This window comes from Mesorhizobium abyssinicae (assembly GCF_049887195.1).
Classification (GTDB): Bacteria; Pseudomonadota; Alphaproteobacteria; order Rhizobiales; family Rhizobiaceae; genus Mesorhizobium; species Mesorhizobium abyssinicae.
In genome coordinates, this window is record NZ_JARAKC010000024.1 from 1 (window position 1) to 56,915 (window position 56,915).

55 protein-coding genes, 1 tRNA gene and 2 pseudogenes (1 of these 58 running past the window's edge) are annotated in these 56,915 nt (G+C 58.9%); 39 read left to right on the forward strand and 19 right to left on the reverse strand.

The features are described 5' to 3' along the window. Positions 1-46: 46 nt before the first annotated feature. Together PU724_RS28925 and PU724_RS28930 are read right to left on the reverse strand one after the other, a co-directional pair. The gene (locus tag PU724_RS28925) at positions 47-406 is read right to left on the reverse strand and encodes a nucleotide-binding protein (protein WP_426213715.1); all 360 of its coding nucleotides are present in this window, start codon (positions 404-406) and stop codon (positions 47-49) included. Then, on the reverse strand, positions 403-1,008 hold the full coding sequence (locus PU724_RS28930) for a TIR domain-containing protein (protein ID WP_354425233.1): 606 nt from the start codon (positions 1,006-1,008) through the stop codon (positions 403-405). Before PU724_RS28930 ends, PU724_RS28925 begins: the two co-directional genes overlap by 4 nt. Before the next feature lie 343 nt (positions 1,009-1,351). Here PU724_RS28930 and PU724_RS28935 point away from each other — a divergent pair, with 343 nt between their 5' ends. Further along, positions 1,352-1,843: a TIR domain-containing protein gene (locus tag PU724_RS28935; protein ID WP_224639100.1), complete on the forward strand. Its 492-nt coding sequence runs from the start codon at positions 1,352-1,354 to the stop codon at positions 1,841-1,843. On the opposite strand, the gene PU724_RS28940 is transcribed toward PU724_RS28935, so the two are convergent. Continuing rightward, positions 1,824-2,042, reverse strand: a complete 219-nt coding sequence (locus tag PU724_RS28940; RefSeq protein WP_354425222.1) for an SLOG domain-containing protein — start codon at positions 2,040-2,042, stop codon at positions 1,824-1,826. The genes PU724_RS28935 and PU724_RS28940 overlap by 20 nt on opposite strands. 834 nt (positions 2,043-2,876) lie before the next feature. Between PU724_RS28940 and PU724_RS28945 the strand changes: the two genes are divergently transcribed. Genes PU724_RS28945 through PU724_RS28960 form a run of 4 tightly spaced genes read left to right on the forward strand, consistent with a single transcriptional unit; the run spans position 2,877 to position 5,806 of the window. Continuing rightward, positions 2,877-3,386 (forward strand): toll/interleukin-1 receptor domain-containing protein, encoded by a 510-nt coding sequence (locus tag PU724_RS28945; protein WP_354425220.1) that lies wholly within the window; start codon positions 2,877-2,879, stop codon positions 3,384-3,386. Between the two features lie 13 nt (positions 3,387-3,399). Beyond that, positions 3,400-3,999 carry a TIR domain-containing protein gene (locus PU724_RS28950; protein ID WP_354425217.1) on the forward strand — a complete coding sequence of 200 codons (600 nt, stop codon included), beginning with the start codon at positions 3,400-3,402 and terminating at the stop codon, positions 3,997-3,999. Further along, positions 3,996-5,156 carry a Thoeris type III anti-phage system protein ThcB4 gene (locus tag PU724_RS28955; protein WP_354425215.1) on the forward strand — a complete coding sequence of 387 codons (1,161 nt, stop codon included), beginning with the start codon at positions 3,996-3,998 and terminating at the stop codon, positions 5,154-5,156. Before PU724_RS28950 ends, PU724_RS28955 begins: the two co-directional genes overlap by 4 nt. Then, positions 5,156-5,806, forward strand: a complete 651-nt coding sequence (locus tag PU724_RS28960; protein ID WP_354425214.1) for a Thoeris type III anti-phage system protein ThcA — start codon at positions 5,156-5,158, stop codon at positions 5,804-5,806. The genes PU724_RS28955 and PU724_RS28960 overlap by 1 nt, the downstream gene beginning before the upstream one ends. A 102-nt stretch (positions 5,807-5,908) precedes the next feature. Here PU724_RS28960 and PU724_RS28965 read toward each other — a convergent pair whose 3' ends face one another. Together PU724_RS28965 and PU724_RS28970 are read right to left on the reverse strand one after the other, a co-directional pair. Beyond that, the gene (locus PU724_RS28965) at positions 5,909-7,252 is read right to left on the reverse strand and encodes a hypothetical protein (RefSeq protein WP_354425212.1); all 1,344 of its coding nucleotides are present in this window, start codon (positions 7,250-7,252) and stop codon (positions 5,909-5,911) included. Positions 7,253-8,032: 780 nt separating this feature from the next. Then, positions 8,033-8,339: pseudogene (locus PU724_RS28970) on the reverse strand (transposase); the annotation flags it as partial. Positions 8,340-8,485: 146 nt separating this feature from the next. On the opposite strand from PU724_RS28970, the gene PU724_RS28975 reads away from it, so the two are divergent. After that, on the forward strand, positions 8,486-8,788 hold the full coding sequence (locus tag PU724_RS28975) for a hypothetical protein (RefSeq protein ID WP_426213723.1): 303 nt from the start codon (positions 8,486-8,488) through the stop codon (positions 8,786-8,788). Between the two features lie 119 nt (positions 8,789-8,907). Here PU724_RS28975 and PU724_RS28980 read toward each other — a convergent pair whose 3' ends face one another. Further along, complete coding sequence (locus PU724_RS28980; protein ID WP_354425210.1) at positions 8,908-9,279, reverse strand: hypothetical protein; 372 nt, start codon at positions 9,277-9,279, stop codon at positions 8,908-8,910. Between the two features lie 274 nt (positions 9,280-9,553). On the opposite strand from PU724_RS28980, the gene PU724_RS28985 reads away from it, so the two are divergent. Next, positions 9,554-12,994 (forward strand): NERD domain-containing protein, encoded by a 3,441-nt coding sequence (locus tag PU724_RS28985; RefSeq protein ID WP_354425208.1) that lies wholly within the window; start codon positions 9,554-9,556, stop codon positions 12,992-12,994. Between the two features lie 16 nt (positions 12,995-13,010). Further along, positions 13,011-13,862, forward strand: a complete 852-nt coding sequence (locus tag PU724_RS28990) for a hypothetical protein (RefSeq protein ID WP_426213716.1) — start codon at positions 13,011-13,013, stop codon at positions 13,860-13,862. A gap of 9 nt (positions 13,863-13,871) precedes the next feature. Here PU724_RS28990 and PU724_RS28995 read toward each other — a convergent pair whose 3' ends face one another. Genes PU724_RS28995 through PU724_RS29005 form a run of 3 tightly spaced genes read right to left on the reverse strand, consistent with a single transcriptional unit; the run spans position 13,872 to position 15,735 of the window. Next, positions 13,872-14,228, reverse strand: a complete 357-nt coding sequence (locus tag PU724_RS28995) for an HlyD family secretion protein (protein WP_354425204.1) — start codon at positions 14,226-14,228, stop codon at positions 13,872-13,874. Further along, complete coding sequence (locus PU724_RS29000; protein WP_426213717.1) at positions 14,225-14,956, reverse strand: hypothetical protein; 732 nt, start codon at positions 14,954-14,956, stop codon at positions 14,225-14,227. Before PU724_RS29000 ends, PU724_RS28995 begins: the two co-directional genes overlap by 4 nt. A 50-nt stretch (positions 14,957-15,006) precedes the next feature. Next, positions 15,007-15,735 carry a DUF6035 family protein gene (locus tag PU724_RS29005; protein WP_426213718.1) on the reverse strand — a complete coding sequence of 243 codons (729 nt, stop codon included), beginning with the start codon at positions 15,733-15,735 and terminating at the stop codon, positions 15,007-15,009. Positions 15,736-15,882: 147 nt separating this feature from the next. Here PU724_RS29005 and PU724_RS29010 point away from each other — a divergent pair, with 147 nt between their 5' ends. The 5 genes from PU724_RS29010 to PU724_RS29030 are packed head-to-tail and all read left to right on the forward strand — an operon-like array spanning position 15,883 to position 19,807. Continuing rightward, positions 15,883-16,341, forward strand: coding sequence for a mobile mystery protein A (locus PU724_RS29010; RefSeq protein WP_354425198.1), 459 nt, complete (start codon positions 15,883-15,885; stop codon positions 16,339-16,341). Beyond that, positions 16,338-16,949: a mobile mystery protein B gene (locus tag PU724_RS29015; RefSeq protein WP_354425196.1), complete on the forward strand. Its 612-nt coding sequence runs from the start codon at positions 16,338-16,340 to the stop codon at positions 16,947-16,949. Before PU724_RS29010 ends, PU724_RS29015 begins: the two co-directional genes overlap by 4 nt. A 1-nt stretch (position 16,950) precedes the next feature. Beyond that, positions 16,951-18,147 carry a hypothetical protein gene (locus PU724_RS29020; protein WP_426213719.1) on the forward strand — a complete coding sequence of 399 codons (1,197 nt, stop codon included), beginning with the start codon at positions 16,951-16,953 and terminating at the stop codon, positions 18,145-18,147. Positions 18,148-18,150: 3 nt separating this feature from the next. Further along, the gene (locus tag PU724_RS29025; RefSeq protein ID WP_354425193.1) at positions 18,151-19,131 is read left to right on the forward strand and encodes an RES family NAD+ phosphorylase; all 981 of its coding nucleotides are present in this window, start codon (positions 18,151-18,153) and stop codon (positions 19,129-19,131) included. 58 nt (positions 19,132-19,189) lie between these two features. After that, positions 19,190-19,807, forward strand: coding sequence for an NAD(P)/FAD-dependent oxidoreductase (locus PU724_RS29030; RefSeq protein ID WP_426213720.1), 618 nt, complete (start codon positions 19,190-19,192; stop codon positions 19,805-19,807). 431 nt (positions 19,808-20,238) lie between these two features. Here PU724_RS29030 and PU724_RS29035 read toward each other — a convergent pair whose 3' ends face one another. Beyond that, positions 20,239-21,003 carry a Crp/Fnr family transcriptional regulator gene (locus tag PU724_RS29035; protein ID WP_354425189.1) on the reverse strand — a complete coding sequence of 255 codons (765 nt, stop codon included), beginning with the start codon at positions 21,001-21,003 and terminating at the stop codon, positions 20,239-20,241. A 169-nt stretch (positions 21,004-21,172) separates the two neighbouring features. Between PU724_RS29035 and hemN the strand changes: the two genes are divergently transcribed. Then, entirely contained in the window at positions 21,173-22,522 is a 1,350-nt protein-coding gene (gene hemN, locus PU724_RS29040) for an oxygen-independent coproporphyrinogen III oxidase (RefSeq protein ID WP_354425187.1), read from the forward strand. Between the two features lie 517 nt (positions 22,523-23,039). Here the strand turns inward: hemN and queE are convergent. The 3 genes from queE to queC are packed head-to-tail and all read right to left on the reverse strand — an operon-like array spanning position 23,040 to position 24,825. After that, positions 23,040-23,774, reverse strand: coding sequence for a 7-carboxy-7-deazaguanine synthase QueE (gene queE / locus PU724_RS29045; protein ID WP_354425185.1), 735 nt, complete (start codon positions 23,772-23,774; stop codon positions 23,040-23,042). After that, on the reverse strand, positions 23,771-24,127 hold the full coding sequence (queD, locus tag PU724_RS29050) for a 6-carboxytetrahydropterin synthase QueD (protein WP_354425183.1): 357 nt from the start codon (positions 24,125-24,127) through the stop codon (positions 23,771-23,773). The genes queE and queD overlap by 4 nt, the downstream gene beginning before the upstream one ends. Continuing rightward, entirely contained in the window at positions 24,127-24,825 is a 699-nt protein-coding gene (queC, locus tag PU724_RS29055) for a 7-cyano-7-deazaguanine synthase QueC (RefSeq protein ID WP_354425181.1), read from the reverse strand. The genes queD and queC overlap by 1 nt, the downstream gene beginning before the upstream one ends. Positions 24,826-25,315: 490 nt before the next feature. On the opposite strand from queC, the gene PU724_RS29060 reads away from it, so the two are divergent. Together PU724_RS29060 and PU724_RS29065 are read left to right on the forward strand one after the other, a co-directional pair. Beyond that, positions 25,316-25,705 carry a hypothetical protein gene (locus tag PU724_RS29060; RefSeq protein ID WP_426213721.1) on the forward strand — a complete coding sequence of 130 codons (390 nt, stop codon included), beginning with the start codon at positions 25,316-25,318 and terminating at the stop codon, positions 25,703-25,705. Positions 25,706-25,716: 11 nt separating this feature from the next. After that, a complete protein-coding gene (locus PU724_RS29065; RefSeq protein ID WP_354425178.1) occupies positions 25,717-25,869 on the forward strand; it encodes a hypothetical protein in 153 nt (50 codons plus the stop codon). Positions 25,870-26,474: 605 nt separating this feature from the next. Here PU724_RS29065 and PU724_RS29070 read toward each other — a convergent pair. Continuing rightward, the gene (locus PU724_RS29070; RefSeq protein ID WP_354425176.1) at positions 26,475-26,723 is read right to left on the reverse strand and encodes a DUF6074 family protein; all 249 of its coding nucleotides are present in this window, start codon (positions 26,721-26,723) and stop codon (positions 26,475-26,477) included. A 415-nt stretch (positions 26,724-27,138) separates the two neighbouring features. On the opposite strand from PU724_RS29070, the gene PU724_RS29075 reads away from it, so the two are divergent. Further along, complete coding sequence (locus tag PU724_RS29075) at positions 27,139-27,390, forward strand: helix-turn-helix domain-containing protein (RefSeq protein WP_354425174.1); 252 nt, start codon at positions 27,139-27,141, stop codon at positions 27,388-27,390. A gap of 395 nt (positions 27,391-27,785) precedes the next feature. On the opposite strand, the gene PU724_RS29080 is transcribed toward PU724_RS29075, so the two are convergent. Then, positions 27,786-28,760 carry a hypothetical protein gene (locus tag PU724_RS29080; protein WP_354425172.1) on the reverse strand — a complete coding sequence of 325 codons (975 nt, stop codon included), beginning with the start codon at positions 28,758-28,760 and terminating at the stop codon, positions 27,786-27,788. A gap of 242 nt (positions 28,761-29,002) precedes the next feature. Further along, positions 29,003-29,218 carry a DNA -binding domain-containing protein gene (locus PU724_RS29085; RefSeq protein WP_354425170.1) on the reverse strand — a complete coding sequence of 72 codons (216 nt, stop codon included), beginning with the start codon at positions 29,216-29,218 and terminating at the stop codon, positions 29,003-29,005. Positions 29,219-29,542: 324 nt separating this feature from the next. On the opposite strand from PU724_RS29085, the gene PU724_RS29090 reads away from it, so the two are divergent. Then, positions 29,543-30,724 carry an ATP-binding protein gene (locus PU724_RS29090; RefSeq protein WP_354425168.1) on the forward strand — a complete coding sequence of 394 codons (1,182 nt, stop codon included), beginning with the start codon at positions 29,543-29,545 and terminating at the stop codon, positions 30,722-30,724. 283 nt (positions 30,725-31,007) lie between these two features. On the opposite strand, the pseudogene PU724_RS29095 reads toward PU724_RS29090, so the two are convergent. After that, positions 31,008-31,236 (reverse strand): annotated as a pseudogene (locus PU724_RS29095) (3-methyl-2-oxobutanoate hydroxymethyltransferase); the annotation flags it as partial. A gap of 132 nt (positions 31,237-31,368) precedes the next feature. Between PU724_RS29095 and PU724_RS29100 the strand changes: the two are divergent. The 11 genes from PU724_RS29100 (at position 31,369) to PU724_RS29150 (ending at position 42,616) form a co-directional block, all read left to right on the forward strand. Continuing rightward, a complete protein-coding gene (locus PU724_RS29100; protein ID WP_354425166.1) occupies positions 31,369-32,337 on the forward strand; it encodes an NUDIX hydrolase in 969 nt (322 codons plus the stop codon). A gap of 64 nt (positions 32,338-32,401) precedes the next feature. Further along, positions 32,402-33,376: a quinolinate synthase NadA gene (gene nadA / locus PU724_RS29105; protein WP_354425164.1), complete on the forward strand. Its 975-nt coding sequence runs from the start codon at positions 32,402-32,404 to the stop codon at positions 33,374-33,376. Continuing rightward, positions 33,373-34,914: an L-aspartate oxidase gene (locus PU724_RS29110; RefSeq protein WP_354425162.1), complete on the forward strand. Its 1,542-nt coding sequence runs from the start codon at positions 33,373-33,375 to the stop codon at positions 34,912-34,914. The genes nadA and PU724_RS29110 overlap by 4 nt, the downstream gene beginning before the upstream one ends. Next, positions 34,914-35,768, forward strand: coding sequence for a carboxylating nicotinate-nucleotide diphosphorylase (gene nadC, locus PU724_RS29115; RefSeq protein WP_354425160.1), 855 nt, complete (start codon positions 34,914-34,916; stop codon positions 35,766-35,768). Before PU724_RS29110 ends, nadC begins: the two co-directional genes overlap by 1 nt. Before the next feature lie 135 nt (positions 35,769-35,903). After that, positions 35,904-36,845: a biotin synthase BioB gene (bioB, locus tag PU724_RS29120; RefSeq protein WP_354425231.1), complete on the forward strand. Its 942-nt coding sequence runs from the start codon at positions 35,904-35,906 to the stop codon at positions 36,843-36,845. Next, positions 36,842-37,981 (forward strand): 8-amino-7-oxononanoate synthase, encoded by a 1,140-nt coding sequence (locus tag PU724_RS29125; protein WP_354425158.1) that lies wholly within the window; start codon positions 36,842-36,844, stop codon positions 37,979-37,981. Before bioB ends, PU724_RS29125 begins: the two co-directional genes overlap by 4 nt. Then, positions 37,978-38,613, forward strand: coding sequence for a dethiobiotin synthase (gene bioD / locus PU724_RS29130; protein WP_354425156.1), 636 nt, complete (start codon positions 37,978-37,980; stop codon positions 38,611-38,613). The genes PU724_RS29125 and bioD overlap by 4 nt, the downstream gene beginning before the upstream one ends. Beyond that, positions 38,613-39,878, forward strand: coding sequence for an adenosylmethionine--8-amino-7-oxononanoate transaminase (locus PU724_RS29135; protein WP_354425154.1), 1,266 nt, complete (start codon positions 38,613-38,615; stop codon positions 39,876-39,878). The genes bioD and PU724_RS29135 overlap by 1 nt, the downstream gene beginning before the upstream one ends. Next, positions 39,875-40,858: a beta-ketoacyl-ACP synthase III gene (locus PU724_RS29140; RefSeq protein WP_354425152.1), complete on the forward strand. Its 984-nt coding sequence runs from the start codon at positions 39,875-39,877 to the stop codon at positions 40,856-40,858. Before PU724_RS29135 ends, PU724_RS29140 begins: the two co-directional genes overlap by 4 nt. 63 nt (positions 40,859-40,921) lie before the next feature. After that, complete coding sequence (gene panD / locus PU724_RS29145; RefSeq protein ID WP_354425229.1) at positions 40,922-41,374, forward strand: aspartate 1-decarboxylase; 453 nt, start codon at positions 40,922-40,924, stop codon at positions 41,372-41,374. A 204-nt stretch (positions 41,375-41,578) separates the two neighbouring features. Continuing rightward, positions 41,579-42,616, forward strand: coding sequence for an MBL fold metallo-hydrolase (locus PU724_RS29150; RefSeq protein ID WP_354425150.1), 1,038 nt, complete (start codon positions 41,579-41,581; stop codon positions 42,614-42,616). Between the two features lie 38 nt (positions 42,617-42,654). Here PU724_RS29150 and groL read toward each other — a convergent pair whose 3' ends face one another. After that, positions 42,655-44,283, reverse strand: a complete 1,629-nt coding sequence (groL, locus tag PU724_RS29155) for a chaperonin GroEL (protein WP_354425148.1) — start codon at positions 44,281-44,283, stop codon at positions 42,655-42,657. Between the two features lie 50 nt (positions 44,284-44,333). Further along, entirely contained in the window at positions 44,334-44,648 is a 315-nt protein-coding gene (gene groES / locus PU724_RS29160) for a co-chaperone GroES (RefSeq protein WP_354425146.1), read from the reverse strand. 1,576 nt (positions 44,649-46,224) lie between these two features. On the opposite strand from groES, the gene PU724_RS29165 reads away from it, so the two are divergent. The 10 genes from PU724_RS29165 to metK all read left to right on the forward strand — a co-directional run. After that, positions 46,225-47,169, forward strand: coding sequence for an omptin family outer membrane protease (locus PU724_RS29165; protein ID WP_354425144.1), 945 nt, complete (start codon positions 46,225-46,227; stop codon positions 47,167-47,169). 1,046 nt (positions 47,170-48,215) lie between these two features. Then, positions 48,216-49,370: a porin gene (locus tag PU724_RS29170; protein WP_354425142.1), complete on the forward strand. Its 1,155-nt coding sequence runs from the start codon at positions 48,216-48,218 to the stop codon at positions 49,368-49,370. 291 nt (positions 49,371-49,661) lie between these two features. Continuing rightward, a tRNA-OTHER gene (locus PU724_RS29175) sits at positions 49,662-49,760 on the forward strand. Positions 49,761-50,327: 567 nt separating this feature from the next. Beyond that, a complete protein-coding gene (locus tag PU724_RS29180; protein ID WP_354425140.1) occupies positions 50,328-51,443 on the forward strand; it encodes a Fic family protein in 1,116 nt (371 codons plus the stop codon). Next, complete coding sequence (locus tag PU724_RS29185) at positions 51,427-52,215, forward strand: hypothetical protein (RefSeq protein ID WP_354425138.1); 789 nt, start codon at positions 51,427-51,429, stop codon at positions 52,213-52,215. Before PU724_RS29180 ends, PU724_RS29185 begins: the two co-directional genes overlap by 17 nt. 71 nt (positions 52,216-52,286) lie before the next feature. After that, positions 52,287-52,670 carry a hypothetical protein gene (locus tag PU724_RS29190; protein WP_354425136.1) on the forward strand — a complete coding sequence of 128 codons (384 nt, stop codon included), beginning with the start codon at positions 52,287-52,289 and terminating at the stop codon, positions 52,668-52,670. A 59-nt stretch (positions 52,671-52,729) separates the two neighbouring features. Continuing rightward, positions 52,730-53,023: a hypothetical protein gene (locus PU724_RS29195; protein WP_354425135.1), complete on the forward strand. Its 294-nt coding sequence runs from the start codon at positions 52,730-52,732 to the stop codon at positions 53,021-53,023. A gap of 447 nt (positions 53,024-53,470) precedes the next feature. Beyond that, positions 53,471-53,827, forward strand: coding sequence for a hypothetical protein (locus PU724_RS29200; RefSeq protein ID WP_354425133.1), 357 nt, complete (start codon positions 53,471-53,473; stop codon positions 53,825-53,827). 1,011 nt (positions 53,828-54,838) lie between these two features. Further along, positions 54,839-56,176 carry a serine hydroxymethyltransferase gene (locus tag PU724_RS29205; RefSeq protein ID WP_354425227.1) on the forward strand — a complete coding sequence of 446 codons (1,338 nt, stop codon included), beginning with the start codon at positions 54,839-54,841 and terminating at the stop codon, positions 56,174-56,176. Positions 56,177-56,231: 55 nt separating this feature from the next. Continuing rightward, positions 56,232-56,915, forward strand: the 5' portion of a protein-coding gene (metK, locus tag PU724_RS29210) for a methionine adenosyltransferase (RefSeq protein ID WP_426213722.1). 630 nt of this gene lie beyond the right edge of the window; only the first 684 of its 1,314 coding nucleotides appear in the window; the start codon lies at positions 56,232-56,234; its stop codon lies beyond the right edge, outside the window.

Sequence of the window (56,915 nt, forward strand, 5' to 3'; positions counted from 1 at the left end):
TTGTTCACCCGCGTCCCAGGCCACGTCTCCACCGATAGGCGCTCCGTCACTGAGAACCGACCGAGGAAATCGGTGTCGGGTGGATTATTGCGCAGATCGCACCTTGCAAAAGGACATCAGAGCGGTGGACGTGGTCACGCCAAGCAAGCGGTGCCCCGGGTTCTCTTCTGTAGCGGGCAATGAGCTCAACCAGCCCGGGCCCCTCGCCAAGCCAGTCGCGCGTCTGGTCGTCCTGTGCCACAGAGCCGAAGAAGTGCGACAGGCCTGGTGCCTCAAGGTCGAAGTCAATACAGAGAACCCGGAAGCCCCACCGGGACAGCAGCACGCCGACATTAGCGAGGGCGAAAGATCTGCCGACGCCGCCTTTATATGAGTAGAACGTTACGACGCTACCAGCCAACGTCAAAGCTCCAGTAACGCAACGGGGAGTGGTGCCTCAACCGCGGGCTCCACGATTGGCCAATCCGCCTGCCAAGGCGGGACCGTCTGGAGATGCGTCTCGATATCCGCCGCAATGGCCATCATCGCGTCGTGAAAAGCGAGGTAGGCGGCCGAGTCTCTAAAGCCGGGATAGGGGTAGGTGAACGCTGTCAGGTCGCGCCTGAACTGGGTCTGCTTTGCCTTCTGCGCGAAGTGATTCCCGTCGGAGTAGACCACGGGGTAGACAAGTCCGCGCGGTGGCCGCCCGCCGGCTAGAAAGGCCTCGCGCGCAAGCATGCTTTCCCATTCGGACATGCACCAGTGTGAGCGGAAAAACGGCGGGGTCCAGACGGCAACCAGCAGACGGCTGCGGAGCAAGGCCTGCTTTAGCACGTCGGACCAGATGACGCCGGTCTCAATTCCGTTGTCGATGAACAACCGTGGTTGCTGAGGGAGCACCGAGTCTAAGCACTCCCGCAGTACAGGAGCGAAGTGATTGCTAACCCATGTTCCGACCTGACCGTGGCGGGGATAGCTGATGAAGACGTCCCATTCGTAAGCCAAGTCAGCGCGCTCCCTATACAGCACCTTCGGGCGACTCAACTTATCAGCCGTCTGAAGCCATGAGCAAGCAGACAACTCGTCGAACAGACTTTGAACATCCGCGCGTGTTAGCCATCCAAGGGCAACGGACTTCGCTCCAGGGACTTGCCAATTGACTTGTGATCCGGTCCGTCAGGCATGGCTACCTGCCTGTCGGGAATTGCCTATCAGGGCGTGAAGGCAGACCTTTGATCAGCCGTAGCGCGCGCCGGAGCCATCGCAACGTGCAATAACAATCATCGGTTAAAATGCTCCGGGCGAAATAATTTCGGTTGTCGTAACGGCAGATTTCTGGTGAGCTTACTCTTTGATTTGCAAGGGTGAATTCATGGCAAGGAAATGCTTCTACAGTTTCTACTACGACGAAGACAATTGGCGGGTTAGCACCGTCAAGAACATCGGCGCAATCGAGGGTCAGGCGCTGGTGTCTGCCAATGAGTTTGAGGAAATCAAGCGCAAGGGAGACAAGGCCGTCGCGGATTGGATAGCCGGGAACATGGTCGGTCGGAGCACCGTCATTGTCCTCATCGGCGCCAACACAGCGTCGCGGAAGTGGGTAAGGCACGAAATTAAGTATGCCTTCGATAATGGCAAGGCGCTGGTGGGCATCCACGTTCATCGTCTGCTGGATAGAAATGGCAATGCAAGTGCAAAAGGCGCCAATCCATTCAGCACATTTACCGTTGGTGCCGACGAAAAGCCCTTGACCAATTGGGCCAAAACCTACGATCCTGGCGGGATAGACAGTAAGGGTGTGTACGACACGATCAAAAACAACATTGAATCCTGGGTAGAAGAAGCTATTCGTCTAAGGGCTTAGGTAGCAGGCTGCGACGGAAAAGGCTGGCGAACGAGATTTCGTTCGCCAAATGCGGCGGGTGGTCGCTCTCAATGTAATCGATCGCTGCAGCTGCTCCGGTTGCTGGCACGGGCAACACCTGGGGGTTTGGGTTATGGCGTCTTTGCCACCCATTAATATGATCTGGTACGAATTTGTTGGCAGTTGAGGCTCTCTGCATCTCTCAGGCGCATGGGCATTCTTTCACAAATCAATACGCTTTCAACGGTCTTAGTAGCCGTTGGCCCTGGTCAGCTCATCAAGCTCGCGCCCAGTTTGGGCTTAGCCAGCTAGCTGGAAGAAGATCGCTCTGGCACTGTCCAAGCGGAAGGCGTATTGCACGATGCCCAGTTCTGCCAGGGCTTGGTTTCCACGTGGCGCACACCATGTGCGAGTGCGTTCAAGAAGCGGTTTCTCATTTGAAGCTTGGTTGCCCGAGCGAGCACAAGCGAAGAGTTTATTGGGACACATGCAGAATGAACGGCAGCGTGTCACGCCTGCTCACCACGAGTGGCCGCAAGGACTTCGGACTTGGGAGCCAAACGGCCGGCTAAAATGGGTCGGCTGCAGAACGGCAGCTATCTGCGTGACTGCCGCCAAGAACCGACAGCCCGGTTTCGGCCCCAGGGCTGCCAGGCAGCAATGGCCCGATCCCGGAGCTTTAACAGTCGGCTAGCTTATCTCGAAGCATAGGTTCGCGGCTTGGAATTAGGGCCCTTCCGTAACAGGCTTTTGAACTGCTCTCAGCCAAGCCGATTTTTGATCGATCGTCCTATTCGATGCAAATTGCAATAGAGTCATTGTGTCATATCCCAGAAAGAAGCGCAGAGATATTTATCCAAAAAATTGGCATGAATTCAAACCTGATTCTGTATTAAATAACACCGTGCTCTAACTATTTGGCTTGATTCACTTTTGGGGTCACAGAGGACAATTTCGCTTTAAGATCGAGGCAGGGAGCTCGCCTGAGGCTTCCGAATCAGGCAAGAATCCTTGCTCGAGCGAGGGGAATTACATGGCCATTTACCAAAGCGACATTCGTGGCTCGGCGAGCTACTCGACGGTAAGGAAATCAGCAACCGAAGGGCGGGCGCAGAACAAACGTACGGCGTTTTTGTGTCACAGCCACCTTGACGCCGAACTCGCCAAGGGATTGCAAGGTTACCTCCACAGAAATGGATGGGAGGTCTACATCGATTGGGAAGACGGGTCGATGCCGGAACAGCCGGATCGCCGAACGGCGGAAAAGATCCAGGCGAAAATCCGCGACCTTGAGATGTTCTTCTTTCTCGCAACTCAGAATTCGATGGGCAGCCGTTGGTGTCCCTGGGAGATCGGGTATGCAGACGGAGTCAAAAGTCTTAATCGGATCCTTGTCATTCCTACACGCGACGGCCGCGGCGTCACGCACGGAAGCGAATATCTGGAGCTCTACAGACATCTCGATGAGGCCCCAACTGGGGGAATTGGGAGCTTCGACGCGGCGGGCAGGGGAACCCGCCTCTCCGGCAATCAGACGCTCTGACTAGGAACGGCCAGTGGCGCGTAGAACGTTCTTCTCCTTCCATTATTCATCCGACGTCTGGCGTGCGTGGAATGTTCGCAACTCATGGGTGGCGAAGCCTGACCATGTCGACATCGGATTTTTCGACAGAAGCGTATTCGAAGCTTCCAAACGCAAAAATGACGACACGCTGAAGGCATTTCTCCGAAAGGGGCTGGAGAACACATCGGTGACTTGCGTGCTCGCTGGAACAAACACCTGGCGGAGGCGCTGGGTGCGCTACGAGATCGCCCGCAGCATCATCAAGGGCAACGGCTTGCTGACGGTCTACATCCATGGTGTAAGGGACAGGAACGGATATACTTCCGCCAAGGGATACGATCCACTCGCGCAGATGGGTATCTACCGGAGCTATGGCTCGATCTATCTCGCCGAGTGGACGGGCTCAAAGTGGGTCTCCTATTCCGACTACACGCGCGCCATCCCAGAGAGTGAATTGTGGTTCGTTGGTCCGAAAACTGACGCCGTCCTCCAGATATCCAGTCACTGCATGGCATACGACTACACGCAGCAGCACGGACACAAGAACATAGGCGGATGGATTGAAACCGCCGCGGGGCTCGCCGGTCGATGAGTTTTTACGAACTAGCGATACTTGGATCGCCGACTGAGAAAGAGCGCATAGCGCTTGCGGCGACGATCGGAGAAATGATCGCCGATTTTGGCTTATCGGTCGGGACGGAAGTTCTGCTTCATGACGGCCAGTCCGTTCGGAAACGAGATCCGCGAAACGCTTTTGCGGCCGTGTATTTCGGCGGTGACAAGGAACTCGATGTCGATGTCGCAAACGAACTCAAAGACGCAAGCTTGCCAATCATCCCTACGGTCGAGCACTTGGTCAATTTTGCAGCCGCGATCCCGCCCTCGCTGCAGTTCGCGAACGGGCTGAGGCGCCGGTCCGACGATCCGGCTTTGATGGAGCTTTCAGGAGCTGCTTTGGAATGCGTCGGCCTTCTACGGGCGCAGCGCCGAGTCTTTGTCAGCTACCGACGAACGGAGTCCCGAGCGGCGGCGTTGCAGCTTCATGACCTCCTCAACTCTCGAGGGTTCGACGTCTTCCTCGACACGCATGACATACGTCCCGGCGAACCTTTCCAGGACGTGCTGTGGCATCGGCTGGTGGACTCCGACGTTGTCGTTATGCTTGATACTCCCAGCTACTTCGCGAGCCGATGGACGCGACAAGAGATTGGTCGTGCTCGGGCCAAGGAGATCCAAGTCATTCGTGTCATCTGGCCGGAGCATACGCCGAGTCGTCTGATGGATATGGCTGAGACTGTATATCTCGATCCTGAAGAACTCCTCGGTTCTGACGGCCCGATCGTCGATACAACGGCAGATTCGATCGTGCTCCGTGTCGAGCGACTCCGGAGCATGAGCATCGCCGCGCGGTACATGTCGATCACAGGCAAGCTCAGGGCGGACGTCGAAAAAATCGGCGCCGCAGTCGAAGCTGTAGGCGCCCACCGGGCAATTGCCGTACGCCTGCTAAACGAGCGCCTTATCTGGGCTTATCCCATCGTTGGTATCCCATCGGCCGAGACCTTGAACGACGTCGCTACGAAGGCAAAGAAGGCCGAACAGGACGGTGTGCCCGTACTTGTTTACGATCACATCGGAATTCGCGATAGTTGGATCGCGCATCTCGCGTGGCTGGACGACCAGATTAAGGCAGTGAAGACGATCCGGGTGTCCGAGGCAGGATGGGCCTTGGCAGGTATGGACGACTAATGGCTGATGCGATCTTCTTATCGGCGGGGGTTCCCGATCCGCAGCGTGGCCCGGAATTCGCGGCAACGGCAAATACCGTTGCCATAACCGCCGCGGTGTCCGCGCTCGTATACGTGGCGCTGGGGCGCAGGCGCCTTATCTGGGGCGGGCATCCGGCGATCACTCCAATGATCTTCGTCATGTCCGAGGGCATGAGCATCAACTACGCGGAATGGGTGACGCTTTATCAGTCCGAGTTCTTCAAAGACGAGTTCCCCGAAGACAACAGGCGCTTCCGCAATGTCGTTTTCACAGAAGGGCTCAACAATGATCGTGAGGCGAGCTTGAGGCTCATGCGGCAACGCATGTTCAAGGAGCATGAGTTCAGAGCGGCGGTCTTCATCGGCGGCATGGGCGGAATCGTCGCGGAATACGAGATGTTCAGGCAACTTCAGCCGCATGCGAAAGTCATCCCGGTGACCTCTACCGGAGGAGCGTCCCTCAATGTAGCCGCCAAGCTAGGCAAGGTGCCGTCCGACTTTCAGGACCAACGCGATTACGTCGCACTGTTCCACGAGCACCTCGACATTTCTGTGAGGGAGGAGCGCTTCAGGGTCCCCGGAGACCAACCCGTGGTCGTCGAGGAGCGGTTCTGGCGACCTACGAACTAGATGGTGAATGGCCGCTTATCGCCAGCAATGATCGAAAAGCTCCCAGACCGCTAACGGCCCCGTTACCGCCGTTGAACAAGTCCAAGCAGCGCAATATCTCGTCTAGACAAACTTTGCCTGGTACCGTTCCTGCGGTGCCAGCCAGCTTTCGATGAAATCCAACGGGTCGACGCTTTCCATCATTGCTCTCGCGAGAGCCAGACGTTCCTCCAGGCGCTTGCGGCGATCTTCGTCGTCCGTAATGTTCAACCGTTTTTCGGCATCCACGAAAAAGCGCTCTACTGTCATCGCCTTGCCCCACCTTTCAATAATTTCCGCAAGCTGCTGCTGGCTATCGGCCAGTGCCTGAGCCACCTTGCGGGCATCCTCCTGCTTTAGATAGCGCTCCCACTCCTCCTCTCTTTCTTTCTTCCTCTTCGCCGCCGCCACATCCTCGGCGTCCATTAGGCGCTGAAGAGTGCCCTTGGCAGCCTTCAATGTTTCCACGATTTTCGGGACCAGAGCACCAAGCGCTTCCTGCTCGGTCTCTTGCCAACACACGGACCAGTCGACGCCCTTTTTCGGCGAGCAAGCAATGACGCGAAAGCGCCCGCAGGGCATGTCCTGCTCGTTTGTCCAGGAATGCGTTAGCTGCCAAGGCTTGGCTGATCGGATGAGCCTGCTGTCCTCGCGATGGTATTCGCCATTGAAGTATCGCACCGTCACTCTTTCGGTCATTTCGGTGATGGCGAGCCCGATCGGCACAGTGTCGACATAGAGGACGGTAGGTCGATCCGGGGCCCAGATGCTGCCGGAGTGATATCGCCCGTATTTGCGATCCTTGCGCTCCACCTCCTGTTCATTGATGCGGATGCGATCAAGATCGTCCGCACCCGGCGCGATTTGCACGCGGTATCCCTGTCCGTCCAGCGCGAGATAGAGATCGTTGGCGATCGAGAGTGCGCGGAGCAACTGAGCCTCTGACGAAATCAGATCCGGCAGGATTCTCTTGTAGGGCCTGAGGAACTCGCCCTCTTTTACGTCACGTGTTTTTCGCATGTGCCCTTCAACGCCGAGGACCAGTGGATGGCGCGACGGACGATGCGGTTTCATGGCAGGCCTTGGCTGGCGAACAGAGCCTTCCTTCACGGTTCTTTTTCGTCGAGGTTTTGGGGTCGACGACGTTAGCTCGATCAGTTCGTCCGATGCCTCCGGCAGTGGCGGCAAGTCTACCGGGAGCCCGAGCAATTTACGCGTCCAATATCCCGACCCGGGATAGGGAACCTGATACCGCTTACATATCGATGCCAGCACCGTGCCGGAAATTCCGAGCTCTGGAGCGATTTTGCTGAGAGGTCTCTCGCAGACTCGATTGTAAAGCTCAAGGCGTGTCAGTTGCACGGCGAAATAGGTCTCAATCTGATCGTGGCCGATATCGCACCGCCAGCAGCGGCTGATGATGCACATCGCTCGTCATCCGCCTATCAGCGGTTTGGATAATTTTTAAGACAGCGTGAGAACCGTCGTATCCATTCATAGCAATCGGTCGTGCGTTCGCACTTTGGGCGATCGACGTCCCAGACTGCCTGTCAAAGATGACTTGTCGACGAAATCGCCAATTGAGAAGCACATTTTAAGTTATTGAGCCAATACCGATGCTTAGCATCGGCGTGCACATTGCGGCAAAGGCTCACAATGTGCCTAGGGCGCCAATAATCCGAACAAAAACAACCAACCGACCGTAGCACAATGTGCGGGCTTTTATCTAGCCGTCTTAATCGGTCGTACTTTCTGTGACTTTCTAACCATCGTCGCTCCTCCTCCAATTTACGATAATACACTATTCTATGCTCTATGCCGCGATTCCGCATTCTGGTGTCGAGTCCCGATTCGCCGTGCAGTCTTCCGCGCTCTGCGACGGCGTAGGAGCGCTGCTTATTTGCAGCACGGGAATCGTCGTGGCGCACTTTTCCATCTGAGTGACGGAGCATCGTCACAGGCAATCCGGCGCAGCCTGGCCGTCTCGCGATCAGCGGTGTCGCAGCAAGATGACGTGCGTTCCGCCGTTCCTGGTCTGCATCGGTCCTCATCCGCCGAAGTGGATTCATTGTGTCAATTGGCATCAGTCAGCGTGCCGGCGCGAAGCGTTTCATTTGTAACCCAGCCGCTCATCGATACGCTCCCAGACACCTGAGATCACTGCGATGAGCGCGCTGGGCGGGTACCGCATCGGTTGGCTCCGGAATCGCCTACATAGAACATTCCATCGCTCCTCATGGCGTGCACAATCGCCTCCAGCTTGGGTGCCACAGCAACGCAGGCGTTGCAGTAGCACGAGCGTTCGGCGGTCGCTTGGCCCGAATCCGCCTCATAACGCGAGCGGCGCAAATAACGATGGCCGTACTTCGATCTGCGACCCTGAACGTCGATCGACGTGCCGGACTGCCAGCGCAGATATGTCAGCCCGGAAGTAGGCCGCAGCTTCGCATGAACCGCGGAACTGCGACGGATCATCGATCGCCGTAATGAACGAAAGGTAAGCGCCCACGGGACCCCGTGTTTCCTTGAGTGGTGCAGACGGCGACACTCTCGCGATGATTCTGAGCGAGAGCTCTGATTGCAGTCTGCACCCAAGTCCAGGGCTTGAAACATTTGCACGAAAGCGCGGATCTTGTGTCACCAGGCGCGAACGTCTCGGCGGTGGCGGGGGCGCATCACGTGAGCCCGCTGCAGGTGTTCGCTTGCAGGCGCAAGGCGATCCGATCTGGCGAGATTGTTGTTCTGACGCGCGGGTCGGAGGCAGCGGCGCAGAGCTTCGCACCGGTGGAAGTGGCGCGTGAGAATGGCGCTCGTGCAGACGGCTTGGAAATCGTCATTGGCGAGATAACGCTGCCGACATTGTCGCCGGGCTCCGGCAAGACTAAATCGGCCTGGCTATGGACCTTCGCGCGGGACGATCGAACGTTTGGCGGCACGGCGCCGCCCATGGTCGACTATTGCTGATCTTCCTTCGGCGAGGTTTTGTCCAACGTTCGCAACATCACCCTGCAGGACGAACAGCGGTATGAGAGGGATGAATCAGTTTGCCAAGCGAGCCAATCGGTCATCCCGTTATGGTGCCGTCAGGATTTCTCGCCACTATTCGTTACGTCGTTCTCCTCGCTCTCGCGCAGTTCCGCGACTTCACGGCCAATGAGCGGCTGATCGCCAAGCCGTTTGACCGCCTCCCTGTGCTCCGCAGCAGCGGTTTCGCACCTCGCGGGCAAATCGCCTGCCGGATATCCACGCGCCATGGCTGTCCACCATGCGTTCATCAGCATCACAAAATTCAGTCCTTTCTCCGCCGCCTCCTGAGTCCGATACAGCCACTCGGAAGGACCGAGTATGAGTCCCGTCTCCCCTTTCTGGGCGCATGAAACGAGGTATCCGCGAGGGGTAAGGGTGATGCGGTAACGGTGGTCTGTGTCGCTTTCGCTTCGAAGCAGTTCGGCCATTTAAATCGCTCTTGAACAGGAGAATCAGGACCACCCTGCTGAGACGACTGCATTTTCGATAACGAAGGAAGTTCCCGAAAACGCTTTCAGGTCCGGCAAGTTTGCATGTATGGTCACCATCAATAAAGACAACAAAGCCCACTAAACGGTAGAGAAAAATTCAATCCAACCCGTGTGAAGCATAAGTTTCGGCGGTGGCAATGTTTTGCGGTCACACGACGCGGAGCAGGGACGCCGAGATGCAGGTGGTTGGTCGGGGAGCCTAGACGAGAACATGACCGAATCCCAAACAGCTACCGGGGCGCATGGATGGGCAGCAAACCCCGGCCAAGTTGAAATATATTTCGGGGAACCTGTCACGCAGCTTTCGGAGAGGCGCTTTCTCAGTCGCCTCGTGTCCGATTTGGAAAAAGCCAGCAGGTCGGCAATCATTCTCGCCAACGTCGTTTTGAAGACTGGCGGCGCATCGCGGCAGATCGATTTCATCGTGGCGACCGAGCTCGCTGCTGCCGTAGTTGAAGTCAAGGGTTTTGCAAGGCCGGTCCGGGGCGGCGAAAACGGAGCGTGGGAGGAAAGGGGTGACGGTCCCGAAGACTGGGCGTCACTGCGCGGCGAGAACCCGTACCGGCAGGCCGTCAATTCCCGATTTGCTGTGAGCGATGCACTTAAGGAAGCAGGGCTCGCCCCCGCAAACGGGGGCCAGCCGTACCTGGCGCTGCATGGTCTGCTCTGCGGCTACCCGGAATTTCCAGCCGGTTCGGCTGTCCCGTCAGGCGACCAAAAGGTGGCAATTGGCGGATACGATCTTGCTTTAGCGAAGCTGAGTTCGCCGACACCGGCAGCCCCTTATCCACTTGATGCGTGGCGTGACCTCGCAGCCAGACTAGGCCTCCAGTCCAAGGCCGATGTCATTGCCCCCGAGGAACAAGCTGAGATTGCCGCGTACATAAAGCGCGCGCGCGAACTCGCACGGCGTGACCTTGGTCCCTATGTAGAACTTCCACTCCAGTCGGCCCACGGTGCTATGACGCTTGCCGACCTTGCAGGCTCTTTCCACTCTGGCCGAAACCTGTTCATTTCAGGCCCATCGGGCAGCGGCAAGTCCTACCTTCTTGCTCACCTCAGCCTGCTTTTGGACGAATCCACCTACGTGCCCATTGCACTTCGCGCCGCTGACTTTCAAGGCAAGCTCGGTTCGCTGCTCGCCGAGACGACGGCGGCCTCGACGTTGCTGAGCCCGGTGAAACTTCTGGGCGCTTGCGCGAAGACGGGCAAAGTCCCGGTCGTGATTGTGGATGCCATCAATGAATGCCGGGCCGATCTTCGAGACAAGCTGATCCGGTCGCTGCAGGCATTGCGACTGCGCCATCTTTGTCCAGTCATCGTGTCGAGCCAGCAATCTCTGCCACTTCCTCCGCTTCTCGCAGGTAGCGAGGTGCAAATGCCGCCGCTGACCGCGAAGCTGAAAGACGCGCTTGTCACGGCGCACTCTGCCCAGTCTAGCGTTAAGCTCGCCTTTCCCGCGGCGGGTATCGTCTCAACGGCTCACGACGCGATGGTCCTTGCCAACGTACTCGGCGATGATGAGGCAACTTCGAGCCGCTTAGCGCTCTATCAGTCGTACTCTAGGGCAAAGCTCGGTTCCGAGCGGGACAGTGCGGTTGCATTTCGCGCGCTGCGCCAGCTAGCTGTTTTGATGCGCGAAAGATTTGCGTACAGCGTATCAGCGGCCGACTTTCGCCGCGTGGTGGCAGGTGCGTCCGGGGATCTTGCTCACGAGGGGAAGGTTCATGAGATAGCCGTGCGCTCCGGCTTGCTCGAAGTCAAAGGTACGCGGCTCTCTTTCAGGCATGAAATGCTGCAACTGTTCTTTGCCGCCGAGCATCTGCTTCTTCATGCGGAGAACTCGGAATCTATCGGAAAATTGCTAGCCGACCCCATCAACGAGGAGCTTGCCGAATATGTGCTGGGCTCACTTTCGGCGACGCGGGAGATTGATGTCGCGCTCGCGTCTGTGAAATCCCTTGAGCTTCTAGCGGATGCGCTGATGGGGCGCTGCGGAAGCCCGGTTCGCCGCACTGTCCTCGACCGGACGAAGGCCGCACTTACGGTGCTGGGTCGCCGATACGGGGAAATGGATGTCCGTTATGACGAGCAGGAAGAGGAGCGTGGCAGATATTCGCCGGTGACGCTACATGCAGGTGGCTCCACCACGCTTTCCCGGGATGATCAATCCTATCTTCGATTTGCGGTCTTTGCAGCACAGGACGGCGAATTGTTCGAGGCCATGCTTTCAATGCTCGCTGTGGTGGATGGCACGATTGAGCGCTCTGTTGCCGATTTGAGAAGAAGGCATCCGGACAAACGGATTGGCTGGCGAAGCGCGATCTTCGCATCCGTCTATGTGACGCCATACAATTCAGAGCTGAGCGAACTCTCGAACCTTCTTCAGAACTGCCGGATGGCACAGATAAAAAGCGCGCACGATCTTTCTTACAAACAGGTCGCGGCGGCGTTGTTGGGCTTCTCGCAACTTAGCTATGGGCAACTCTATTTCCTGATGGAAAATTGCCACCCTTGGGGGCAGCAAGGCGAACCGCCTTACGATGTCAGGTCTCTCACCATCCATGCCTGGAGAAGTGGCATCTATCACCTCAGGCTAGCCACAGAAATATTCGTTCACACCCACGCGGGAAATATGAGCGACGAGGAGCGCACTGCATTAGCCCAGGAAGCCGAGACGTGGCTGACAGACCGCGACGTTATCCTCAACAGCATGGTCATCGAGATCATGAAAGCACTGGACGCGTTGGGGGATGGGCTCACGATCGACGATGTTCGCCGCGAACGTGATCTCATTGTTTTCGGCGAAACACACGAGCATACGAACGATCTCGCGTATGCCTTCTATGGCTGCATCTATGACCATCCATACGATGTTTTGTACGCGCAAGCCTTCAACGAAATGAACCCAGCCGACCGGGACAAGTTGTTGCTGTTCGCTCTCCATACATCGAACAGCGAGTCGATGTTCTTCTCGTTCCTGATCGCGGAGATAGCGCAGCACCCGTTCGCGGAGGCAGCCCCCCGGCTCCGGGAGCTAGCCAGGCTGCCGCGTGTACCGACGCATTCCGTTCAGGATTCTGTCGCTTGTTTCACCGTCGCCGTAAAGGCACTGGCGGCGCTCCGCTCGTCTGTGATTTCGGCTTCAGAGCCAAAGAGCGCCGTGGAAGATGCCTGGCATCTTGCCGCATCCATTCTGCGCGCATTCTATGAACCCAACATATCGATGGAAGACTATCTTCAGCGAACATTAGGCGATTGGAAAAATCTGATCGGTCTGCACCCAGCTTCGCTTGATGTCGTCATACGGATCAGCAGGGACCGCTGGAACAGCCACGACGCCGATGAAACGCGGCTTCTGGAATGGTCAGCCGGTCCCATCCTGAATATTTGCAGGCTGGCGCTGGACAGCGACGATGATCCGGTCTGCCTGTTTCCGGACAGTCCTTTCGGTGTGGGGACACGACCTGAGCAGATTGGTTTTTGTCTTCGGGTTGTCGGTGCCTATGGCGACCGTTCGGACCTGCCGAGGATTATGCCGCTTCTAAATGACTCGGTCCACGGCAGCGCCGCGCTGAACGCAGCGCGGCGGATTGAGTCGCGAGTTCCGGATGTCGCGGCGCCAACCGAACGACGTGCTCACAAACAATGACTGGGGAGCCTCAGAAGTGAACTTTAACGGACAGTGGCGGTTTGACTCACCAGGCAAGATTCCAGACGGGGTGTGTCGTGAGTTCAATACGCTCATTGGCAAGATCGCGAGCCAGGGTAGCAGCCGTCAGGCCATTCTTGAGCACTTCAAGCGCTATTTTGCAGGCGCAATCGGTGCGACCTCGTCAACAAGCTCCAACGAGAGCTGGGCAGAGACCGACCTCGACAGATACATGTCCTACGCTGCCGAAAATGCCCCGCTCTTTATCGAAGCTTTTGTTGATGGCTGCGAAGTGCTAGCGCGTTCCGGTTTCGTCGCGCCTGATATCGCACGGATGAACCGCATTCTCGCAGAGAATAACGCGGGATATGAAATCCGGCCACCAGACCTTGTGGCAATAGGTATTCATCAGCCGATTCCAGTTCCCGAGCGATATCAGTCATTGGATGAGAGGGCACAGGAGATCATCCGCGAATCGTTCAAGAACTCCGAACAGCTTCTCGCAGAAGGCAGGCCGAGGCAGGCTGTACAGGAAGTCCTTTGGCTAATGGAGTCGGTGGCGACCGCGTTCCGTGGTCTGAGCGCCGGAGACACGACGATCGAAGGGAAATATTTCAACAAGATCGCTGACGCACTGAAAAAGCACCACAAGGGTACGACCTTGGAGCAGGTCTTGAATTGGCTCACCACACTGCATGGATACCTGTCCTCCCCCGCAGGCGGAGGCATTCGCCACGGTCGGGACTTGAAGGAAGGCATGGAGATTGGGCCATCTGAGGGGCGGCTCTACTGCAACCTAATCCGGACATACGTGACTTTCCTGATCGCCGAGCATGAGCGATTGACCACGGGCGGGACCTCCGCCTGACGGCGAATTTCAATCCTGAAACTTTACCCACGACTTGTCCCAGACGCTCACCGACTTTCTCGACCGTGATCGTTCGAGCGGTGTGAAGCGGCGCTGATACTTTTGACCCTGGTACTCCACGATCTCCTTGCTGCGCGCGTTCGGAAACAACCGGTCAAGTGTGCTTTCCAGTTGTTCGTGCTCGCTCTTTGGAAGCACTCCGTCTGCCTTCAGCGCGAATTCAATCTCGCGAACCCTTGCGCGCGCGGACTTTATATCAGCCTGATATTTGTCCGGATTGTTGCCACTGTAGTCGTCAAAGCGCTTGTTCAAGGCCGCAAGTTCGGCCTTCGCCTGTTCCAAGTCCGCGAGCGTGTAATTCGTCATGCGATGGCCTCTCCTTGTGAAGACGTCGTTTTGTCGTCGGCGTTCGTCTTCGCTAACAGGTTTTGCAGCTTTTCACCGACCTCCGGAATCAGCACCATGAGCAGCGGAAGGGTTGCGGCATCGGGTATGAATTTCGGCTCGCGCCTTTCCAAGGAACGTCGGATTGCGGCTTTACGCGCCTTCCACTTTCCAGTGCCATCCTGGCTATCCAGCAGAGCCTCCCTGCCGAAATGCCGGATCGCGTGGCCGAAGGCCACAACGTGCTGCGGATAGCCGTCAACGATACGATGCGTCACTTGGATCAGGTGCTTGAAATCCCATCCGATCGGACGGCCTTCCTTCGCGCTCGCAAGCCCGTTCATCAATGCAATCAAACTACTGTCGTCCTCGGGAGATGGCGGCAGCGCAACTCCATGATGCGCCGCACTGGCTCGGCGCAGCACGGACCATGCCAGCATCGAGTCGCGGTCGGGACGGCTGTTTGGCGACCGCGCTACCCAAAACGAGAACAGTCCATCGCGCAGGGCTTGGTTCGCCGCTTTGTCGCGCTGGAGGCGGTCTCTTTCGATCTCTGCGCGGACCACCTCTGCCAGTCCGTCATAATCGAAGTACCAACAGCGCTGCGCTGTTGGTTCGCAAGTCAATTCGTCATACCGGATCAGGGTCGACTCCCAGCTGTCGACGAGCTGATTGCCGTTCCGGGCAGGCCGCCGAAAGTGACAGCGCACATGAAACGTGCCCGAGCTTTCGGAGAGTTCCGTCGTCTCGTCATCGATTATTAGAAAATTTGAATTGTTCGAAAAGAAGAGATCGTCAGCCGCCGGTAGTCAGGATCAAAGCCGCCCATGATCCAAACAAGGAGAGCGCCCTCCTGCCGATAGAAATTGCGGCGCGCGGCGACGACATCGAGAAACGTGGTTGAGAGCTGCACTTCGAATGCCATGCGGCCCATCGGTCCCACTGCCTGGACATCTGGCTGCCTTCGGCTGCCTGGATCGTGAGAAGATCGCCACTGGCGTTCGCTCAGAACATTCGTGAATGCAGAGTCCGCCAGGAGGCTTCGAACAATCAAAGCCTTGATGCGCCGATGTGGCGCGCTCTCGCGCACGCCGTCATATTTTCGTGCAAGGATTTCCTCGCGGGAGAGAGGGCTGCGGGTTTCAGCCGGGCACGATCCGTCTTCCATCGCATGGCGGAAGAAGAAACGCTTGAACTGGTTCGAGACCAGATAGACGGGAACGGAACATAGAGGGCATCGGAAGCGAGACTGCTCCAGTTGCCTCTCTTTGATATCCAGGCGTTCGCGGATCAGTTGCTCATAGCGCCAGCTGCCTATCCAGCTTTTTGCGTCAACAAATTCGCCGCTGTCGCAGTCGAGCAATTCAGCGATTGCCGGATCGTCCACCGCCGATGCCACGGACAACGGATCGACGGTGACATTCCCGCGTGTGAACCGACCGTTTTGATTCATCCCGCTGCCCATGTCCCAGCGTCCGAGGAAACGCACAGACTAGTAAGATTCGGCTCTGGAACGAAAGGAAATCGATATCGTGCCCGGCCTCGACGGCTGTGAATATATATATTGACAAATTGGCGTAAAACGTATAAAAATATATTGACACTAAATCATGTCCTGTCAACATATCAGCTTACAATGAGCGTCAAACAGACAGTCCGCCAGCAATACCAGGCCATAGTCGACCTGGCTCATGGCAGCAACATCCATACGCCCACCGAGGGCTGGATTCGAACGGTGCGCAAGGCCCTTGGCATGTCAGGCGCGCAGCTTGCCAAACGAATGGGCGTCACGCGTGCCCGCATCGCGCAGGCGGAGAAAGCCGAACTCGACGGCGGGGTAACCCTGAAATCAATGCAGGCTGCCGCCGAAGCGATGGGCTGCCGCTTCGTCTACGCATTCGAGCCACCCGATACAATCGAGAATGTAATTATCAGCCAGGCCCGAAAAAAGGCTCAGGCAATTGTCGCAATTGCAGGTAAGCACATGGCGCTTGAGGATCAAGCTGTATCCGACAGCCGGACGCGGCAGGAAGTCGCCCGTATCATGAACGAACTCATCTACGAAATGCCTCCTGACTTTTGGGAGGATAAGTGACGATCAAGCTCGAATATCCCGAAGGCGCAACGCCTCTTGATCCGAATGAGCTCGGCGGGCTAAAGCACAAGCACATCACAACGCAAGGCGAGCTGGACGAGCTTGAGCAGGCCAACATCGCTTCCGGGTTGCGCTGGCTTGCCCGCACGCGTCGCAAAGACATCCTTACTGATGATTTTGCGATCGAGCTTCATCAGCGACTCTTCGGCGACGTGTGGGACTGGGCTGGGGCGTTTCGCAAGACGGGTAAGAACATCGGCGTCGATCCGGTCCAGATCGGGATTCAGCTGCGCAGCCTGATGGACGACGCGCGCTATTGGGCGGAGCACAAAACCTATCCGCCCCAAGAGGCTGCCGTCAGGTTTCACCACCGGCTCGTTTTTATTCATCCGTTCTCAAACGGAAACGGACGTCACGCACGCATTATGGCCGACACCGTGCTGGACAAAGTCTACGGGGCGGAGCCTATCGACTGGACAGCGGGTTCCGATCTGCAAAAACTGAGTGAACGGCGGACCGCCTACATCGCCGCCCTGAAGGCAGCCGATGCTCACGACATGGGGCCGCTTCTGGCCTTCGTCGATCAAGCCAGGGACGAAGCACGGTAACATGGCGACGAGTGGCATGCGAACTGAATTGCCCCCTGAATTAGAGGCGGTACGAAACGCGGCCAGACGCGCGCTTGGCCCGGTGACACCTGCTACGGACAATACCAAGGCGGACAAAGATTTCTTGTTCAAGGCAAAGAGAACGGATGCTGGACGAAAGTTACCCGAACAGCACCTAGTTCGTTTCGTCCTGGTCGATCTCCTTGGGTTCAAAGACCTTGGAAAATTCGAGAAGGTTGCTTGGTCTGTGCCCGTCGATCTTAACGGATGCGCCTTCCTGATTGAGCACAGGAAATTTGGGGTCGGAGTGTTCGCGCACGATCCAGCGACCGAGGAAGCCGACGCCGAGAAAATTGTCAATCACATCCACAAGGCCGTGAAGGCGGCCCGGCCGTTCTTCGACTGGCTCGCAGGAAAAGCGGTTGAGGAGTCTTCGGTCAATGTCAACAACAACAGCACCGCCTTGTTCGATCGCTTCGAGTACTTTCTTGAATCACACCGCAATAAGGCGAAGGAGGCTGATGACCGCAAGGGCGAGCGCGTCGTCAAGAAAGGTGGAACAGAAGAGCACGGTTGGCAGAGCATCACCTATCCCGCAACGCGCTTGCGCGCCGAAGCCCGGTGGCTTGGCCTTGCTGCAATTGAGGCATTCTTCAGTTGGACTGAGCACGTCCTCATCCATATCGGCATTCTTTCCGGCGGCGTGCGAACCGCGGGTGATGTTGCCATACTGGCGGAAGCGGATTGGGCGGCCAAATACAAGAGCGCTCTCGATCTCGCAGACCCTGCATCAAAAGACTTCTATGACAGGCTTCTAGTTGTCCGGAAGGAACTTCGCAATTTCCTAGCGCACGGCTCATTCGGGAAGCAGGGCGAGGCTTTCAGCTTCCATTCCTCCGCGGGGGCCGTACCCGTCTTGCTCCCTGATCCTATCGGCAGCCGAAAGTTCTCGTTTGGCCAGCACCTCTCGTTCGATGTCGCAGGTCCGATCCGGACCATCGAAGAATTCATTGGGCATTTGTGGAGTGGCCCCCGAGCCCCTGCCGAAATTTACATTCAAAGGTACCAGTTGCCTCTGATTCTGACGATGGTCGCGGATGGCAGCTATACCAAGGCGATGACGTCTCCAGAGGAAATGGAACAGTTCGCGAATTATCTCGCAGGTCGATTCGACCGGGCCGCAGACATGGATTGGTAGGAGATGAAAAGCCGGTATTTTGAGAGCAACACCGAGGAAGAACGCATCCTGATTTTTCAGGAGTATTTCGACCGCGACTTGGAGTCGTTTTTCTCCTCCACTATCGCCTGCTGCGACGAATGCCATGACGATTTCAACGCACGCTGGCCCGGTACGGTCTCGCATGACATCGAGCTTCAGCGCGGCTACACGACTGTCGATGAATTCCTGCGGACCAGCCGCATCCAGGATACCTTCTATCCTGAAGAAATCGAACGATTCTCGAAATTTCTCAGATGCCCCAACTGCGACGCCGTCCTAGATGGCGAGTTCTGGATTTACGAGCACCCTTTCAGCGTTCGCGAATTTTCGACTGCTCTGAACGAGATCGCGGCTCTTGCCTCACGTGCGCCTTTCCTGCTGCTAACCCACCCGTTCGCCCATGAAGTCCTTGATGTCATAGTCGGGCTTGGGAAAGTTGCGCTTCCCCAACACGTCACAGGCTCACAGTTTCGCGCCCGACGCGCTAACGGTTTGCCGAATCCCGCACTTGCTGATTTTGGTGCGCCTCCGGCGCATGCCGTCAGCGAGGGGCGTTACAATCACGCCGGTCACCCAATGATCTATCTTGCAGCTGCAGAAAGAACCGCATTTGTGGAGATCGCCGCGCCGGGTGTTTCCTTCCATGTCGCCGAAATGATTTGGAACGGGCCGATGAAAATTCTCGATCTGCAGCTAAAGCCGGAAGCAGAAACGCGCGCCGAAGAGTTGATCCAATGTCTAGCTCGCTCCTCGCTCTGCTCCGCCCCGCGTGCCGGCGAGGGGTGGGTGAAGCGCGAGTATGTGTTCACGCGCTTTGTGGCAGATTGCGCCCTGCATGCCGGATTTGACGCGATCAGTTACAGTTCCACCAAGGATCGCGACGGATCAAACCTCGTCGTCCTGGCTCCTACGGATGATATCGCGACCGTCGCCTCCCTCGTCGGCATTCGGACGCTGCCCTAAATTTCGTCGGGATTACAAACACATACGAGTTTCCAGTTTCATCCTCTCCGGCGCGCCAATGAAGCGGCATCTGCCCCAGCTTCCGCTGGCTCATCGTTCGCTCAGGCTCTGGGGCGGGGCCGAGAAGATGCTCGGGCGCGATGTCCGGTTTCGAGCCAGCGGTCGACGAAGACAGCCTTGCCGATATGCGAGATTATGCCGAGGCAGCGCGGCCCTTGGGGCTCGCGCTGGAGGAACTCAGCCAGGCCTCGGTCCCGACGCAATCGCGGCGTCGTTCTCGCCGCATGACGGCAGCGGCAATCCACGGCTGATCGGCCCGGCCTTTGCCGACGCCGCCCGCAAGCTGGGCGCGGGATTCGTCGAGAACGCCGAAGTCGAGACGATCAAGCAGACCGGCTCCGGCTTCCTTGTTACCACCTCGAAAGGCTCGTTCGGCGCTGAGAGCATGCTCAACACTGCCGGCGCCTGGGGCGGGCGCATCGCCGCGCAATTCGGCGAAACGGTGCCGCTCGACGCCCGCGGCCCGCAAATGGGCGTGACCGAGCCGCTGCCGCACCGGATCCTGCCCGTGGTCGGCATCTGGACACGCGACAAGGGCTACGGCACCTATCTGCGGCGGGTCGAGCGCGGCAACATCGTCGAGGTTACGTCTAAAGGCGCGCTACATCGCGCCTAGGCTCGCTAGGTTGCCCGCGCTCCGTCTAGCGTCACCCCTCGGCGCGGCGATGCGCCCTCTGGTTCGCCGCGGCGATTGCGTGCTATCCACAAAAAACCGCCCCGGTCAGACCGGGACGGTTATTGATTTATGATAAAATTGGTTGCGGGGACAGGATTTGAACCTGTGGCCTTCAGGTGATGAGACTGTCGCTCCCCGCGAATGAGGCGCAATTGACCTTGGCCCGGGTCTAATCTGCCTCCACCAGCCGATTGCGCGTTGAGGACGTCGAGGATCGATGCCTCGCAACCAGGTGGCCGAAAACACTCCTGACGATCAGTCACGGTGGTCCGATAGATGCCATGCCACTTTCTCGAAGGCTTGCGGCGACGCATCGCGCTCGAACGCGAGCGTGCCTGTCCCGGGCCAGGCAAGCGAGGCAGGGCGGCCGCTCAGGTCTCGTTAATGGGGCGGTTGCGCCCCGGCCGCCGCCCACCACAACGCTGTTCCAGCTGGCTCATGTTGTCGACCGTGACACGGCGGTTGTTCTCGATCCGGATCACGCCGTCCATTCTCAGTCTGGTCAACTGACGGCTCACCGTCTCGTTCGTAATTCCAAGGAAATCAGAGATGTCGGCACGCGTCAGCGGCAGATCGAAGCACGCCGACCTGGCCGCCGGACCAACACTGGAGCCGATGTTGCGGGCGATCAAGAGAAGAAAGCTCGCCACCTTCTCAGGCGCGGTCTTGCAGCCCAGAGTCACCATCCATTCGCGTGCTTCGTCGAGTTCGTTCAGCGTCTGCTTGAGCAGGCGGTGCTCGAGCTCCGGTGATTGCTTCATCATCTGTTCGATTGCCGCTTTCGGAAACGAGCACAGCGAGACTGTCGTTGCCGCTTCGGCGTGGATCGCGCTTTTCGCCTTGAACGGCTGCCCCAGAAAATCCGGCGCGAACTGGAGACCGACGATTTGCTGGCGGCCGTCCGAAAGGCTCTTCGTCAGCTTCACCACGCCCGATAGCACGTTCGAATAGCTGTTGAGGGCCTCGGCATCGCCAATCAGTTCGACGCCTGGTTCGACCCTGTGCCGCGACGATGTCTTGGCGAGCTTGGCCAAACGATCTGGATCGAGCGCGCTGCAGAGGCCGCGGTGCCGTGCCTGGCAACACAGGCAATAGGCGGGGATGCCGGAACTGTAAATGTCGTGCCGTACTGTCATTGATCGCTCTCCCGATCTGATCGCCCTCCCGGCCCAAGCGCCGACACGATAACAATCGACGTTAGAAAAATCCTTGCGGCAGTTTGTCGTGCTGGAGGCTGACCGAAATCAGGGCTGTGGCTCATCTTCGAGTCCACAGTCCCGACGACGCAACCAGGTGGACCACTACATGCGACCGGAACTAGCTGCCAGACTTTGCGAGAACGTCCCGCGCTATACCAGTTACCCGAGCGCGCCGCATTTCCATCCGGGTATCGATGCTGTCGTTTACCGCGGCTGGCTGGAGGCGCTCGAAGGCGGCGGCGAAATATCGATCTACCTGCACATTCCCTATTGCGACAGGCTCTGCTGGTTCTGCGCGTGCCATACCAAACAGACGCGCCACTATGAGCCGGTAGCCGCTTATCTGCGCTCGTTGTATGCGGAGATCGCGACGGTTGGCGGCCTTGTTAGTGGCAAGGGCCGAATTCGCGCAGTTCATTTTGGGGGCGGTTCGCCGACCATGCTGAAGCCGCAGCATATGGTGACATTGCGGACGGCGCTGCGAGACAATTTTGATTTTCTCGACGATGCCAAGATTAGCGTCGAGATCGATCCTAACGAAATGGACGAAGCCCGCCTCGACGCGCTCGCCGAAATCGGTATGACGCGGGCTAGCCTCGGCGTGCAGGACTTCGATCCGAAAGTGCAAAAGGCGATCAACCGCGAGCAAAGTTTTTTGCAGACAAAGGCAGTCGTCGATGGCGTTCGTTCCCGGGGAGTAGATTCCGTCAACCTTGATCTGCTCTACGGCCTGCCGCATCAAACCAGCGAGAGCGTCCGTTCCACCGTGGCGCAGGCGCTCACCCTGGAACCGGACAGGATGGCGCTGTTCGGCTACGCTCACGTGCCTTGGTTCAAGAAACATCAGACGATGATCGACGAGGCATGGCTCCCCGGCCCCACGGAGCGATTCGCTCAATCGCGACTTGCTGCGCGAGCGATCGAGGACAAGGGGTACGAATCAATCGGGCTCGACCATTTCGCAAAGCTAGGCGATGCGTTGGCGGTAGCGGCACGCGCGGGGGCGTTGCATCGCAATTTTCAAGGCTACACCGAGGATCGCTGCGAGACGTTGATTGGACTTGGCCCTTCGTCCATCGGCCGGTTTCGCCAGGGCTACGTTCAGAACATGCCTTCGACTGGCGAATATCGGCGCAGGGTGGAAGGCGGGGAGCTGGCCGCCGTCCGCGGCATAGCATTTTCCGACGACGATCGCGTCAGGGGCTGGATCATCGAGCGACTGATGTGCGATTTCGCCTTCTCGGCGATCGACCTGGTGGAGAGCTTCGGGAAAGCCGGCCAGAAGCTCCTTCGTCAGGCGAGCTCCATCGCCCTGAAGGATCCTGCTCGACTGCTTGAACTCCAAGGCGACAGTTTCGTCGTGCCGGCGGAAAACCGTCCCTTCGTGAGGAGCATTGCGGTCAAGTTCGACAAGTATTTCGAGCGTGGAACGGCCAGGCACTCAGCCGCAGTCTGAGCCATCGCGTTTGATCCGATTGCTTTGCAGTTCCCGCATCACAGGTGTTATGGGGCTGATGGTGATTTGATGCAGGTACCAGTTGGCGGTTCTCCTCAATGACGGGTTTCGCCTTGCCAGTCCCTGAGCGGCGTTCACGCGAGCTAGAAAGCTGCGACCGCCGTTCGTCACGCGGGACGACTTGATCCGCAAAGCACTGGAGGGCCGCTCGCGAGGACTTTGCCAATGAAGCTTCATTCGGCTCGTCCTTCGCGCGGGCGCCAAAACCGCGGCGACGCGAGAAACGCGCAGGACCTCTCCCGCCTTGCTTATTCGGACTTCTGAGTCATTCCTGGCACGTGCCCTTCACCGAAAGATGGGCCGACTGTCGGGATCGGAGTGTCGCTCCGGGGCTACGCGCTGGCTGGCTGCGGCTGGAAGGCCGTCGACGCACGTTCTTTAGGAAGCTGCGACGGCATCTTGATAGTCGACGTCTTGGCATGCCTATGCCCAAAGCCATTGCCCCAGCGGGCGCTGGCTAGACGCCTCTTCTGTTACCCCAGAGCATAACGTGCAGCTGTGGCAATACGCGGGCTTCGAACCATCTGTCGCGGGCCACACTATCAATCAGCCACTCCATACGTTTTATTATTCCGTCAAGGTCGACAGGCGCATTTTCATTTCCGGGACGCGGCGGCGTGTGATTGCCCGGTTGCAGATAGATTGGAAGTCGCGGAAATCTCGCGGCGGCGTCTTTCGCGTAGGCATAGTCACTTTCATCGAAAACAATGAGCTTGAGCACGATTTGCGGCTTGTCCTGGGCCGCCTGGAGGCACGCCTCGACAGCGGCCCAATCGGTCGTCATTTGGCTTGACGGCGGCTTTGGGCTGAGGATCAGCACGTCAAGGTCGGCAAACCAGTCCCTGATCACAGAACCTTGGGTTTCCAGCGCAAAACGATAGCCCTCGGCATGGCCTCGCTTGACGAGCGCACCGAAAGGCTGGATGGCCGGATTGCCCCCTGATAGCGACACCATCAAGGGACGGCCACCGGAAAGCGCGACTACGTTTTGCCACACCGCGCCGGTGGACATCATCTTCCATTCATCGCGGAATTGATTGTCCACCGCATGCGAGCTGTCGCACCAGGAACAGCGATAATCACACCCGCCGGTTCTGACGAAGACCGTCGGCAGACCGATGAGCACGCCTTCGCCCTGGATGGTCGGTCCGAAAATCTCACTAACGCGGATTGCGGGATGCGTATCAGTCATGGCCGGCATTCCGCCCATGTTTTCGGTGTTTCGCTCACCCGCACAGCCGAGGTTTCGGGCAGCCGTGCCTTGCACCACTCATAAAAATGTCTGGCCAGACATTCGGCCGTGACCTGCTCGTGTCCCAGCACGTCGTTGAGATGTCGGTGGTCAAAGTTCTCATCGATATAGCGCTTGAGCGGCGCCAAATCGTGATAGTCGCGCACAAAGCCGTGCCCGTTCAGTTCCTCCGCCGAAAGCTCCACTTCGACGATGTAGTTATGCCCGTGCAGGCGCGCGCACTGGTGATCAGGCGGCAAGAACGTGAGCTGATGGGAGGCCGAGAAGTGGAATTCCTTGGTGATGCGGAACATTACACGCTCCTCCTGCGCAATGCGTCGAGCCAGAAGTCGGCGTCCTCGTAGTCAGTGGGGTCCGGGTGCCCAGAAAGATGAAACGCCTCGCGCCGCTCGACACATGTCCCGCATCGTCCACAGTGACGCTCGCCGCCCTTGTAGCAGGACCAGGTCTCCGCAAATGGCGTGCCGTGTCGGGCCCCATCGTCAACTATGTCCGCCTTCGTGAGGTTCACATAAGGCGCATAAAGACGAATGTTCGCGTAGCCGTCGAGCGCGCGGTCTTGCATCATCTGGAAAGCCTCGGTGAAGGCTGGCCGGCAGTCCGGGTAGATGAAATGATCGCCACCATGCACGGCCGTCGCCACTGTGTCAGCGCGGCGCGCGGCGGCGAAGCCGAAGGCGATAGCCAAGAAGATGGCGTTCCGGTTCGGCACCACGGTGACCTTCATCGTGTCTTCGGCGTAATGGCCGTCGGGCACGTCGACATTGTCGGTCAGCGCGGAACCGGAGAGGCCGCTGCCGATTTCACGGATGTCGATGATTCGGTGCGGAACGCTTAGTCGCTCCGCGCAAAGGGCGGCGAAGCCCAATTCCTTGCTGTGCCGTTGGCCGTAATCGAAAGATAAGAGGCCGGCGAGTTTGTGCCCCGCTGCCACCTTGTAAGCAAGGGAAACGGAGTCCAATCCGCCGGAGCAGACGACGAGAGTCTTCATCGTTGGGGTTCCTGTTTTGACCGGGTAGGCTGCGACCGGAGATTTCTCTGCTCTCCCAGTACCCCAGGGAGTCTCGTTTGTGAACGGGGGACGAAGTTTGATGCGCTGACGCACCGCTGTGCTCAGGCGGGCTGAGCCTGCAAGAAAGACGAACCTAATGAACCGGCCCACTTCATTGCATGTCCAAGGCATACCAAAATTGGCTCTGAAGGAGGCCCAGAACTTCGGAAACAAGGTTCTCTATGCGATGACAGCGCCTAGTGGAACCGAGCTTTGAGGACTGAAGGAACGGAGTTTGTTAATGGCCGTCGATCGGAAGCCAACGCCATTAACATCCTGCGCCTTCCGCCGAAGATTGGTTCGAATCGGAGCACGCGCGCGTCAATGGCCGGCCGTCAACCCAAACCAATGATCGGTCGTGCGCCGACATCTGTGAACAAGCCGTGTGCGTCGATTGCAATCACCCCTGTGTTGCGCGCAATTACCCGCCATGGCTGCGGATGAACTGGATACGCTGGTTTTCCAGATGGCGGTCGAAAGCGTCCGCTTGCTCTCCTTGAGCTTCACTGAAAAAGCCGCGGCGATAGCCGCCAGGAGCCGTGGTATCCTGCTTTTCGACGTCCGGGTGGACGGTGACGCAGCGGTCCAGCGGATCGCAGCCGTCCGATATCCTAGCGGCCGGACCGGCGTGCTGGCTTTGGACAGACAAGGCATTGTTATCCGCCATTGCATGGTCGGTGGAATTTTCTTGAGCTTCATTGCGCCATTGGAGAATTGGACCAGCATGCCCCTGTCGATGCAAGCCAAGATCGATGTCGACCACCATGCCACTCTCTTCCTAGGCGCCCTGCGGGAGGCCGGACATATGCTGGTCAGCTAGCATTTGGCTGGATGCAGCTTGTCGATTTTGAAATCTGCGTTGGTGCCGACATCGCCGGCATGACTGTCACGCTCGAAAACGGCTCCGGCGATTTCGCAAAGCGTATATGCACCGCGTCTTGCCCTCACGCGAATGGAGCCTACCGCGCCGAATTGGAGGCGTGAGGATCGATCACGTTCGCCTCTTCTTGTCCGAAGTCGAATGTTCCGATTCGACGCCAAGGAACAACGGTGAAAAAATCGCGACAAAGAGGCACCAAGCCGCCCTGCCCCTTTTGCAATCAGGAGGAGCTTCCACAGCTCACTCGGCGAGTCGACACGAGATCGCAGATGGCCAAACACCAAAACTAGCGCACCGCTGGCAATCGGCGTTCCTCGGTGCAGGCCTCGCTCGCAGGCAGAGGCGCATGCGACGGCTACACCGGCTGCCTGCCCGAGGATCTGATCGAACGCATAATAGAACAGGGAGGCGTTTAGGCGCGGCCTGCCGCGACATTCCTAGAAGCGCGCCGGCAGCCTGGGCGGGGGGGTGGGGCGAGACTGCCGGCGCACGCCACTCACGAAGAGCGCCTCCTTTTTCGTGGTTCCGACACCCATAGTCAACCCAGCAGCGTCCCGGTGCCCGCCGTGCTGTTGTAACAGCGGTACGCGATACCGGCCATGTCGGCCGATTGTGGCTGGTATGTTGGGCTGCTCTCGCTGGCCCACGCGAGTTCCAGCCAAAATCGCCGAGCGCGCCGTCGGCAATCCTTTGTCGCGAGTTGATGCTATCATGCAAGTGTCGCTGCACTCCGCATGGCTATATCGTCTAAGACTGCATGAAGAAGCGTCACGACTTCCTGTTTGGCAAGGATGGGTGCAATTCCTGATTCGGACAGATGAACGAGAATTTGCTTGGCGGTGTTGCGCCAGAAGACATTCGCGTCCTCGCCATTTTTGGATTTCAGGACCCGGGCGATACCTTCGACCAATTTTCGCCGCCGATGCAGCGGAAACGCACTGATGTTTGAATCACACATGGATCACCTCGGCCGTTCAGTCTGCCAATATGCATTGGCGACCAAAAAAGCTGGTTAACAGCGGTTTCTTGGCGGCGGGCAGCAATGGAATAAAGCGTGCGCTGGGCTCGGGGACGGTGCGGCGAACAGCCACTGGACACAGCGGCAGGGAGAGTGAAAGCCATCAGCGATGATGGGCGGCTGGCCATAGGGCGTGAGTCGGGCACAGCCGACCAGGCCATCTTAGGGCAGTCAGGGACTTGATCAGAACCAAGTGAACGGCAATATCCCGATCTGGCTGCCAATTTCAGGTGGCCTTTTCCATGGACGAGGCCGACCGGGCCTATCCGACTGCCGTTTATTGAATTGCTGGAGCGCCAAGTCGGGGACAAGTCTACCGAATTATCAGGGCGCCCCTGGTCTCTTGGAGGTGTCTATGAAGAATTCGCGCATTCCCGAGCCGGTTTTGATGGCTATGTCAGAGGGGACGCACATCATTCGCGCTTTTCGTGAACACCTTGGATATTCGATCGAAGACCTGGCGGTGACGAGCGGACTATCCGCCGAGGAAATCCAAAACATCGAGTCGGGTCTGAGGTACAACAAGGGCTATCGGGACCGCATCGTGAGGTCGTTATCCCTACCTGTGGGAATTCTTGAGGAGGCAGACCTATTGGGCGCTGCGTGACCGCCTGGTTGCGCGCCTCCGATCTCGGTCTCTGGCAGCCCGATCTCGGGATCGCCGACGAGGAGGGCCAGACCGAATTGTTGCAGCTTGACGCAAGGTGCAAAGCACAAACTCAAGCAAGAGCCGATCTGTGGATAGAGGTTTTTGTCAGCTCGCCAGAAAGCGGAGGAAAAATCGGAGCTTCTAGCAGATGATTGAGCCCCGTGGCGCCGTTCCTCCTAGGCGCGTCGTCCGCGAGGTGGACTGCGTAGACAGATGAAAATAGTTGCAATGGCACCATGTGGCGGAAAACGTCGACCGTGGACGCCGATTGTTCCGGATGGTGCCATTGCTTATTTGCCTACGAGGCCGTGGTCTTCGGTCTGGGAAAAGCTGTTTCGGGACTTCTTGGAAAATCAGCGAATAACCGGCTCGCCGTGGAAGCGTCGCCGCGAGGGTGGCGAAATACCGAAGCCGACTTCCATCATCAGCCGCGGCGTGTGCGCCGGCACGGTGCCCATGTGGAAGCCGAACGGATCCTCGACGAAGCCAAGCCCCGCCTCTCCGATAAGCGTCACGGGGCTTTGCTCGCCATAGACGTCCAGGATCTCTTCCGCGGGGTGGCCGACGAGAAGCGTCAGCTGGTGCTTGAGCGCGCGGCGCCTGTGGCTGCCGCGGACATAGACATGCGGACCGGTGCCCTCGTCGACCGGCAGCAGGTAGAAGAAGAACTTCAACATTCGCCAGTCGTCGAGGTCGAAGTGGTATTTGCCGAGCGATGCCATGTTCTTGTCGGCGTCTGAAGCCTGGCCGGTGGGGAAGCTCCACCAAACACGCGTGGTGATCAGTTTCGCCTGGCCACCGAGATAGTGTGCAGCGATATCCATGAGCAGCGGATCGTTTTGGACGGCGAGTGCCGCCTTGCAGCCAAGAATGCGCTCGAAATAGTGGCCGCTGAGCAACGGACGGCCGAATCGAGCCTCAGCTTCCGCATGATCCGTCGGCATGAATTCGAGACGGCGATCGAAATTGCCAAAGCAAGGTGTGCAACGGACGAAAGCTGCGATTTCCTCATGGATAAATTTCGGCAAAACGAGTCCGGAAAAAAGTCCATCCGACTGCAGCGCGTCGACAACGTCCTGGCGATTGACGCCGATAAACATTGTGTCCTGGGCTTTCCGCGACGCTCGAATAGGCTGTGCACCACGCCAGTGCATTCTCCGTGCCGGCATGGTCCGGGCGAGCACGAACATCGGCAGCCACGCTGGGTTCTCGCGAATATCCGAAAGATAGGTCGGAATGCGTACGGCGATGCGACGTAGCATACTGCCATTTCGCGCGATTTCCTCGAGGCTTGCAGTGCCGGCTTTGTCGGTATTCGTAACGGTCATCAGGATCCTCAGGTATGAATGCACTATCAACGAAGCATCGGTTCTCAGTGCTTCGTCACGTATTACCCAAACCCGATTCCCGCGGCGGTAGAACGCTAGCCGCGCGTCAATTTTTGTGCAACGCACAATTTCCCTCGCCAGCAAACGCAGTTAGATCGCTGCGCGCTTTCGAATACGCCTTGCGAAGCTGTCCCCTTAATTACATCAGGAACTGTCTATAGCCGCCGCCCGTTAGGCGGCGGCTACGTTGGATAGGCGCGACGCACCCGATCGCGAAGATGGCCATCCGGGTGAGCCCAGTCTTTTTGGACGCGCCCTCGCCCGTACAGGGCAATGGCGATCTCTTGATGGGATGCTGCCGCAAGCGAGCCATCCAAAACCTGGAGCACGCAGACACCCTCCGCGCGGTTCCGGCGGAAAGCAAACGGCTGCCAGCCGGCCGCTATCCTTAATGTCATTGAGGAACTGAAGCCTATTCGGCAGCAACCACCACCTACTCCCGGTTAACCTGTGCTGATCCCCGGATCCGCCGTCGCGCGTCCCGTCAAGTGCCAACGCGCGCAGTCCGCAAGGGCCTGAGCGAAGCGTCCCTTGAGGACGAACTGCATTAGGGGTGGAGCGTCGTCTGCCGCTCCGGGGTGACTCCCGGCTGGCTGATCGCTAGTGGGTCCAGAGCGTACTTGGATTTCCGGCGCCCGGCGTTATCTATCAAACTCTAAAAGAGACTAGCGTTTTCCACTAGACTTTCCTATCTATTGGTAGACTTTGTTCTGGAGACCCCGATGGATCCGTTCGCTAATCCGTTTGCACCCGGCGCAGGTAGCCGCCCGCCCGAACTTGCCGGTCGCGACGCGATCCTTGAAGCCGCCAAGATCTCGTGCGGACGCGCAATCAATGGGCGGTCAGCCCGTTCGCTCATGCTTTTGGGCCTTCGCGGCACCGGCAAGACGGTTCTCCTGAGCGAGATCGGCCGGATCGCCGAGGCTGAAGGCCTTCTTGTTTCGAAGGTCGAGGCTCCCGAAGAAACCAATCTCGCGAACCTTCTCTATCCTGAAATGCGCAAGGTATCTCGTTCGCTTTCCGGCATCGAAGCGGCAAAGCATTTCGCCACGCGCGCCCTCGGCGGTTTGCGCAACTTCGCCTCCGTATTCAACATAGAGGTCGCCGGCGTGAATGTCGGCGTCGACCCGACGCCCGAGCCGGGCCTTGCCGAAAGCGGTGATATACAGCACGACCTTCCCGATCTATTCGGCCAGATCGGTCGTGCCGCCCAAGCTGCTAACAAGGGCTGGGTTCTTCTGATCGACGAAGTGCAATATCTTTCGCAAAAAGATCTATCCGGCCTGATCGTCGCTCTTCATCGCATGTCCCAGGATGGGTTGCCCATCGTCTTCGTTGGCGCAGGATTGCCCCAGGTGGCGCGTCTTGCCGGCGACGCGAAATCCTACGCAGAACGGCTCTTCAGCTATCCTGCCGTCGGCGCACTCGATAAGGAGGCTGCCTCGAAGGCGATCGAGAAGCCGATCAACGATCAAAAGGCGACCATCTCCCAAGAGGCGCTGACGACCGTCTTCGACATGACAAAGGGCTATCCGTTCTTTCTCCAGGAACTCGCCTCCTTCTCCTGGAACAACGCCCAGGGCCTGCAGATCAACGAGAACGATGTCCAAGCATCTTACACGGAAACGATCAAATCCCTGGACGACGGCTTCTTCCGCGTCCGTCTGGATCGTCTGACCAAGGCCGAGGTCCAGTTCGTCACGTCGATGGCGGCCCTCGGCGACGGCCCCTATCCCGTCTCTGACATCGCGAAGGCGATGGGCCGAACGCAGAAGTCCATTGGTCCGGCCCGCGCGAGCATCATCTTTAAGGGGATGATCTACAGCACCGATCACGGCTATCTCGACTTCACCGTTCCGCTTTTCGCCGATTTCATCAGGCGACATCGCCTTTCGGGTGAGTGATTTTCAGAGTTGTCGTATGGAGATCCGAGCCATGGCCGCGCGCTTATGCCAGAAGCGTGGCTTGGAATTGATCGCTGGGAGGAATCCCGATGTTTCGCGTTTAGCGACAACGGTTTGCGGTAAAGTTGGTGACGGCAGCTACCTAATGCCGAACTGAAGGGCAGCTACATGGAACTTCAAGTGCCGCGTTGGCATGCGCAATCAGCCATGCCGAACGGCCAAGAACCGATTGCCACACTACCGGTCGCGTCAGGCGCCCTCTGTAGTGGACGCACACAAGGGTCGATTGCGGAGCGCCGTGCAGCACCATGCCGACGCTGTCGCCGACAAGAACGATGTCGCAATGTCGGTCGACCAGTTTTGCAATCGACGTCGTTAGAGGCCGTCAGCCAGACGACGGGGACGCCACCCTTACGCGTCCGAATATCGGGCGGTGTCGCCTTCGAACCACCAGCAGTGCTCAAGATGCCTCCTTCCCCTGCGTCACCCCCCGCAGGTGTCGCGTTTGGCATGTCTTTGTGCAAGTGCGAAGGGCTAAAAAAAGTCGTGCGGCTGCGCGATGTTGACGTGCAGACAGCTGCGCGTAAATTAAATCGATTCAGACGCCGCAGATTCAGGCGCCGCAACTGACCACTTTCGCGAACATGGACGATCGAGAAACAGGAGCCAGCAAAGACCGAGCCGCCGTCACGGGCGACGAAGCCAAAGTGGACCTGATCGCCCTTGTCGTCGCCGTAAACGACGGTGAACCCTGTGTCCTCACCATCGGGCAGGCGGACACTCTGCCTTCCGGACCATTTGCGCTTGAGCACCGATCGCTGCAGTCCGGGTTGAGGGGCTGGGTTGAGCAGCAGACCGGCCATCCGCTGGGCTATATTGAGCAGCTCTACACCTTCGCTGATCGGGACCGCGTCGGCGCCGAGCGTCGGCAGCGCGCCATCTCCATCAGCTATCTCGCACTGACTCGCAAGGAACAGGCAACGGGCTCGCCCAAGTGCGGCTGGCGAAGCTGGTATGAATATTTTCCATGGGAGGATCACCGCTCCGGCACGCCGCCGGTGGTGCTGGACGTCCTGCGACCGCGCCTGATTGAATGGGCAAACAGCGTGGGCGACGCGGCCACGCGACGCGAACGTCGGCAACGGGCGGCGATGGCGTTCGGCTTCGACGACCGCAATTGGAACGAGGAACTCACGCTTCAACGCTATGAGTTGGTCTACGAAGCAGGCTTGGTCCAAGAGGCCGGGAGCGGGCGCGACCCGACGAGGGCCTCGCTGGTGCCCAGCAAGTCCATGGTCGCCGATCATCGGCGCATCGTGGCGACGGGCATTGCGAGACTGCGCTCCAAGATCAAATACCGGCCGGTCGTCTTTGAGCTGATGCCCCAGTCTTTCACGCTGCTACAGCTGCAACGAACCGTCGAAGCGCTCGCCGGCAGGCTAATCAACAAGCCGAACTTTCGTCGCCTCATAGAGCAGCAGGAGCTGGTCGAGGAGACTGGCGAGACTTCTGTCGACACGGGCGGGCGACCGGCAAGGCTCTATCGCTTCCGGCACGCGGTCCTCGACGAAACGGCGATAGTCGGCACAAAATTACCGGTCGCTCGGGGTTGACATGCTTATAGTCAACAAAGATATATAGCCCTTATAGTCAAACAGATTATAATCGGAGGCGCCGATGAGCGGGGCATTACCTTCGGCCGCGTCTCTGTATCGGCGCGTCTGGCGCGTCATCCCGCCGGGGGAATGGGCGGCTTTCAGCGATGACATCGAGGCCATTCTGACGCTCAAACGCGAGCGTAATGCCGTCATCTTGGCCCACAACTATCAAACACCGGAGATCTTCCACTGCATTGCCGACATCGTCGGCGACAGCTTAGCGCTGGCCCGCAAGGCTATGACGGTCGAGGCACAAGTCATCGTGCTGGCCGGCGTGCATTTCATGGCCGAAACGGCCAAGCTCCTTAATCCGGACAAGATCGTGCTCATTCCGGATCTCGGCGCCGGTTGCTCGCTGGCTGATTCGATCACGGCACAAGACGTGCGCTTGATGCGCCAGCGTTATCCCGGCGTGCCGATCGTCACCTATGTCAACACGTCGGCCGAAGTGAAAGCCGAATCGGACATCTGCTGTACATCGGGCAACGCCAAGGCGGTCGTCGAATCCCTTGGCGTCCCCCGGGTGATTATGTTGCCGGACGAATATCTGGCCCACAATGTCGCCGCACAGACCGACGTCGAGATCATCGCCTGGAAAGGCCATTGCGAGGTGCATGAGCGCTTTACGCCCGCCGATATCCGCGAGTTGCGCGAAAACCATCCCGGCGTGACGGTGCTGGCCCATCCCGAATGCCCGCCCGGCGTTGTGGCCGAAGCCGATTTTTCCGGCTCGACCGCAGCCATGTCCGACTATGTCGAACGGCAAAAGCCGCCAAGCGTCGTGCTGATGACGGAATGCTCGATGAGTGACAACGTCGCGTTAGCGCACCCAGATGTCGAGTTCATCCGGCCCTGCAATTTGTGCCCGCACATGAAGCGGATCACGCTTGCCAACATCCGCATGGCGCTCGAGCAGAACCATCATGTCGTGACCATCGAGCCGGGGATCGCCGGGCGTGCGCGGCTTGCAGTCGAACGGATGCTGGCGATTTGAGCGTCGATGTCCGCAGCTACTTCGGGCGGCCCATCATCATCGGCGGCGGAATCGCCGGCTTGATGACCGCGCTTCAATTGGCGCCGGAGCCGGTGCTTCTTTTGTCCAGAACCCTGTTGGGAGCCGACACTTCGAGTGCCTCGGCTCAGGGGGGGCTTGCTGCGAGTTTCGGCCAAGATGACCATCCGACACTGCACCTGGCTGATACACTCGCCGCCGGCGACGGGCTTTGCGACATGGATGTGGCGAGCCGCATCCTTCAGGCCGCGCCTAGCGCGATCGAGGGGCTTGCGCGCTTTGGGGTTTGCTTCGACCGTACGCTAAAAGGATCCCTGTGCCTCGGATTGGAGGCCGCACACAGCCGGCGTCGCATCGTTCATGCTCATGGCGACGGCAGCGGGCGTGAGATCATGCGCGCACTGATTTCGGCTGTGCGCTCCACTCCCTCGATCGTTGTCGTGGAGGGCGTGGAAGCGCGCCGACTGGCGGTCAGGCAGAATGCGATCCGAGGCGTCTGGGCGAGCTGTACGCTAGGACCTGTCTTCTTCGGCTCACAGCGGGTCGTCCTTGCCACCGGTGGGATCGGCGGGCTATTTCTCGACACCACCAATCCTTCGGGCAGTTGCGGACAGGGCCTGGCACTGGCGGCCCGCGCGGGAGCTGTCCTTGCCGACCTTGAGTTCATCCAGTTCCACCCGACCGCGCTTGAGGGCCCCGAACGCCCCATGGCACTGGTCAGCGAGGCTGTCCGCGGCGAAGGTGCCACCCTGATCGACGAGACAGGCTGTCGCTTCCTCGATGGCGTGCCGGGCGCCGAACTCGCGCCCCGTGACGTCCTGGCACGCGCGGTCTGGAGCCATCTGGCAGGTGGCCATCAGGTCTTCCTCGACGCGCGCCAACGGCCTGGCCCGGAATTTGTTCGACACTTCCCGACAATCGCATCTGCCTGTCGTGGATTCGGCATTGATCCCGTGCGCGATCTCATTCCCATTCGTCCCGCCCAGCACTATCACATGGGTGGCGTCGCTGTGGACGGCTCGGGCAGGACGTCGGTCAAGGGGTTGTGGGCCTGTGGCGAGGCCGCCTCGACCGGACTGCACGGCGCCAACAGGCTCGCCAGCAATTCCTTGACCGAGGCCGTTGTATGCGCGCGCTGGGTCGCTGAAAGCGTGGCGGGAACGCCTGCTCGCAGAACAAAGCCAGTGTTCGCGGAGGACCACCCATCGCTCAATCCGGTACCCGCGCGTCCTTTCGTGTCGCGCGCACTCGGTATCGTGCGCAATGGCGAAGGTTTGAAAGCAGCCGCACGGGCGTTGTTGCCGCTCGCTGAACGCAAGGACGCGGCATCGGATCCGGCGGCTGTCGGTCTGATGCTTGCAATTTCGGCCTTGCGGCGCCGAGAGAGCCGCGGCGCTCATTACCGCGAGGACTTTCCCCATCATGCGGCTGTTGCGCGTCGTTCCGAGATCACCCTCGAAGCCGCCCTCGCCGCGGCTCAGGAACTGGCGCACTCGCCAACTCTGGAAAGCGCCAGCTGATGAACCTGTCACCACTTCCCGCAATCATGCTCGAGCCGCTGGTTCGGTCAGCCCTTCTGGAAGACCTAGGCAGAGCCGGTGACCTCACCACCGAGGCGACCGTAGCAAAGTACCATCACGCCACGACCGTGCTGGCCGCACGCCAGCCCGGGGTCGTCGCCGGGCTCGATGTGGTGAGGCTCGCGTTCAGGTTGATCGACCAAAATATCAAGATAGACGTGAACCGAGCAGACGGCAGCAAAGTTGCGCAAGGGGAGATAATTGCATCAGTGACTGGCCCGACCTGGGCTATTCTCACTGCGGAAAGGACGGCGCTGAATTTCCTATGCCATTTGAGTGGCATTGCCACGGCAACCGCATCGATTGTCGCAGCGGTTTGCGAGCACCGCGCCAAGATCATCTGCACCCGCAAGACGACGCCCGGGTTGCGGGCTGTCGAAAAGTACGCCGTGCGCGCTGGCGGCGGCGCCAATCACCGCTTCGGCCTCGACGACGCCGTCCTGATCAAGGACAATCACATCGCGGCTGCCGGCGGCATCCGCTCCGCCATCAAACGTGCGCGAGAGAGCGTCGGCCACCTCGTCAAAATCGAAGTCGAGGTCGACACGCTAGTCCAGTTGGAAGAAGCCCTCTCGCTTGTCCCAGACGCTGTCCTGCTCGACAACATGTCGCTCGATGAGCTTCGCCATGCGGTAACCATGGTTGCCGGCCGGGCGATCACGGAAGCGTCAGGGCGGATCACAGCCACGACGGCGCCAGCCATCGCGGCCACTGGCATCGATCTTCTCTCCGTCGGCTGGTTGACCCACAGCGCGCCAATTCTCGACATCGGACTGGACTGTTACGCGCCGTGATCCGCCAACGAAACGGTCGGGGATCGACAGTCATTCGAAGCGCCAGGACAACGCGAAGAGCTAGGAAACAGGACGGCTATGCACGACACCAATCCGACTAAGGCGATGCCACGGACGCAATGCGCTGATGGCGCGATGTGGACCCTGGAGAAGGCTCGGGGACTTCACGACGCACCTTTTAACAATCTGCTCTTCCTAGCGCATACCGTTCACCGCCAGAATTTCGATCCCAACAAGGTCCAGCTCAGCCGGTTGCTCAGCATCAAGACAGGCGGCTGCCCGGAGGATTGCGGCTATTGCAGCCAGTCGGCGCATCACGAAACGGGCCTGAAGGCCTCGAAGCTGATGGAGGTCGAGCGAGTCATCACTGAGGCGACCAAGGCGCGCGACGCCGGCGCCACCCGCTATTGCATGGGTGCTGCCTGGCGCAACCCCAAGCCGCGCGACATGGATGCGGTGGTCGCCATGGTCGAAGGTGTCAAGGCGCTTGGCATGGAGACCTGCATGACTCTCGGCATGCTCGATCTCGAACAAGCCGCTCGATTGAAGCAGGCGGGGCTGGACTACTACAACCACAACATCGACACGTCGGAGCGCTACTACGGCGAGGTCATCAGCACCCGCAGCTTTGCCGATCGACTCGATACGCTCGAGAACGTTCGCCAATCCGGCATCAAGGTCTGCTGCGGCGGGATTGTCGGAATGGGCGAAGAGCCGGTGGACCGGATCGACATGCTGGTGACGCTCGCCAATCTGCCGGAGCATCCAGAAAGCGTTCCGATCAACATGCTCATCCCGATCGCTGGCACCCCACTTGCCGACGCCAGCCCCATCGAGCCGATCGAGTTGGTGCGCATGATCGCGCTGGCGCGCATCATGATGCCGAAATCGCATGTCCGCCTTTCGGCCGGCCGCACCGCCATGACCGACGAGATGCAGGCGCTGTGCTTTTTTGCCGGCGCCAACTCGATCTTTGTCGGCGACACGCTCCTGACGGCAGGCAATCCCGGCCAGGACAAGGATACGCTGCTCTTCCGGCGTCTCGGCATCGAGCCGATGGAACTCGAGGCACAATGAGCGGGGCACCGCTTGCCCGCTATGACGCGACCTTGCAGGGGTTGGCGCGCAAGGACCGGTTGCGGACACTGTCGCCGCGCGCCGGGCTCGATTTCTCGTCCAACGACTATCTCGGGCTCGCCGCCTCGAAAAGGCTAGGCGACGCGGTTGCGGCGGCGATCGCGCAAGGCACGCCGGTCGGCGCGACCGGGTCACGGCTGTTGCGCGGCAATGCGCCGGAACACGAGGCCCTGGAGGCGGAGACGGCCGCGTTCTTCGGAGCCGACCGCGCACTGTTATTCGGCAGCGGCTACATCGCCAACTTTTCCCTGCTGACCGCCCTGCCCCAGAAGGGCGACCTTTTGGTCCTCGACGAACTCGCTCATGCCAGCATGCATGAGGGCGCGCGGGCGGGACGCGCCGAGTTCAAGCTCGCCGCGCATAACGACGTCGATGCTGTCCAGGATGCGATCACGCGCTGGCGCGCCGAAGGCGGCATGGGACGCGTCTGGATCGCGGTCGAAAGCCTCTACAGCATGGGTGGGGACTGCGCGCCTTTGGAGAGCCTTGTCGCGCTTGCCGATCGGCACGAGGCCTTCATCGTCGTCGACGAGGCGCATGCCACCGGCGTCTGGGGCCCGGACGGCCGCGGCCTTGCCGCCGCTTTCGAGGGCCGCGACAACATCGTCGCGCTCCACACATGCGGCAAGGGGCTCGGCGCGTCCGGCGCGCTCGTCACCGGACCGGGACTGCTGTGCGACTATCTCGTCAACCGCTGCCGGCCCTTCATCTACTCCACCGCGCCATCGCCGCTGATGGCGGTGGCGGCGCGCGAGGCGATTGCCATGCTGTCCGATGAGCCCCAACGCCGTGTCCAGTTGCAGGAGCGCGTTGCCTTGGCGGGCCGCCAATTGGCCGAGCGCTGCGGCGTGGCATCCAGCGGCTCGCAGATCCAGCCTTTCGTCATCGGCGACAACAGGCGCACCATGGCAGTGGCGGCGGCACTGCAGGCCCGCGGCTTCGACATACGCGGCATTCGTCCGCCGACCGTGCCCGAGGGCACATCGCGACTGCGCATTTCGCTGACGCTCAACGTCGACGAAGCCGACATTTCCGCCATGGTCGAGGCGCTCGTCGAGGTGTTGGCCGCGGCATGACCAAGCGCATCGTGATCACCGGAACGGATACCGGAATCGGCAAGACGGTGTTTGCGGCTGGGCTCGCCGGGCTGCTCGACGGTTTCTACTGGAAGCCGGTTCAATCGGGTCTTGACGGCGACACCGACAGCGAGGTGGTTGCGCGGCTTGCCGGTCTGCCGCCAGGGCGCGTGCTGCCGGAAGCCTACCGCTTGAAGAGCCCGCTTTCGCCGCATCGTTCGTCCGAGATTGACGGCGTCGCGATCAAGGCTGCCGATCTTACTTTTCCCGTCCTGCCGACGCCGCTAGTCATCGAGGGCGCGGGAGGGCTGATGGTGCCGCTCAACCGGCGCATAAGGTTCATCGACATCTTCGCTGAATGGCAGCTGCCCGTCATTTTGTGCGCCCGCACAACGCTCGGCACGATCAATCACACCCTGCTGTCGATCGAGGCGCTGCGCGCCCGCTCCATCCCGCTGGCCGGCATCGCTTTCATCGGCGATGAGATGGCCGATACACAACGGACAATTGCTGAAATGGGCGGTGTACCGCAGCTCGGCAGGCTGCCGTATCTCGACCCGCTGACGGACAAAACGCTGCGAGACGCAATGATTGCCGGCTTCGCCTTCGCCTCGTGTACAGGAGATGACTGATGTCGCAGTCCCATATCTGGCATCCCTTTACCCAGCACGCGCTCGAGCCGGCGATCCCCGAAATTGTCCGGACGGAAGGCGCCTACCTCCACAAGGCCGACGGCACGCGCATCCTGGATGCCATTTCGTCCTGGTGGGTCGTCACCCATGGCCATCGCCATCCGCGCATCGTCAAGGCGATCGCGACAACCGCGTCGAAACTCGACCAGATCATCTTTGCCGGCTTCACGCACGAGCCGGCCGAACGGCTGGCCGAGGCGCTTGTCGGTCTCGCTCCGTCGGGCCTCGACTGGGTGTTCTATTCCGATAGCGGCTCGACCTCCGTCGAAGTCGCGCTGAAGATGGCGCTCGGCTATTTCCGCAACATCGGCGCGCCGCGCTCGCGCATCGTCGTCATGGAACACAGCTATCATGGCGACACCATCGGCACGATGAGCGTCGGCGCCCGCGGCGTGTTCAACGCCGCCTACGAGCCTTTGCTGTTCGAGGTTGACACCATTCCCTTTCCGGCCGCAGGACGCGAGCAGGAGACGTTGGATCGGCTCGAGGTCGTCTCTCGCGACCGGCGCGCAGCTGCGCTGATCGTCGAGCCGCTGGTGCTTGGCGCCGGCGGCATGCTGATGTATCCGGCCTGGGTTTTGGCTGAATTGAAGAGGATCGCCGAGGCTTCGGGCACACTCGTTATCGCCGATGAGGTGATGACCGGCTGGGGACGCACCGGAACCATGTTCGCCTGCGAGCAGGCGTCGATCTCTCCTGATATCCTGTGCACCTCGAAGGGCCTGACCGGCGGCGTGATCCCGCTTGCGGCCACGCTCGCCACCGATGCCATCTTCCAGGCCCATTTTTCCGAGGATCGGCAGAAGACCTTCTTCCACTCTAGCTCCTACACCGCCAACCCGATTGCCTGCGCGGCCGCACTCGCCAATGTCGAGATCTGGCGTGACGAGCCTGTTATCGAGCGGATCGCGGCCCTGGCCGCGCTGCAGGCCGCTGGCCTCCGGCGCTTTCTCGACAATCCTTGCTTCACCGACTGCCGGATTACCGGCACGATCGCTGCCCTCAATTTGGGTACCGCATCCCCCGGTTATCTGGCCGAGATCGGTCCAAAGCTGCGGGCGTTCTTCCTCGATCAGGGATTGCTGGTGCGCCCGCTCGGCAACGTCCTCTATCTGCTCCCACCCTATTGCGTAACCGGCGCCGAGCTCCATCGGCTTTATGACGCCATCGAGGAAGCCGGCGAACGCTTCGGATCGAAACCATGAGCAGGTCGTCACGCATCCTCGGCCTTGGCCACCAAGTGCCTGGGCGCAAGGTTGAGAACGCCGAGATCGAGAGCAATCTCGGCCTCGAGCCAGGCTGGATCGAACGGCGCACCGGAATTCGCTCGCGCTTCTGGGCGAGTGATGAAGACACGCTGTCGGGCCTTGCCGCGCAAGCCGGCGACATGGCGCTGACGAACGCCGGCATCGAGCGCGGCGACATCGGCCTGTTGCTGCTTGCCACCTCAACTCCCGACCATCTCCTGCCGCCGAGCGCGCCGCTAGTCGCGCACCGGCTCGGCCTCTGCCGCTCCGGCGCCATCGACCTGACCGGCGCCTGCGCCGGTTTCATCTACGCGCTGATGTTCGCCGACGGGTTCACCCGCCTGCACGGTCGACCCGCCCTTGTCATTGCCGCCAACATTCTGAGCCGCCGCATCAACCCGGCCGAGCGCGCCAGCGCCGTGCTGTTCGCCGACGCCGCCGGCGCGGTCGTGATCGGTTCCAGCGAGGATGCCGAACGCGGCATTCTCGGCGCTTCGGTGAATTCAGACGGTTCGCGCTACGGATTGATCCAGATCCCCGCCGGAGGAAGCAACACGCCTTTTCACAACGACCTCGATCTCGCGCAGACCCGGATGACGATCGCCGACGGCCGTGAAGTGTTCGCCAAGGCCGTGGAGATGATGACGGCATGTTCAAGGGACGCGCTCGCCATAGCTCGAATGCGGCCGCAAGACATCGACCGGTTCGTCCCGCATCAAGCCAACGCCCGCATTTTCGATGCCGTCGGCCGAAACCTCGGCATTGCGGACCAGGCAATCGTCAAGAGGATCGCCGAATACGGTAACTCTTCGGCCGCAACGATCCCGCTCTCGTTGTCGCTCGCCAATCGGACGCAGCCACTCCGGCCGGGCGAGAAAATCCTTCTGGCGGCAGCGGGTGCCGGTCTTAACGGCGGGGGGCTTGTGGTTGGAATTTAGCCGCGCGGCGGCCCCGACAAGACATGAAGACTGTTCATGCGAGACGAAAAGGACAACAGACCGATGCGAAAAATAATCGCCGGCAAGCTCCACGGCATCCACGTCACCGAAGCAAACCTCAACTACCATGGTTCGATAACGCTCGACCCTGACCACTGCGAGGCAGCCGGGATCCTGCCCATGGAATTCGTGGAGATATGGAACAAGAATTCCGGCGCGCGGATTTCGACCTATGTCATCCTCGGCGAGCGCGGGTCACGATGCTGTATCCTCAATGGTGCTGCCGCCCGCACCTGTCAGCCTGGCGACCCGATCATCGTGTGCAACTCCATCTACCTGAACGAAGCGCATATCACAGCGCTGAAACCGCGGATCGTCACGTTCGACCCGGACAACCACATACGCGACCGCCTGAGCTACTCGGTCGATCTCGACGCATATGGCCGTTACAGTTTCTCGATTCATGATGAGGCCAATGAGGCTTTGGCGATTCCTGCGCTTGTTTCCCGGGCGTGACTTGTCCCTGACGCACGCATGAGCCGATGCGCTGTTTGCCGTCCCCGTCCACGAACGTGGTGTCTTGATCCGCCGTGAGGAGGGTATGACGAACCTCGAGGCCATCCTGATCGGCGAGCGCTGAGGGTGCAGCGCCTCGGGATAGCTGTAGAGCCGCATGACAAGCAGCAAGAAGGATCGCAACCAGATGATATGGAGCAAATCATGATCTTCCGTCAGTTGTTCGATTCCGTTTCGAGCACCTATTCCTATCTGCTTGCCAGCCGCCAAGGCGGCGAGGCCCTGATCATCGATCCGGTCTTGGACAAGGTCGACCGCTATCTCCAGCTCATGCGCGAGCTCGATCTCAGGCTGGTCAAGGCGGTCGACACTCATCTTCACGCCGACCATATCACCGGCCTTGGCGCGTTGCGCGATAAGACGCGGTGTATCACGGTGATGGGCGAGCAGACCAAGGCCGACGTGGTATCGATCCGGCTTACCGACGGCGACAGGCTGACTATCGAGGGGCTGGCGCTCGCCGTCGTCCACACGCCTGGTCATACCGACGATTCCTACAGTTTCGTCCTGCCTGACCGGGTGTTCACTGGTGACACGCTGCTCATCCGCGGCACTGGCCGCACCGACTTCCAGAACGGCGATGCGCGACACCAGTATGAGTCGATCTTCGGCCGCCTGCTCAAGCTGCCGGATGCGACGCTGGTCTATCCGGCGCACGACTACAAGGGCGATACCGTCTCGACCATAGGCGAGGAGAAGGCCTTCAACCCGCGCCTGCAGGTGAAGTCAGTGGACGAATATGTCGAGATCATGAATAATCTGAAGCTCGCCAATCCGAAAATGATGGATGTCGCCGTGCCCGCCAATATGAAGGTCGGGCTGCAGCAGGACGAGATCGCGCGGCGCGGCTGGGCGGCCAATGCCAACGAAGCGTTGGCGCTGGCCGGCAAGCCGGATGTCGTGCTGATCGACCTGCGCGAACGCTCCGAGCGCGAACGCCAGGGCATTATTCCGGGGGCGCTGCATGTGCCTTACCCGAGGCTGCAAGAAAACATCGCTCCCGGCGGCGTGTTGCACGAACTCGCCCGTTCGACCGGCAAGCGGCTTGTGCTTTACTGCGCCTTCGGCGAGCTTTCGGCCATGGCGGTGCAGGCCGCCCAGGATGAGGGCCTCACATCAGCCTGCCACATCGAGGGCGGAATCGACGCCTGGAAGAGGGTGAATGGACCATTGGCAGGATAGCTTCACCCTCTGCCACGACAAGAAGTAGGTGAGCCTCGTCAGAAATCCATGCCGCCGCCCGGCATCGCCGGTGCGGGAATTTCCTTCTTCGGCTTCTCGGCCACCATCGCCTCGGTGGTGACGAGCAGGCCGGCTATGGAAGCGGCGTCCTGCAGCGCCGTGCGCACGACCTTGGCGGGGTCGATCACGCCTTGGCCGAAGAGATCGCCAAATTCGTTGGTCTGGGCGTTCCAGCCATAGCCGAAGTCAAGCTTCTCGCGAACCCTGGCCACGATAATGGAGCCTTCCGCCCCACTGTTTTCGGCGATCTGGCGAGCGGGAGCCTCGATGGCACGCCGCACGATCTCGACACCGGTCCTCTGGTCGGGGTTGTCGAGAACGACATTGTCGAGCGCCCTTGCTGCCCTGAGTAGTGCAACACCGCCGCCCGGCAAGACACCTTCCTCGACCGCCGCGCGAGTGGCGTGCAGCGCGTCGTCGACGCGGTCCTTACGCTCCTTGACCTCGACTTCGGTCGAGCCTCCGACGCGGATCACCGCGACGCCGCCGGCGAGCTTGGCCAGGCGCTCCTGCAGCTTCTCGCGGTCATAGTCGGAAGTGGTTTCCTCGATCTGGGCCCTAATTTGAGCAACGCGGCCTTTGATTTGGTCCGTCTTGCCGGCGCCGTCGACGACGGTGGTGTTCTCCTTCTCGACCACCACCTTCTTGGCGCGGCCGAGCATCTCCAGCGTGACGTTCTCAAGCTTGATGCCGAGATCCTCGCTGATTGCGGTGCCGCCGGTGAGGATGGCGATGTCTTCCAGCATGGCCTTGCGGCGGTCGCCGAAGCCCGGAGCCTTGACGGCCGCAACCTTCAGGCCGCCGCGCAGCTTGTTGACCACCAACGTCGCGAGCGCCTCGCCCTCGACATCCTCTGCGATGATCAGCAGGGGCTTCGCCGACTGAACCACCGCCTCCAGAACCGGCAGCAGCGCCTGCAGGTTGGAAAGCTTCTTCTCGTGGATCAGCACATAGGGCTCTTCGAGCTCGACGCGCATCTTGTCCTGGTTGGTGACGAAGTATGGCGAGAGATAGCCGCGGTCGAACTGCATGCCTTCCACGACTTCCAGCTCGGTGTCGGCGGTCTTGGCTTCCTCGACGGTGATGACGCCTTCGTTGCCGACCCTCTGCATGGCTTCAGCCAGGAAGCGGCCGATCTCGGCGTCGCCATTGGCCGAAATCGTGCCGACCTGGGCGATCTCGTCGTTCTTCGTCACCTTGCGGGCATTGGCCTTCAAATCGGCGACGATCGTTTCCACCGCCTTGTCAATGCCGCGCTTCAAATCCATCGGGTTCATGCCGGCCGCGACTGCCTTGGTGCCCTCGGTCACGATCGACTGCGCCAGCACCGTGGCGGTGGTGGTGCCGTCGCCGGCGATGTCGCTGGTCTTGGACGCGACCTCGCGCACCATCTGCGCGCCCATGTTCTCGAATTTGTCCTCGAGCTCGATCTCCTTGGCGACGGTGACGCCGTCCTTGGTGATACGCGGGGCGCCGAAGCTCTTGTCGATCACCACATTACGGCCCTTCGGACCGAGCGTCACCTTCACCGCATTGGCGAGAATATCGACGCCGCGCAGCATGCGCTCGCGGGCATCAGAATGAAATTTCACTTCCTTGGCAGCCATTGGTTCACTCCTGCGAATAGGCAGTTCTTGTTGATGTCACGCGGTTTCGGTCACGTGGCTTGCCTGGCCGAGGCCGAAACCTCGATCACACCCAAGATGTCGCTTTCCTTCATGATGAGCAGGTCTTCGCCGTTGAGTTTGATTTCGGTACCGGACCACTTGCCGAACAGGATGCGGTCGTCGACCTTCACGTCGAGGGGGGTGAGCTTGCCGCTCTCGTCGCGAGCGCCCGGGCCGACGGCGATGACTTCGCCTTCCTGCGGCTTTTCCTTGGCAGTGTCGGGGATGATGACGCCGCCGGCCGTCTTCTCCTCGGCCTCGATGCGCCGAACGAGTACGCGATCATGCAATGGACGGAACTTCATATCGTTCTCCTTTAGGACAAACAGATTGCGAGAGCCTCCCGATCCGGGCCGTCAGGGCCAGAAGGGGTTCGCGCGACTTTTGCGGCATCGCGCGCATGCCGAACTGGTTTTGCTCCTTTCACGTTTCAAGATTGACTGACTCAGGAGAATTTCCGAACATCATGGCCCCTGCGATTTCCCAATGGGACGCTTGAGGTTTGTCGCGTAAGCGCGAGACCAAGGTTCGGGCCGGCACCATACTAAGCACCGCGAAATAGGATAATTGACGCGTGTTACGTCTGGCAGGCATAGTTGTCAGATGCGCTTCACATCAGGCAGGCTGGATTGAACTTGCGGCAAGTAATTGACGGAGACGCATCCGCTTTCCCATTTAACAGAGGGGAGTGTCTTCTGGCGTCTGCAAGGATACGTCTTGGCATCCCTGCGAGCAGCAATACTTAGCACATCGTTTTCGTTTACATCAAATGGGAACGCTAACGTCGAAACCATAAGCACAGCTGCTGTCGCTAACATACTTTTCATTTGTCTTGCTCCATTCCTGAAGGAGAATGTTTCTTTTCGTGACTTTCGATAAATCGAATCGAGCACGCATTAGATTTTTTGTAACGTCTTCATATTTTGCATATCGTCTTCACATGTTAAACGGGCAGAGAGCAAACGTCATGCCAGATGCAGCGGCGGCTTAAATTTCAATTAGTTACCAATTTTTCGCGCCTTGTGGGCAAAGCGGCGTCGCTATTTTGTCGAATTCCTTGCAGGAATTTGGAGGGAACCGGTCGATAGTTCTTTCATAAATTAGCTGTCGGGACGTCTGGGCGAGATGCCTCGTTGCACGTCCGCGAGCGGGATAGCCACGGTTGGCGACCCGAGTGGCAACAGCCATGCTCAAGCATGGGATCCGACGTGGACTGATGTGGATCAAGACAAAGCCAACGGGCGATCCCGCCGCGCTCGAATAATCGGAACCAGAACCTGACCCGGCCGACACCCCACCAGTCAGACCCGACAATGAGCCGGCGCCGCTGGTCGCGCCCAGCGACGTTTCACAGCGGGGACGCCCGGATCACGCGAGGGGCTTCCCGCGCCGTGGCTCCGACCTTGGGAAATCTGCCGGCGTGGCATTCGCGAACCGGTCGAACTGGCGGACTTTGAAGGTCCAAGCTCCTCAGATTTTAAGAGCTTCATGCCGCAACCCTCTCACCGACAATTTGCGACAGGATGCTTTGACATTGTGCGAGGCGCGACGAATGTCGGACATGCGGCGATCGATTGGCATGCCTCTAATGAGTTCATTCTTTGGCACGCATGTTGCTGCGTGTGTCGCTAAACGCGTCTCGCGGAGAGTGTCGCAATGTTCGCACCATGCTGTCTGCTGGAATCAGGCCGTACCTTAGGACCTCGCGGATCAGAAGAAGCAAGCGGCCGCACTGTAAGCAATAGCCAGGCTAAAGGCTGCAAGGCACTTTGACAGGATGATCCTCTTGCCTTGAGACCAACTCTGCAGTCGGTCCAACCTCGCCAATTTTCTGGATGTCCGCGCCAGAACCCGAAAATCAACACAAAGGAGAATGTGCCGATGCGGCGAGTGCTTTTAACCTATGTCGCGCTTTGCGATCTGTCGGCGGGCGCCGCCGCTGCCGACATCCCGGTGGTCGCCGAGCCGGCGGCAGTCGCCAGCGCGGTGCCCCCGGTCTTTTCGCTCGAGGGCGGGCTACGCTACTGGTACAGTGGCGGCGAAGCATCGAAGGAACTTTACAACGCCAACGGCTCGGTGATGGTGTCGCGGCTCACATACAACGATCTCGGTGCCCTATCGGGCGAAGTCTTCTTCAACGCGACCCACAATCCGACTGGCATCTTCGTCAAGGGATTCATCAGTACGGCCGGGATCGCCCAAGGTGCTCTCACCGACGAGGACTTCCTGGACGAAGAACCCTATTCGAGGACGTTGTCCGATCAGCACAACGGTCGCATCACGTATTTCACCGCCGACCTCGGATATAATTTCTGGAACACGCCGCGTTACCGCATCGGTGCCTATGTCGGATATAATTTCTGGAATGAGAGCTACCACGCCGTCCGTTGCGCGCAACAGGCGACCAACCCGGGGATTTGCGTGCCAGCCATTACGACCAATACGCGCGTCATCAGCCAGGATAACGATTGGCATTCGCTGCAACTCGGCCTGGCCGGGCAGACGCAACTCACCGAACGACTGAGCCTTTCCGGTGACGTCGCGGTGCTGTTCACGCAGCTTGACGGCAAGGATCAGCACCATCTGCGCCCAGAGATCAATCCGATTCCCGAAGACGGCAACGGATATGGCGTCCAACTCGAGGCAATGTTGAATTACAAAGTCACGGATTTGTTCAACATCGGCGTCGGCGCCCGCTATTGGAGCGCGGGAGCTGCTGGCGCCGCTCATTTCGAGGAAACGCCGGGCGGTGGTACGCCGGAGATCCAGCATTGGGAGATTGAACGCTACGGCGTGTTCGGTCAGGCGAGCATCAAGTTCGACTGAGAAAGCACCGCCAGCGCCAAGTTGCCGTTGGCCAATCGCAGTCCTAAGACAAGCTGCATGATCGGACGCGGCAACTACACAACATGGCTGAGTCTCGCGAACGGGTACGACAGCCGTGAGGCTCGTGTGCAACGCGCACGCCCTTAACCCCCAATCACCGTAGCCGCACGAAGGATTATCTCAAGGGGCGCCCAAGCAGAATGCCATGCTCTGCGAGGTCAAAGGTGGTCGACACGTTGGCGGCGCCCGGTCCCGGGCGTTCGCAGTCGTGCTGGTTGCCCTCGCACTTACGCCTGGTTAAGGGGAGCTCCGTCGAGAAAGCATCGAATGCGACAGCAACCGCGCGAATCGCGAAGCGATGCTGCCGCCCCACGCGAACAAGACCGTTTTCGATGCCCACTATCCCGTCCTTGGCCAAAATCGCCAAGCGTTCAGTTGAGTCGAGGTAATGACGCTTACGGCGTGGGCCACGCCGCAAGGATCACATGCCCAGTCTCGCTCATGACCCTTATGTCAGCGTCATGCGGCACCCGCCTGACGTACCGAGCGGTGCCGCCGCATGACGTCTCAATATCGAGGCTCACAGCAAACAAAAGCTGTCGCCTTTGAACGAAACTGTCGCATATCGAACACACGAACCATATCCGAAACCTTGGCGTTTCGCGCTCGGCTTGATCTCAAGGCAAAAAGAGAAGGAAGCGCGAACCAAGGTCCGCCGGCAAACTTGAGTGTCAACTCGCAGCTGCGTCGCCAGGATGGCACGTCACTTGCGAATGCAACTTAGGAAGCCGTTGTGAGGGTCTGCTCACGACTAGCGGAGATGACTATGGCGATTCGCTCACAGTGCTGTATTGCAGCGGTTAAAATGCCCTGCTGTTTGAGACTATGATTTAGCTTCTTCGCCTCTGTTCTTGAACAATTGTCATGCGGGTTCGTCACGCTGCGAAAGGCGCAGCGCATTGATCCTCATTTTAGATGGTGGGGATAAGGGAAGGATCCGCTCTTTGACGTCCTTCCTCTTTTATATCTTTGAACGGAGATCCAGAATGAAGATCACGAGCCTTCTTCTCGGCTCAGTTGCGACCCTCATTGCAGTTTCCGACGCACGCGCCGTCGACGCCGAGCCAGTCGCGGACGAATACGTCAAGATCTGCGACGTCTATGGCGCAGGCTTCTTCTATATCCCAGGCGCCGAAACCTGCCTGCGCATCGGCGGCTATGTCCGCTATGACATCAGCTTGGGTGACGTCGGCTCGTTGGATGGCGCAAAGGCAACCGACCACGAGGACGGCAGCACCAATGCAACCTGGAAGAAGAATGCCCGCTTCACGGTGAAGACCTGGACGAACCGGGAAACCGAGTTCGGCACGTTGAAGACCTATACCGAAACCCAGATGAACTTTGGTAATCTCAACGATTATTCGGATCCGGACAGTACTCAAAACTATGCCTCCAATAGAGATCTCAGCCTGACTTTCGCCTGGATCCAGCTTGGCGACCTTCGAATTGGTAAGGACTGGTCAGCCTTCGACATGTTTATTGGCTATCCCGGCAACGTGCTCAATCAGATGCTCGTTCCCTACGGTGATTTCGAAACCAACGTCATCCAGTACTACTTTGACGCCGGTGACGGCTTTTCGGCCGTGGTCTCGCTTGAAGAAGGCGAAGGCGTGGGCGGCACCATCGATAGCTACGTACCGCACGTGGTCGGCGGCCTGAAATACACACAACAGTGGGGCGCGATTACCGGCGTTGCCGCTTATGATAGCAACTACGGATCGGTGGCCGGCAAAGTCCGCGTCGACGTCAGCGTCACCAACGAGCTGTCGCTATTCGGAATGTTCGGCTACGGCTCCAATGGCAAGCTCGATGATGATTCCACTAACGCAATCGACGCTCACGGCCGCGGCTTCTACAAAACTTGGGGCGGCAACTGGGCTTTCTGGGCTGGCGCCACTTACAAGTTCAACGAGACAACTTTGTTCAACCTTCAGGTCTCGGGTGATCAGCTCAAGAACTATGGTGTCGCTATGAACGTCGCCTATACGCTCATTCCAGATTTCACGGTTACAGCCGAAGTCGACTATGACCGCTGCGGCGACTTCGGTATTGGCATGGTGAACCCTTCCAACGTGAACTGGACTAACGCCGACAAAAACAACAGCGTCGGCGGCATCCTGCGTTTCCAACGCTCGTTCTAACGGACGAAGAGTTGCGTCGAGGTAATTGAGCGAGGATCAATCCCGCAACACCCCAAGAGATCATCGCATGGAAGCGAGGCGAGATTGGAAGCCTCCACCACAGGCCGGATGAGGTTCGAGATGCGGACATGGGCGATTGTGCAAGGCGACATTCATGCTCGGGCGCTCATAGCCGCGGCATGCATGAGCCTGTTTCGGTCCTGCAAGGAAGTCCAGGGGCGCCGTCGGCTCAGATACAATGTCGTAGCACGCGGGCGAGCAGCGGCTTCGTCACCGATCCGCCGCATGGCGGCGCTCGACCGTGGGGAGCCCCGACCCGTCCAGCATGACTGAAACCAAGTTGCCCTCCGAAGGCAGAGGTCATAGGTTCGAATCCTGTCGGGTGCGCCATTTTTATACTGTGGAAACAGGCGGTTAGCAAGGCATTTTTCCCGAGACGAGAGAAGAGGTCGGGAAATACGTTGCGGAACCACCACGGAAGCAGTCTGGTGTGTATTCGGGCTAGCCTTTGACCGATCACCGTCGAGTCAGATGCCCGTTCCCCGCCAACTTACCACTGGTCGCGGCCGGGTGCAGCTTGTGGCTCAGGTTTTCTGGGCCATCTTGTATCTCGGTGTTCTGGTCACAGTGGCGGGCCTGCTGCGTGGTTTTGTCTCCGTGCCCGTGTTGCCGCCGGCGTCTAGTATCTTTCAGCCCGCGTTCGGCATCGCCGCCACGTCTTTCTGTTCGGCGATCGGCTCGGCCTGATGTTCGTGCTGGACGGTTCGGGCGATAGTCTTTCGGCAGTCGCGCGCCCTGCTTCAGATTGAAGATAATTCGCGAAGCAATGTGCGGCGATAAGGCCCAATTTCTGGGACGGCCGGAGACCATCTAATGGGTGCCGGCTGAGGCATAGATGAGATTGCTATAGCTCACTTTTTTTGCTAGCATGAGTTATAGAAAGGCGCTCTATAGCTCATGGCATGGAATTGGGAGCAGGCCGACTGGCCGCATTTTACCTACGACAAGATGGCATTGGACCCGCTGGAAAGCGAGTTCCTATTGCGATCGGGCGAGTTCCTGGGCGTGTTTCGCCATGTTGGCCCCGATGACCGCGATCAGATCCGCATCGATCTAATCAGCGAAGAGGCCTTGAAGACATCCGAGATCGAGGGGGAGTATCTCAACCGGGAAAGCCTGCAATCATCCTTGCGGCAGCAGCTTGGGCTCGGAGGCGAGAATAGGCGCATCCCGCCCGCCGAGCGGGGCATCGCCGAAATGATGGCTGACGTGTATCTGCATTTTGCCAACCCGCTCTCGCATCGCACGCTCTATGCCTGGCACAAGATGGTGATGTCCGGCGAGCGGCGCATCGAGACGATCGGCAACTATCGCCAGCATGCCGATGCCATGCATATCGTCTCTAACCGGCTGGACAAACCCAAAGTGCATTTCGAGGCGCCGCCCTCATCGCGCGTGAAAGCCGAGATGGACGCCTTTGCCATCTGGTTCAACGATACCGCGCCCAAGGGCAAGACTCCTCTTCCCGCGCTGACGCGCGCCGGTATCGCGCACCTTTATTTCGAGAGCATCCATCCGTTCGAAGACGGCAACGGCCGCATAGGACGTGCCCTTTGCGAAAAAGCGCTGGCGCAAAATCTGGGCGAGCCGAGCCTCATCGCGCTGGCCTGCACGATCGAGCGTCGCCGCAAAGCCTATTACGATCATTTGGAGGCCAGCAACAAAAACAACGCGATCACCGATTGGCTGATCTACTTCGCCAGCACAATCCTAGAAGCGCAGCGCGTAACGCTCGCCCGCGTCGAATTCTCCGTTGCCAAGGCCAAGTTCTACGAGCACCACCGGGGGCAGTTCAACGAACGCCAGGAAAAAGTCGTCGCCCGAATGTTCCGGGAAGGTATCGACCGCTTCAAAGGCGGCCTCAGCGCGGAAAACTACATCGCCATCACCCAGACATCGCGCGCGTCGGCAACTAGGGACTTACAGGACTTAGTCGCCAAGGGTGCGCTAACAAAAACCGGTGAACTCCGACACACACGTTACACGCTGAATATTCGTGACGATCGCCCGTAAATCCCATCAGCGAAAGAAGAGGCAGGCTGTCAAAGAGCCTGCTTGCTTCAACATAGGTGAATGGCGGGCTGCTACCCGGCAGGAGGTGGTGGAATGGGTTACGCGCGACAGGAAACCTAAGAAGAAGAAGAAAGGCGGCGCCATTCTCGCGGTCAGGTCACGGCTTAGGCCGGTGGACATCTACTGTTATCTGAAAGCTCGTTTTGGCGAACCGAACGGTTTTCAAAACTTCCTGCGCAAGGATGACAGCGATAACTGGATACACTGGGACTACAGCCTCAAGGCCGGCGAGACCGACGTGTATATCTTGGGCATGTCGCGCGAGATTCATATCATGGTCGGCGAGGTGCTCACGCACCAGCAGTGGCGGGACCTAATTGTCGGTATCAGGACGGACTATGCGAGGATCGGTCCGCAGAAATCTGCCGTACTACAGAGCCTGGAAAAATTCGTTGTCTTCCAGAACAAGTTCGTCATTATCGCAGGCCTGTGCGCCGATTTGCACGCAGCCATTCTCGATGCTCCAGCAAAGACGGCTTTTCCGAAAAGATCGCCGGCTGCCAAATCGCGGCTGAAAACTTTAGAAAAAGCCATGCAAGGCGTATCCGCACGAGCAAACGATCTCTTCGGCAACTGTCAAGCTTCACCTTCTGATGCCGGTTATGGCCGAGGCCTTCATCAATATGGTGATCCTCATGTTAACGAGATGAAATCCGAAATGCCCCTGAGGCCTATCAGGCCTTCATCCGGGCCAAGATTCCCGACCGCCTAGCGCTGCTCAGCCAACATTGCGATGGCTTTGCACGCGATATCGACAAAAGCACCAACGCCTATGCGCATTTCATGCGCGTCATCGACAAGAGAAATTTCGCATTGCATGGTAATGTCGATCCTATCCGTGAGCAGATCGAGGTGGTCTATTTCGACGGCAGACGCCCGCTCTTCAATACGCCGGGAAACCATGTCGAACGGTTCTTCGAGCATCTCGAAGCGATTCATCGACCCGAAGAGGTCGCGTCCGATTACGAGGCCGTTCACGCATTTCTGTGGGAAATTACGGAATGTCTGAAGCCTCGCATGCAGGCGTTCTTCAAACAGGTCATTGGGGATGCATATCCCGGGTTCGAAGTCCATAAGAAACGGGCTACCCGCATCCTGCCCGACCATGTGATGATGGGTATGTTGCCAAGTATGCTCTACGACAACGACCTCGATGTTAAGTGGTGAGCGAGCAGAGTCGATTCTTTGGCCCAATAGCTCTAGCCCGACATAAGAATTAGCGCGACATGACAAACATGGATTTGGAACACCCAGGGCGACCAACCGCACGTTTTCTCGAAGAAATATTCCGCGACTTGCGTGCTCTTGCGCAGAGCGCCGGTGCCTTGCATGATATTTCTGCCATCATGTATCGGGATTGGATCCTTTCTATTGATTTGCGAGAAGGCAAGGTAGTCCCCGAGTCTGATGGTGTATCGTCAAACCTGAGTCGTCAGGATGAGGGCGCCCTATGGCAAGTGTTCTTCACGGCAGCGCTCGTACGACGCTGGTATTGGAGCCGACCGCAATCGCTGTCCTAAACGATACAAAAGTGGCGGCGATCCTTGAGGCTCGCAGAATATGAGCAAGGTGGCGGGCGCACTTGAGCTGCTTTGCTGGCAGCGAGTGTGCAAGCCCTACTGATTAGAGATGGCCACGCTCCAGGACTTTCAATCGACCCATATCCTGTGTGATGCCGCCTTTCTCCTCGGCTCAATCCCGCTGACCAGGATACGGTCTGACGGAGCTTCATGTCGTTCCCCTCGGCACCGCGGGCCAACAGCGGCCCGCTCGGAACTGGCACCCTTCGTCAGCATCGCGCGCCCATGCCGACTTAGTTTTGCTCATTTCCCGTATCAAAGAGGTGGACTCATTGATCAATCCCGATGACGCTACCAGCCCGAAGTCGGCAAACTCCAGCTTTCGAAGGAACCTAGGGATCAATTCGCATCTGTGCGACTACTGCGCAGACCTGCAGAGAGAGGCAATTGGACGAGCATAACCCCAAGGAAGAACCGATCGAGACCGTCTTCCGGAACGGCACGATCACCGTCGTCGGCATATTGCTGGCGTTTTCGCTGGGTTTCGTCACACATTGGGCGGCAAACCCGGTGCCGTGGCGATTTTACGACCTGTTCGCAGTGGTCCCAATCCTGGTCGGCATAGCATCGCAGATGCGGGCGTTGTCGCTGTTGCTCGACATGAGTTCGCTGCGACGCCACGTCTACGAACGCGCCAACCGCATTTTCATGGCCGGTCTCATCCTGACCGCTTGCGGCGTCGGTCTGGCAATTCTGCTCGACGTCTTCGAAGTGGCGTCGACGGTCACGCTGCCTGGAGCGTAACCAAGGGCACCACCATCAAGCGTTTTCACGCCCTATAAGTTCATCCCAGCGCTATTGCGACTGCAGCCTCGATCTTGTCGAGCACGTCTTCAAAGTTCAAATGCCGCAGGCCGCGTACCACGATCGGTGCGCTTCGACGCAAGGATGTTTTTTGGCATTCTTCGCATCCCTACTATGTTGCCCCATTGGTTTGAAACCATCCGGCTTGGCCCATCTTGACCGGCATCTCGGCAAGCAGACATTGCAACAGTTTCTTCAAAGAAATTCATAGACTCTTAGCAACCCAAAATCGCTGTGAATGGTAGGCTAATCTCAACGTCTCAGGTCAGCCAGAGGACTCAAAACTGCGGCCCTTCCTATTCTGCGTCCGCCGAACTGCACGCAATCTTGGATTAAAATAGCAAGAAAAGCTCCCGTAATGGTTGTTCCAACTCAATCACTGTCGGTTCGAAACAATTACATGCGTAGAAATAAGTACGTATCCACGGGACCGCCGAGTGCGCCTGGTTGGTGATAATAAGCAACGAGATAATTGGTTTGAAGGCTGCAACATCTGCGGAGAACGCCAAATGACAAGTTCAGTGCAAAGAGTGTCCATTCTTTCCATGTGGGTTTGATGCTGAACAATGATGACACTGGTCAGTCGTCTACGGGCGGCAGCGCATTTTGATCGCCTTCGAATCCTGGGCCTTTGCGCGCATGCGGACCTAACAGTCTGCGAGTTGGCAGACATTTTGGATCTGCGTCGCGATCGCGTTGTGCGACACGTCCGGCTACTCGCGAGAGCCGACTTTCTTTGCTGCAACGAACAGCCTCCGTGGCGCTCCTATCATCTCAAACCAGGAGACAAGGACGGCGGTCTGGTCCAATTGCTAGTCGATCTACTGCCCCACTGCGATGGCCATCATGAAAGAGACCTACAACGACTGGAAGCGATACGAGACGAGCAGCCGAAGGGGACGGCCTGCTTGATCGTGAAATAGATCGATCCAATTGGAGCGCGAGCCTATGATGGATAACTCTGCTGAGCGCACCATCGCGCAGCCCGACACTTACGGACGCTCTTCCTTAGCCGCGGTTGATAGCTGCGTTCACGAACTGCTTCTGAGACAAGAGCGACAGGAGCGCACGACGCTCAAACTGGTCGCTTCTGAAAACTTTGCCTCTTCGGCAGTGCTCGAAGCGACCGGGTCGATTTTCACAAACAAGTACGCCGAGGGTTACCCTGGTGCGCGCTACTATGCGGGAAACGAGATCGTCGATGAACTTGAGAACCTCGCCATCGAGCGTTTGAAGAAACTATTTGGAAGCGAACACGCCAACGTCCAGCCCTATTCCGGCTCGCCGGCCAATCAGGCTGTCTATCGCGCGCTTTTGAAGCCCTGCGACAAAGTCATGGGCTTGCCCATTCCGGAAGGGGGTCATCTGACCCATGGTTGGGCTATCAACTTTTCCGGAACCGACTACCAACGAGTCCCCTATGGGCTACACGAAAAGACCCAGCAAATTGACTATGACCTCTTGCGCGAGACAGCTAAGCGGGAACGGCCGCGGCTCATTTGGATCGGCGGAACTGCTTATCCGCGTGTCTTTGACTACGCGGCAATGGCAGAAATTGCTCTGGAGGCGAACGCCTATCTCGTGGCCGACATTGCGCACATCAGCGGCCTGATTGTGGCAGGAGCGCATCCGAATCCCGTGCGCCATTGCGACGTCGTCACCAGCACCTCTCATAAGTCGATCCGCGGCCCCCGCGGCGGCTTCATTTTGTCGAGGAATGAGGATCGTTATCAGGCGCTCTATCATCCGAAAAGCAAATACAATCTCGCCAAGCGGATTGATCGCGCGGTCTTCCCTCACCTGCAGGGCGGGCCACATATGAATGTTATCGCCGCGCTAGCAGTCGCCTTACAGGAAGCGGCGACCCCGGCATTCCGTATCTACGGGCAACAGACCGTCAAGAATGCCAAGGCTTTGGCCCAGGCGCTGCTTGAGCGAGGTTATGACCTGGTTACCGGGGGGACCGACAATCACATGCTCATCCTTGACCTGCGTGATCGACCACTGTCGGGCAAGGCCTACGCCGAGCGATTATCAAAGGCGGGCATCATTACGAACTTTAATATGGTCCCGGGGGATCCGCGCGATCCGGCGGTTACAAGCGGAATTCGCTTGGGGTCGCCAGCAGTGACGTCACTGGGCATGCGCGAGGGGGAAATGGTGCAAATCGCTGCCTTTATTGACCTGGTCTGTCGCCAGCCCAACAATCCGGATGTTCATGCCAGCGTGCGAAAAGACGTTGCCAACTTGTGCGCTGCGTTCGAGGTCCCGGGCATCACCGACAGGTAAAGCGGGCTAAGCAAAATGCCCCATGCAAACTCCAACACCCGAAGCGAGGCACTTCATGGCTAGGCAGTTCGTTTTCTCTTCCGAATCGGTTGGCGCTGGACACCCGGATAAGCTCGCCGACAACATCTCGGACGCAATCCTCGACGCAGTCTTGCGCTTCGATCCGAACGCGCGCGTCGCTTGTGAAGCCCTGGTGAAGACATGTGAAGCCTTGGTGAAGACAGGGACGGTCGTTCTGGCTGGCGAGATTACCAGCGATGCAAAGATCGACTACAGCCAAGTCGCACGCGATACGATTGTTGATATCGGATACGACGATGAGGCCGTTGGCTTTGACGGCCGGCGTTGCTCCGTCATTCATGCCCTCACCGAGCAGTCACCCGACATTAGCCAAGGGGTTGACGAAGGTCGGGGACAAGATCTCGAACAGGGAGCAGGAGATCAAGGCCTCATGTTCGGCTATGCATGCCGCGAGACCGATACTCTGATGCCTTTGCCGATCCAGCTCGCCCACCGTTTGACGAAAAGACAGGCGGATGTCCGCAAGGCAGGTCATCTTAGCTGGTTGCGCCCTGACGTGAAATCCCAAGTCTCCGTGCGTTATGAGGGCTTACGGCCCGTCGCCCTGGATACGATCGTCGTGTCGACGCAACACAATGAGCAGGTCTCGCAAGAGACAGTTCGCGAGGGGGTCATTGAGGAAATAATAAAGCCGGTCCTGCCGACCGACCTGGAAACG

Coding starts and splice junctions, on each gene's coding strand:
- PU724_RS28955 (WP_354425215.1), top strand. CDS start 3,996: ATGAGTTTTTACGAACTAGCGATACTTGGATCGCCGACTGAGAAAGAG.
- PU724_RS29195 (WP_354425135.1), top strand. CDS start 52,730: ATGACAAACATGGATTTGGAACACCCAGGGCGACCAACCGCACGTTTT.
- panD (WP_354425229.1), top strand. CDS start 40,922: ATGCGAAAAATAATCGCCGGCAAGCTCCACGGCATCCACGTCACCGAA.
- queD (WP_354425183.1), bottom strand. CDS start 24,127: ATGTTCCGCATCACCAAGGAATTCCACTTCTCGGCCTCCCATCAGCTC.
- hemN (WP_354425187.1), top strand. CDS start 21,173: ATGCGACCGGAACTAGCTGCCAGACTTTGCGAGAACGTCCCGCGCTAT.
- PU724_RS29190 (WP_354425136.1), top strand. CDS start 52,287: ATGCGCGTCATCGACAAGAGAAATTTCGCATTGCATGGTAATGTCGAT.
- PU724_RS29025 (WP_354425193.1), top strand. CDS start 18,151: ATGAAAAGCCGGTATTTTGAGAGCAACACCGAGGAAGAACGCATCCTG.
- PU724_RS28935 (WP_224639100.1), top strand. CDS start 1,352: ATGGCAAGGAAATGCTTCTACAGTTTCTACTACGACGAAGACAATTGG.
- PU724_RS29085 (WP_354425170.1), bottom strand. CDS start 29,218: ATGACATTAAGGATAGCGGCCGGCTGGCAGCCGTTTGCTTTCCGCCGG.
- PU724_RS29170 (WP_354425142.1), top strand. CDS start 48,216: ATGAAGATCACGAGCCTTCTTCTCGGCTCAGTTGCGACCCTCATTGCA.
- PU724_RS29180 (WP_354425140.1), top strand. CDS start 50,328: ATGGCATGGAATTGGGAGCAGGCCGACTGGCCGCATTTTACCTACGAC.
- PU724_RS29020 (WP_426213719.1), top strand. CDS start 16,951: ATGGCGACGAGTGGCATGCGAACTGAATTGCCCCCTGAATTAGAGGCG.
- groL (WP_354425148.1), bottom strand. CDS start 44,283: ATGGCTGCCAAGGAAGTGAAATTTCATTCTGATGCCCGCGAGCGCATG.
- PU724_RS29150 (WP_354425150.1), top strand. CDS start 41,579: ATGATCTTCCGTCAGTTGTTCGATTCCGTTTCGAGCACCTATTCCTAT.
- PU724_RS29205 (WP_354425227.1), top strand. CDS start 54,839: ATGGATAACTCTGCTGAGCGCACCATCGCGCAGCCCGACACTTACGGA.
- PU724_RS29075 (WP_354425174.1), top strand. CDS start 27,139: ATGAAGAATTCGCGCATTCCCGAGCCGGTTTTGATGGCTATGTCAGAG.
- PU724_RS29010 (WP_354425198.1), top strand. CDS start 15,883: ATGAGCGTCAAACAGACAGTCCGCCAGCAATACCAGGCCATAGTCGAC.
- PU724_RS29080 (WP_354425172.1), bottom strand. CDS start 28,760: ATGACCGTTACGAATACCGACAAAGCCGGCACTGCAAGCCTCGAGGAA.
- PU724_RS28945 (WP_354425220.1), top strand. CDS start 2,877: ATGGCCATTTACCAAAGCGACATTCGTGGCTCGGCGAGCTACTCGACG.
- PU724_RS29100 (WP_354425166.1), top strand. CDS start 31,369: ATGGACGATCGAGAAACAGGAGCCAGCAAAGACCGAGCCGCCGTCACG.
- PU724_RS29140 (WP_354425152.1), top strand. CDS start 39,875: ATGAGCAGGTCGTCACGCATCCTCGGCCTTGGCCACCAAGTGCCTGGG.
- PU724_RS29060 (WP_426213721.1), top strand. CDS start 25,316: ATGGCTGCGGATGAACTGGATACGCTGGTTTTCCAGATGGCGGTCGAA.
- PU724_RS29070 (WP_354425176.1), bottom strand. CDS start 26,723: ATGTGTGATTCAAACATCAGTGCGTTTCCGCTGCATCGGCGGCGAAAA.
- PU724_RS28940 (WP_354425222.1), bottom strand. CDS start 2,042: ATGCAGAGAGCCTCAACTGCCAACAAATTCGTACCAGATCATATTAAT.
- PU724_RS29165 (WP_354425144.1), top strand. CDS start 46,225: ATGCGGCGAGTGCTTTTAACCTATGTCGCGCTTTGCGATCTGTCGGCG.
- bioD (WP_354425156.1), top strand. CDS start 37,978: ATGACCAAGCGCATCGTGATCACCGGAACGGATACCGGAATCGGCAAG.
- PU724_RS29035 (WP_354425189.1), bottom strand. CDS start 21,003: ATGACAGTACGGCACGACATTTACAGTTCCGGCATCCCCGCCTATTGC.
- bioB (WP_354425231.1), top strand. CDS start 35,904: ATGTGGACCCTGGAGAAGGCTCGGGGACTTCACGACGCACCTTTTAAC.
- PU724_RS28980 (WP_354425210.1), bottom strand. CDS start 9,279: ATGGCCGAACTGCTTCGAAGCGAAAGCGACACAGACCACCGTTACCGC.
- PU724_RS29090 (WP_354425168.1), top strand. CDS start 29,543: ATGGATCCGTTCGCTAATCCGTTTGCACCCGGCGCAGGTAGCCGCCCG.
- PU724_RS28965 (WP_354425212.1), bottom strand. CDS start 7,252: ATGTGCATCATCAGCCGCTGCTGGCGGTGCGATATCGGCCACGATCAG.
- nadC (WP_354425160.1), top strand. CDS start 34,914: ATGAACCTGTCACCACTTCCCGCAATCATGCTCGAGCCGCTGGTTCGG.
- PU724_RS29135 (WP_354425154.1), top strand. CDS start 38,613: ATGTCGCAGTCCCATATCTGGCATCCCTTTACCCAGCACGCGCTCGAG.
- queE (WP_354425185.1), bottom strand. CDS start 23,774: ATGACTGATACGCATCCCGCAATCCGCGTTAGTGAGATTTTCGGACCG.
- PU724_RS28985 (WP_354425208.1), top strand. CDS start 9,554: ATGACCGAATCCCAAACAGCTACCGGGGCGCATGGATGGGCAGCAAAC.
- PU724_RS29125 (WP_354425158.1), top strand. CDS start 36,842: ATGAGCGGGGCACCGCTTGCCCGCTATGACGCGACCTTGCAGGGGTTG.
- PU724_RS28960 (WP_354425214.1), top strand. CDS start 5,156: ATGGCTGATGCGATCTTCTTATCGGCGGGGGTTCCCGATCCGCAGCGT.
- nadA (WP_354425164.1), top strand. CDS start 32,402: ATGAGCGGGGCATTACCTTCGGCCGCGTCTCTGTATCGGCGCGTCTGG.
- PU724_RS29065 (WP_354425178.1), top strand. CDS start 25,717: ATGCAGCTTGTCGATTTTGAAATCTGCGTTGGTGCCGACATCGCCGGC.
- PU724_RS28995 (WP_354425204.1), bottom strand. CDS start 14,228: ATGACGAATTACACGCTCGCGGACTTGGAACAGGCGAAGGCCGAACTT.
- queC (WP_354425181.1), bottom strand. CDS start 24,825: ATGAAGACTCTCGTCGTCTGCTCCGGCGGATTGGACTCCGTTTCCCTT.
- PU724_RS29030 (WP_426213720.1), top strand. CDS start 19,190: ATGAAGCGGCATCTGCCCCAGCTTCCGCTGGCTCATCGTTCGCTCAGG.
- groES (WP_354425146.1), bottom strand. CDS start 44,648: ATGAAGTTCCGTCCATTGCATGATCGCGTACTCGTTCGGCGCATCGAG.